This window comes from Pseudomonas chlororaphis (genome assembly GCA_001023535.1).
In the GTDB taxonomy this organism is placed as follows: Bacteria; Pseudomonadota; Gammaproteobacteria; order Pseudomonadales; family Pseudomonadaceae; genus Aquipseudomonas; species Aquipseudomonas chlororaphis_E.
This window is the reverse complement of sequence record CP011020.1, coordinates 458,472-516,142: the sequence shown is the minus strand read 5'-3', so window position 1 is coordinate 516,142 and position 57,671 is coordinate 458,472. Positions and strand designations below refer to the sequence as shown.

General features: G+C 64.4%; 47 protein-coding genes (2 of these 47 cut by a window edge). 24 read left to right on the top strand and 23 right to left on the bottom strand.

The genetic code is table 11. The features are described 5' to 3' along the window. From VM99_02105 to VM99_02090, 4 genes are all read left to right on the top strand, one after another. On the top strand, positions 1-719 hold the 3' portion of the coding sequence (locus VM99_02105; GenBank protein AKJ96900.1) for an energy transducer TonB. It extends 40 nt beyond the left edge of the window; the window shows 719 of its 759 coding nt (coding positions 41-759); its start codon lies off the left edge, out of view; its stop codon occupies positions 717-719. A 267-nt stretch (positions 720-986) separates the two neighbouring features. Next, a complete protein-coding gene (locus VM99_02100) occupies positions 987-1,907 on the top strand; it encodes a LysR family transcriptional regulator (protein ID AKJ96899.1) in 921 nt (306 codons plus the stop codon). An 8-nt stretch (positions 1,908-1,915) separates the two neighbouring features. After that, positions 1,916-3,991, top strand: a complete 2,076-nt coding sequence (locus VM99_02095; GenBank protein AKK01670.1) for an ATP-dependent DNA helicase RecG — start codon at positions 1,916-1,918, stop codon at positions 3,989-3,991. Between the two features lie 78 nt (positions 3,992-4,069). Continuing rightward, positions 4,070-5,467: a histidine kinase gene (locus VM99_02090; GenBank protein AKJ96898.1), complete on the top strand. Its 1,398-nt coding sequence runs from the start codon at positions 4,070-4,072 to the stop codon at positions 5,465-5,467. 184 nt (positions 5,468-5,651) lie between these two features. Here VM99_02090 and VM99_02085 read toward each other — a convergent pair whose 3' ends face one another. After that, positions 5,652-6,029, bottom strand: a complete 378-nt coding sequence (locus VM99_02085) for a helicase (GenBank protein AKJ96897.1) — start codon at positions 6,027-6,029, stop codon at positions 5,652-5,654. A gap of 501 nt (positions 6,030-6,530) precedes the next feature. On the opposite strand from VM99_02085, the gene VM99_02080 reads away from it, so the two are divergent. After that, complete coding sequence (locus VM99_02080) at positions 6,531-6,971, top strand: hypothetical protein (protein AKJ96896.1); 441 nt, start codon at positions 6,531-6,533, stop codon at positions 6,969-6,971. 488 nt (positions 6,972-7,459) lie between these two features. On the opposite strand, the gene VM99_02075 is transcribed toward VM99_02080, so the two are convergent. The 12 genes from VM99_02075 to VM99_02020 all read right to left on the bottom strand — a co-directional run bounded on the left by VM99_02075 (position 7,460) and on the right by VM99_02020 (position 24,837). Then, the gene (locus VM99_02075) at positions 7,460-8,398 is read right to left on the bottom strand and encodes a type VI secretion-associated lipoprotein TagQ (GenBank protein ID AKJ96895.1); all 939 of its coding nucleotides are present in this window, start codon (positions 8,396-8,398) and stop codon (positions 7,460-7,462) included. 85 nt (positions 8,399-8,483) lie between these two features. Further along, entirely contained in the window at positions 8,484-10,229 is a 1,746-nt protein-coding gene (locus VM99_02070; GenBank protein AKJ96894.1) for a type VI secretion protein, read from the bottom strand. Beyond that, positions 10,222-11,418, bottom strand: coding sequence for a membrane protein (locus tag VM99_02065; GenBank protein ID AKJ96893.1), 1,197 nt, complete (start codon positions 11,416-11,418; stop codon positions 10,222-10,224). The genes VM99_02070 and VM99_02065 overlap by 8 nt, the downstream gene beginning before the upstream one ends. Continuing rightward, on the bottom strand, positions 11,418-12,134 hold the full coding sequence (locus VM99_02060) for an ABC transporter ATP-binding protein (protein AKJ96892.1): 717 nt from the start codon (positions 12,132-12,134) through the stop codon (positions 11,418-11,420). Before VM99_02060 ends, VM99_02065 begins: the two co-directional genes overlap by 1 nt. Beyond that, positions 12,134-15,247, bottom strand: a complete 3,114-nt coding sequence (locus VM99_02055) for a serine/threonine protein kinase (protein AKJ96891.1) — start codon at positions 15,245-15,247, stop codon at positions 12,134-12,136. Before VM99_02055 ends, VM99_02060 begins: the two co-directional genes overlap by 1 nt. Then, positions 15,244-15,975 carry a PppA gene (locus tag VM99_02050; protein ID AKJ96890.1) on the bottom strand — a complete coding sequence of 244 codons (732 nt, stop codon included), beginning with the start codon at positions 15,973-15,975 and terminating at the stop codon, positions 15,244-15,246. Before VM99_02050 ends, VM99_02055 begins: the two co-directional genes overlap by 4 nt. Beyond that, positions 15,976-16,629, bottom strand: a complete 654-nt coding sequence (locus tag VM99_02045; protein ID AKJ96889.1) for a type VI secretion system protein ImpM — start codon at positions 16,627-16,629, stop codon at positions 15,976-15,978. Further along, a complete protein-coding gene (locus tag VM99_02040; protein ID AKJ96888.1) occupies positions 16,626-20,126 on the bottom strand; it encodes a type VI secretion protein IcmF in 3,501 nt (1,166 codons plus the stop codon). Before VM99_02040 ends, VM99_02045 begins: the two co-directional genes overlap by 4 nt. Next, on the bottom strand, positions 20,123-21,427 hold the full coding sequence (locus VM99_02035; protein ID AKJ96887.1) for a hypothetical protein: 1,305 nt from the start codon (positions 21,425-21,427) through the stop codon (positions 20,123-20,125). The genes VM99_02040 and VM99_02035 overlap by 4 nt, the downstream gene beginning before the upstream one ends. Before the next feature lie 6 nt (positions 21,428-21,433). After that, the gene (locus VM99_02030; GenBank protein AKJ96886.1) at positions 21,434-22,768 is read right to left on the bottom strand and encodes a type VI secretion protein; all 1,335 of its coding nucleotides are present in this window, start codon (positions 22,766-22,768) and stop codon (positions 21,434-21,436) included. A 15-nt stretch (positions 22,769-22,783) separates the two neighbouring features. Then, the gene (locus VM99_02025) at positions 22,784-23,290 is read right to left on the bottom strand and encodes a type VI secretion protein (protein AKJ96885.1); all 507 of its coding nucleotides are present in this window, start codon (positions 23,288-23,290) and stop codon (positions 22,784-22,786) included. 68 nt (positions 23,291-23,358) lie between these two features. Next, on the bottom strand, positions 23,359-24,837 hold the full coding sequence (locus VM99_02020; GenBank protein AKJ96884.1) for a type VI secretion protein: 1,479 nt from the start codon (positions 24,835-24,837) through the stop codon (positions 23,359-23,361). Between the two features lie 417 nt (positions 24,838-25,254). Here VM99_02020 and VM99_02015 point away from each other — a divergent pair, with 417 nt between their 5' ends. The 14 genes from VM99_02015 (at position 25,255) to VM99_01950 (ending at position 43,386) form a co-directional block, all read left to right on the top strand. Beyond that, positions 25,255-26,292 carry a type VI secretion protein ImpA gene (locus VM99_02015; protein ID AKJ96883.1) on the top strand — a complete coding sequence of 346 codons (1,038 nt, stop codon included), beginning with the start codon at positions 25,255-25,257 and terminating at the stop codon, positions 26,290-26,292. A gap of 80 nt (positions 26,293-26,372) precedes the next feature. After that, positions 26,373-26,879 (top strand): hypothetical protein, encoded by a 507-nt coding sequence (locus tag VM99_02010; GenBank protein AKJ96882.1) that lies wholly within the window; start codon positions 26,373-26,375, stop codon positions 26,877-26,879. Between the two features lie 2 nt (positions 26,880-26,881). Then, positions 26,882-28,378, top strand: coding sequence for an EvpB family type VI secretion protein (locus VM99_02005; GenBank protein AKJ96881.1), 1,497 nt, complete (start codon positions 26,882-26,884; stop codon positions 28,376-28,378). Between the two features lie 208 nt (positions 28,379-28,586). After that, positions 28,587-29,075: an Hcp1 family type VI secretion system effector gene (locus tag VM99_02000; GenBank protein ID AKJ96880.1), complete on the top strand. Its 489-nt coding sequence runs from the start codon at positions 28,587-28,589 to the stop codon at positions 29,073-29,075. A gap of 81 nt (positions 29,076-29,156) precedes the next feature. After that, positions 29,157-29,594: a hypothetical protein gene (locus VM99_01995; GenBank protein AKJ96879.1), complete on the top strand. Its 438-nt coding sequence runs from the start codon at positions 29,157-29,159 to the stop codon at positions 29,592-29,594. Beyond that, complete coding sequence (locus VM99_01990; GenBank protein ID AKJ96878.1) at positions 29,591-30,037, top strand: hypothetical protein; 447 nt, start codon at positions 29,591-29,593, stop codon at positions 30,035-30,037. Before VM99_01995 ends, VM99_01990 begins: the two co-directional genes overlap by 4 nt. Next, the gene (locus VM99_01985) at positions 30,031-30,543 is read left to right on the top strand and encodes a type VI secretion system lysozyme (protein ID AKJ96877.1); all 513 of its coding nucleotides are present in this window, start codon (positions 30,031-30,033) and stop codon (positions 30,541-30,543) included. The genes VM99_01990 and VM99_01985 overlap by 7 nt, the downstream gene beginning before the upstream one ends. Further along, complete coding sequence (locus VM99_01980; protein ID AKJ96876.1) at positions 30,540-32,399, top strand: type VI secretion system protein ImpG; 1,860 nt, start codon at positions 30,540-30,542, stop codon at positions 32,397-32,399. The genes VM99_01985 and VM99_01980 overlap by 4 nt, the downstream gene beginning before the upstream one ends. Beyond that, positions 32,363-33,415 carry a type VI secretion protein gene (locus VM99_01975; GenBank protein ID AKJ96875.1) on the top strand — a complete coding sequence of 351 codons (1,053 nt, stop codon included), beginning with the start codon at positions 32,363-32,365 and terminating at the stop codon, positions 33,413-33,415. Before VM99_01980 ends, VM99_01975 begins: the two co-directional genes overlap by 37 nt. Then, positions 33,408-36,098: an ATPase AAA gene (locus tag VM99_01970; protein ID AKJ96874.1), complete on the top strand. Its 2,691-nt coding sequence runs from the start codon at positions 33,408-33,410 to the stop codon at positions 36,096-36,098. Before VM99_01975 ends, VM99_01970 begins: the two co-directional genes overlap by 8 nt. A gap of 168 nt (positions 36,099-36,266) precedes the next feature. Then, complete coding sequence (locus tag VM99_01965; protein ID AKJ96873.1) at positions 36,267-38,198, top strand: type VI secretion protein ImpA; 1,932 nt, start codon at positions 36,267-36,269, stop codon at positions 38,196-38,198. 18 nt (positions 38,199-38,216) lie between these two features. Next, entirely contained in the window at positions 38,217-38,651 is a 435-nt protein-coding gene (locus tag VM99_01960) for a hypothetical protein (protein ID AKJ96872.1), read from the top strand. A gap of 12 nt (positions 38,652-38,663) precedes the next feature. Further along, a complete protein-coding gene (locus VM99_01955; protein ID AKJ96871.1) occupies positions 38,664-43,106 on the top strand; it encodes a type IV secretion protein Rhs in 4,443 nt (1,480 codons plus the stop codon). Position 43,107: 1 nt separating this feature from the next. Next, on the top strand, positions 43,108-43,386 hold the full coding sequence (locus VM99_01950; GenBank protein AKJ96870.1) for a hypothetical protein: 279 nt from the start codon (positions 43,108-43,110) through the stop codon (positions 43,384-43,386). Positions 43,387-43,486: 100 nt separating this feature from the next. Here VM99_01950 and VM99_01945 read toward each other — a convergent pair whose 3' ends face one another. The 3 genes from VM99_01945 to VM99_01935 all read right to left on the bottom strand — a co-directional run bounded on the left by VM99_01945 (position 43,487) and on the right by VM99_01935 (position 45,306). After that, positions 43,487-43,762, bottom strand: a complete 276-nt coding sequence (locus VM99_01945) for an integration host factor (protein ID AKJ96869.1) — start codon at positions 43,760-43,762, stop codon at positions 43,487-43,489. A gap of 191 nt (positions 43,763-43,953) precedes the next feature. Beyond that, complete coding sequence (locus tag VM99_01940; GenBank protein ID AKJ96868.1) at positions 43,954-45,102, bottom strand: pyridine nucleotide-disulfide oxidoreductase; 1,149 nt, start codon at positions 45,100-45,102, stop codon at positions 43,954-43,956. Positions 45,103-45,138: 36 nt separating this feature from the next. Beyond that, positions 45,139-45,306 carry a rubredoxin gene (locus VM99_01935; protein AKJ96867.1) on the bottom strand — a complete coding sequence of 56 codons (168 nt, stop codon included), beginning with the start codon at positions 45,304-45,306 and terminating at the stop codon, positions 45,139-45,141. A 196-nt stretch (positions 45,307-45,502) separates the two neighbouring features. On the opposite strand from VM99_01935, the gene VM99_01930 reads away from it, so the two are divergent. Then, positions 45,503-46,066, top strand: coding sequence for a chorismate--pyruvate lyase (locus VM99_01930; protein AKK01669.1), 564 nt, complete (start codon positions 45,503-45,505; stop codon positions 46,064-46,066). Further along, positions 46,066-46,956 carry a 4-hydroxybenzoate polyprenyltransferase gene (gene ubiA / locus VM99_01925; protein ID AKJ96866.1) on the top strand — a complete coding sequence of 297 codons (891 nt, stop codon included), beginning with the start codon at positions 46,066-46,068 and terminating at the stop codon, positions 46,954-46,956. The genes VM99_01930 and ubiA overlap by 1 nt, the downstream gene beginning before the upstream one ends. A 165-nt stretch (positions 46,957-47,121) precedes the next feature. Here the strand turns inward: ubiA and VM99_01920 are convergent, their stop codons facing one another. Further along, positions 47,122-47,502 (bottom strand): hypothetical protein, encoded by a 381-nt coding sequence (locus tag VM99_01920; protein ID AKJ96865.1) that lies wholly within the window; start codon positions 47,500-47,502, stop codon positions 47,122-47,124. 151 nt (positions 47,503-47,653) lie between these two features. Between VM99_01920 and VM99_01915 the strand changes: the two genes are divergently transcribed. The 3 genes from VM99_01915 (at position 47,654) to VM99_01905 (ending at position 51,243) form a co-directional block, all read left to right on the top strand. Then, a complete protein-coding gene (locus VM99_01915) occupies positions 47,654-48,343 on the top strand; it encodes a transcriptional regulator PhoB (GenBank protein AKJ96864.1) in 690 nt (229 codons plus the stop codon). Positions 48,344-48,455: 112 nt separating this feature from the next. Continuing rightward, on the top strand, positions 48,456-49,778 hold the full coding sequence (locus VM99_01910; GenBank protein ID AKJ96863.1) for a histidine kinase: 1,323 nt from the start codon (positions 48,456-48,458) through the stop codon (positions 49,776-49,778). 124 nt (positions 49,779-49,902) lie between these two features. Further along, positions 49,903-51,243 carry a CBS domain protein gene (locus VM99_01905; protein ID AKJ96862.1) on the top strand — a complete coding sequence of 447 codons (1,341 nt, stop codon included), beginning with the start codon at positions 49,903-49,905 and terminating at the stop codon, positions 51,241-51,243. Positions 51,244-51,410: 167 nt separating this feature from the next. Here VM99_01905 and VM99_01900 read toward each other — a convergent pair whose 3' ends face one another. The 6 genes from VM99_01900 to VM99_01875 form a co-directional block, all read right to left on the bottom strand. Then, positions 51,411-52,307 (bottom strand): peptidase M23, encoded by an 897-nt coding sequence (locus VM99_01900; GenBank protein ID AKJ96861.1) that lies wholly within the window; start codon positions 52,305-52,307, stop codon positions 51,411-51,413. Positions 52,308-52,526: 219 nt separating this feature from the next. After that, positions 52,527-53,474 carry a chemotaxis protein CheY gene (locus VM99_01895; GenBank protein ID AKJ96860.1) on the bottom strand — a complete coding sequence of 316 codons (948 nt, stop codon included), beginning with the start codon at positions 53,472-53,474 and terminating at the stop codon, positions 52,527-52,529. Positions 53,475-53,641: 167 nt separating this feature from the next. Continuing rightward, entirely contained in the window at positions 53,642-54,403 is a 762-nt protein-coding gene (locus tag VM99_01890) for a transcriptional regulator PhoU (protein AKJ96859.1), read from the bottom strand. A 112-nt stretch (positions 54,404-54,515) separates the two neighbouring features. Beyond that, positions 54,516-55,349 (bottom strand): phosphate ABC transporter ATP-binding protein, encoded by an 834-nt coding sequence (locus VM99_01885; protein AKJ96858.1) that lies wholly within the window; start codon positions 55,347-55,349, stop codon positions 54,516-54,518. Positions 55,350-55,442: 93 nt separating this feature from the next. Continuing rightward, on the bottom strand, positions 55,443-57,113 hold the full coding sequence (locus VM99_01880) for a phosphate ABC transporter permease (GenBank protein ID AKJ96857.1): 1,671 nt from the start codon (positions 57,111-57,113) through the stop codon (positions 55,443-55,445). Between the two features lie 15 nt (positions 57,114-57,128). After that, on the bottom strand, positions 57,129-57,671 hold the 3' portion of the coding sequence (locus VM99_01875; protein ID AKJ96856.1) for a phosphate ABC transporter permease. 1,743 nt of this gene lie beyond the right edge of the window; the window shows 543 of its 2,286 coding nt (coding positions 1,744-2,286); its start codon lies beyond the right edge, outside the window — the gene reads right to left on this strand; its stop codon occupies positions 57,129-57,131.

Below are 57,671 nucleotides of genomic sequence, written 5' to 3'. Positions count from 1 at the left end.
GCCTGGCCGTGGTGCTGGGCGTGCATGCGCTCGCCATTGCGCTGACGCTGAACTGGACGTCCCGCCCGCCCATCGAGCTGCCGCCCCAGGCGATGATGGTCGAGCTGGCGCCGGTGCCCGCGCCACCCCCGCCGGCGCCGCCGAAAGTCGTCACCCCGCCAAAACCGCCAGAGCCGGTAGAGGAACTGCCACTGCCCAAGCTTGCCGAAGCGCCGAAGGCGGAAATCGCCGTGCCCAAGCCGGTCAAGCCCAAGCCCAAGCCGCAACCGCCCAAGCCGAAACCGGTGGAAGAGAAGAAACCCGAACCGCCGAAGGAACAACCGTCGGAGCAGAAGCCGAGCGACACCCAGCCAACCCAGGCGCCGACCGAAAAATCGGCGCAACCGGCCCCTGGTCCTTCGCCGGCGCAAATGGCGGCCAAGGCCAGTTGGCAAGGCACGCTGCTGGCGCACTTGGGCAAGTACAAGAAGTACCCGCCCCGGGCCCAGCAGATGAACAAGGAAGGCACCAACCGCCTGCGCTTCGTGGTGGATGGCAACGGCAACGTGTTGTCCTTCGAACTGGTGGGCAGTGCCGGCACGGAGTCGCTGGACAGGGCCACCCTGGAAATGATCCGCCGCGCCCAGCCACTGCCCAAGCCACCGCCTGAGCTGCTGACCAACGGCACCATCGAACTGACGGCGCCGTTCGTGTACTCCATCGACAAGCGCCGGCGCTGATATTGCAAGCCTCTGTAACAGAGGCTTGTGACTTTGTGGCGAGGGGATTCATCCCCGTTGGGGCGCGAAGCGGCCCCAAATACAGCAGGCACGATCTTTCAGCCTGCCTCAAGCGTCTCATCATGGGGCTGCTTCGCACCCCAACGGGGATGAATCCCCTCGCCACACACCAACATTAGCCAGTGTCCCACCGCGCCCGCAGTCTGATAACGTGCGTCTATCGATTGCAGCCGGTATGCTTGGCTCGCAACTTCACGGACGCTCGCCATGACCCTCACAGAATTACGCTACATCGTCACCCTCGCCCAGGAGCAGCACTTCGGCCATGCGGCCGAGCGTTGCCATGTCAGCCAGCCGACGCTGTCGGTGGGCGTGAAGAAGCTCGAAGACGAGCTCGGCGTGCTGATTTTCGAGCGCAGCAAAAGCGCCGTGCGCCTGACGCCGGTGGGTGAAGGCATCGTTGCCCAGGCGCAGAAAGTGCTGGAGCAGGCCCAAGGCATCCGTGAACTGGCCCAGGCCGGCAAGAACCAGCTGACCGCCCCGCTGAAAGTCGGCGCGATCTACACCGTCGGCCCCTACCTGTTCCCGCACCTGATTCCACAACTGCACCGGGTCGCCCCGCAGATGCCGTTGTACATCGAAGAGAACTTCACCCACGTGCTGCGCGACAAACTGCGCAACGGCGAACTGGACGCGATCATCATCGCCCTGCCGTTCAACGAAGCCGACGTGCTGACCCTGCCGCTCTACGACGAACCGTTCTACGTCCTGATGCCGGCCCAGCACCCCTGGACCCAGAAGAAAACCATCGACGCCGGCCTGCTCAACGACAAGAGCCTGCTGCTGCTCGGCGAAGGCCACTGCTTCCGCGACCAGGTGCTCGAAGCCTGTCCGACGCTGACCAAGGGCGGCGAAGGCGCCAAGCACACCACGGTGGAGTCCAGCTCCCTGGAAACCATCCGGCACATGGTGGCTTCCGGCCTGGGCATCTCGATCCTGCCGCTGTCGGCGGTGGACAGCCATCACTATGCGCCGGGCGTGATCGAAGTCCGGCCGCTGTCGGCGCCTGTGCCGTTCCGCACCGTTGCCATTGCCTGGCGTGCCAGTTTCCCGCGGCCCAAGGCCATCGAGATCCTCGCTGACTCGATCCGCCTGTGTTCCGTGGCCAAGCCGCCTGCGGCCAAGTAAGCCGTGCCATGACTGAGCTGTCGAACGTACCGGTCACGGCACTCAAGGGTGTCGGTGAAGCGATGGCCGAGAAACTGGCCAAGGTCGGCCTGGAAAACCTCCAGGACGTGCTGTTTCACCTGCCGCTGCGCTACCAGGACCGCACCCGCGTAGTGCCCATCGGCCATTTGCGGCCGGGCCAGGACGCTGTGGTCGAAGGCACGGTCAGCGGCGCCGACGTGGTCATGGGCCGCCGTCGCAGCCTGGTGGTGCGCTTGCAGGACGGCACCGGCGGGCTCAGCCTGCGCTTCTACCACTTCAGCAATGCCCAGAAGGAAGGCCTCAAGCGCGGCACGCGGATTCGTTGCTACGGCGAAGCACGCCCCGGTGCTTCGGGGCTGGAGATCTACCACCCGGAATACCGCGCCATCACCGGCGACGAACCACCGCCGGTGGATGAAACCCTGACCCCGGTCTATCCGCTCACCGAAGGCCTGACGCAGCAGCGTCTGCGCCAATTGTGCATGCAGACCCTGACCCTGCTGGGGCCCACCAGCCTGCCCGACTGGCTGCCCACCGAGCTGGCGCGTGACTATCAACTGGCGCCGCTGGCCGACGCGATCCGCTACCTGCACAACCCGCCGGCCGATGCCGATGTCGACGAACTCGCCCTGGGGCACCATTGGGCCCAGCATCGCCTGGCCTTCGAAGAACTGCTGACCCATCAACTGTCCCAGCAGCGCCTGCGCGAAAGCATGCGTGCCTTGCGCGCACCGGCCATGCCCAAGGCCACCGAGCTGCCGCCCAAGTACCTGCGCAACCTGGGTTTCAGCCCTACCGGTGCGCAACAACGGGTCGGCAACGAAATTGCCTACGACCTCAGCCAGCCCGAACCCATGCTGCGGCTGATCCAGGGCGATGTCGGCGCCGGCAAGACCGTGGTGGCCGCCCTCGCCGCGCTCCAGGCGCTGGAGGCGGGCTACCAGGTGGCGTTGATGGCGCCCACGGAGATCCTCGCCGAGCAGCATTTCATCACCTTCCAGCGCTGGCTCGAACCGTTGGGCATCGAGGTCGCCTGGCTGGCCGGCAAGCTCAAGGGCAAGAACCGCGCCGCCGCCCTGGCGCAGATCGCCGAGGGCGCACCCATGGTGGTCGGCACCCACGCGCTGTTCCAGGACGAAGTGCAGTTCAAGAACCTGGCCCTGGTGATCATCGACGAACAGCACCGCTTCGGCGTGCAACAGCGCCTCGCCCTGCGGCAGAAAGGCGTTGGCGGGCGGATGTGCCCGCACCAGCTGATCATGACCGCCACGCCGATCCCGCGGACGCTGGCCATGAGCGCCTACGCCGACCTCGACACCTCGATCCTCGACGAACTACCGCCCGGGCGCACGCCGGTCAACACCGTACTGGTGACCGACACCCGGCGGGTCGAGGTGATCGAACGGGTGCGCAGTGCCTGCGCCGAGGGTCGGCAGGCCTATTGGGTGTGCACGCTGATCGAAGAATCGGAAGAGCTCACCTGCCAGGCGGCCGAAACCACTTACGAAGACCTCACCGCCGCCCTTGGTGAACTGAAGGTCGGGCTGATCCACGGCCGCATGAAACCCGCCGAGAAAGCCGCCGTCATGGCCGAATTCAAGGCCGGCGCCCTGCAACTGCTGGTGGCTACCACGGTGATCGAGGTTGGGGTCGACGTGCCTAATGCCAGCTTGATGATCATCGAGAACCCCGAGCGGCTGGGCCTCGCACAGTTGCACCAGCTGCGCGGTCGGGTTGGCCGGGGCAGCGCCGCCAGCCATTGCGTCCTGCTGTACCACCCACCGCTGTCGCAGATCGGACGCCAGCGGCTGGGCATCATGCGCGAAACCAACGACGGCTTCGTCATCGCCGAAAAAGACCTCGAATTGCGCGGCCCTGGCGAAATGCTCGGCACGCGCCAGACCGGTCTGCTTCAATTCAAGGTAGCCGACCTGATGCGCGACGCCGACCTGCTCCCCGCCGTGCGTGACGCCGCCCAGGCGTTGCTGGAACGCTGGCCCGCTCACGTCAGCCCGCTGCTGGACCGTTGGCTGCGACATGGGCAGCAATACGGCCAAGTGTGAGCACGCTCTCAGTTTCCGGACCCGCGTGCCGGACAAGCTGGTTATACTGACCAACTTGTAGGAAAACGGATACAGACCATGACAGAAGCTGCCCTAGCCCCCGAATCCCCGCACGCTCCGTCTGTTATTCGGCTGCTGCTCGAGAAATTGGGCATCGGCTATGACGAAGTCCTCGAACGGCCCGGCCTCAACCCGGCCCGCAAGGTGCAAGCGGTCCTGTTGCACGATGCCGTTGGCGCGCTCATGGTGCTGTTCCCCCAAAACCAGTTGCTGGACCTCAATCGCCTGGCCGAGCTGACCGGCCGCAAGCTCACCGCAGTGCCCACCGAGCGCCTGGAGAAAATGCTCGGCAAACACAGCCTGAGCCTGCTGCCCGGCCTGCCGGCGCTGACCAGCTCGCCCTGCCTGTACGAAGAAAGCCTGCTGCGCGAGCCCAAGCTGCTGATCAACTCAGGCGAGCCGGGGCTGCTGCTGGAAATCACCAGCGAAGCCTTCAAGACCATGCTCTCCAAGGCCAGCGCCGCGGCATTCGGCGAAGCCACGAGCAACATCACCCCCAACCTGGACCGCCCGCACGACGACCGCGCGGAAATCACCCAGGCGGTGCAAGCGTTCACCGCGCGGCGCATCCAGCAACGGCTGGAAGAGACCATCGAGATCCCGCCGCTGGCCGAAACCGCGCAAAAAATCATCAAGCTGCGGGTCGATCCTGACGCCACCATCGATGACATCACCGGCGTCGTCGAGACCGACCCGGCCCTGGCCGCACAAGTGGTGAGCTGGGCCGCGTCGCCGTACTACGCCTCGCCAGGCAAGATTCGCTCGGTGGAAGACGCCATCGTCCGGGTACTGGGCTTCGACCTGGTGATCAACCTGGCCCTGGGCCTGGCGCTGGGCAAGACCCTGAGCTTGCCCAAGGACCATCCGCAACACACCACGCCGTACTGGCAACAGTCGATCTACACCGCGGCCGTCATCGAAGGCCTGACCCGCGCCATGCCACGCGCCCAGCGCCCTGAAGGTGGGCTGACCTACCTGTCCGGCCTGTTGCACAACTTCGGCTACCTGTTGCTGGCCCACGTGTTCCCGCCGCACTTCTCATTGATTTGCCGGCACCTGGAGGTCAACCCGCACCTGTGCCACAGCTACGTGGAACAGCACCTGCTGGGGATCAGCCGCGAACAGATCGGCGCCTGGCTGATGCGCTACTGGGACATGCCCGACGAACTGGCCACCGCCCTGCGTTTCCAGCACGACCCGCACTACGACGGTGAGTACGCCGCCTACCCGAACCTGGTATGCCTGGCGGTTCGCCTGCTGCGCGCGCGCGGCATCGGCTCCGGCCCGGACGAAGAGATTCCCGATGCGCTGCTCGAGCGCGTTGGGCTGACGCGGGAAAAGGCCAACGATGTCGTCAGCAAGGTGTTGGAGGCTGAGGTGTTACTGCGGGAGTTGGCTTCGCAGTTTCATGGCTGAACACTGCGCTTGAGCCAACCTGACGAGCGCAGGGGATGAGCTTCTGTGGCGAGGGAGCTTGCTCCCGCTCGGCTGCGCAGCAGTCGTCAATCAACGTGGTGGGCACCCTTTGGCACATCACGCGCCCCATTTGGGGCGGCTGCGCCACCCAGCGGGAGCAAGCTCCCTCGCCACGGGGCTGTGGCTAGGCTTTCGGTTTCTTCGGCTTCAGATACCGGGTCAACCCCTGGAACCAGATCACCAGCGCCGGATTGCCCTTGATCTGGATCGACTTGTCCTGAATCCCCGTCATGAACGCCAATTGCTTGTTCTTGGCCTGCATCGTCGCGAAACCATAAGCCGCGTCCTTGAACGCGATGGCGAACGCCGGCGTCGGGTAAGTACCGGACTGGCTGGTGATGCGCTGGTTCTTCACGGTGAAATGCCGGGCCACCTTGCCGTCCAGAGTTTGCAACTGGAACACCAGCTCCTTATCGCCCAACTGCTGTTGAAACGCCGGGTTGGTCCGGCTGGCCTTGCCCATCAGCAAGCCCAGCATCCACAGCAGGAAACGAAATTTCATCGGCAGCGCCTCGTAAAAAAAGATGAATGCAGGCGCAGTTTAGCGATTCTTTGGCGGAACGCCATCATCGGATCGCTTTAGCAGGAGATCAGCCTTTTTTTCCGCATGATGACTACCAAGTCACGAAAATACTCGCATGTAAGAAGCCTCTGTAGGTGCTGGCGAACAATCCGAATTTTCGGTCCTTTCCCCGTCCTAGTTCTCGGACATTTCCTGCAAGACGCCGGGCTATCGATGAACTAGGCAGCCTTTCGGAGGCCCGCTAACCTTTGGCCGTCATCGCAAAAAACGGTGACACGGACGTGCAAGTCCGGTTTGGTACGCAATTGGTTATGGCTATTGACCGAGCATTTTTCTATGCTCGCGTCCCGTTATGGCGATTGTGCGTGGGAGACCTTCGGGTCTGCCGGCGGTACCGGACCGGTCTTGCACACCTACGCACAGTTGCCACCTCTTCGAATGCAAGCGAATGGTCGGCAGCCCCAACTCTGGTACATAGATATGGTCAAGCATTCTCCCAATCCGCCGAACTCGGCAAAGTCCCGCGCCGAAGCCCTCGAAACCAAAAAGGACGAAGACGCCGCCACCCGCGCCCTCGACTACTACCTCAATCCCAAACCCTCCCCGCCTGAAGCCGACAAGAACCAGCTTTTCATCGTCGCCCCTCACATCGACACCGAAACCCTGCTGGCCAACGCCTCCGAAGACCTGCTCTCTATCAGCACCCTCGCCGCCGACCTGGCCGATGACGTAGAAGACTCACGCCGCAGCGTCGCCCTGGCGATCAGCCGCATGGTGGATGGGGTTCAGTTGCTGGTTGAGCGGGCGCTGGATCGTCTGGAAGCGCAGGAGGCATCGGCGCTGGCAGGCAAGGGGCAATTGCAAGCCGGGCCGCTCCCACAAGTGGATGAAGTACAACCGGGAGAGGTAGGTCGGCTATAAGGCCGCCTTCGCGGGCAAGCCCGCTCCCACAATGGATCGGCGTACACCCGAGAGAGACAAGTCGGCCGTAAACCGCCTCGCCTCGCTTTGGCTTTGGCTTTGGCTTTTGATCTTGAGGCCCCGTTAACCACGATGGCCGAACGCAGGTGTTGCGCAGTGGGCACCTCGGCATGGATGCCGAGGTAGCCGCGCTGGGCCATGGATGGCCCTTCGCGGCGGGCCCCACGGAGCAATGCCGGAGTGAGGGAACACCTCGCCTTAGGCGAGGTGCCAAGTGGTGGGGCGAGACCTTTTGGTTACTTTTGGGGCGTTTGCCAAAAGTGACCCGCTGTAAGAGCGGAACCCTAAGTGGCCGTTACCGCAGCAATGGATATGTACCCAAAAACAAAATCCAGACCATAAAGCAGCCTTCGCGGGCAAGCCCGCTCCCACAGACTTTTCATGCGGTGATCACGCCGCAAAAGCCGTGATCACCAGCAACCACTCAATCAAACATTCGGGCAAGGCACCGGTGCCCAGTCGCCCAGGTCCGGGTTCTTGCACATGCTGTTGACCTGGCTGGTACCCGCGCTGGCAACCTGCTTGCTTTCAGCCTGCTTGGCCTTGGCATCCTGCAGGGTCTTCTCGGTGGCAACGGCTTCCTTCGGCACCGCTGGCAGCTCTTTCTTCTTCGCCGGCTGAACCTTGGCCTTGGTCTTGGTTTTGGTCGGTGCCACGACTGGCGTGGTGTCGGCGGTGGCCACGGTGACAACGTCGGTACGCTGCACGCCTACCTGCTGCAGGTCTTTCTCGTAAGCCTGGGTGTAGTTGTTCAGGTCTTCAGCCGCCTTGCCGTTGACCGCGACGATCAGGTCGTTGGACTCTTTCAGGCCGGCGACGATTTCCGCCAGGCGCTTGCGGCCTTCGGTGTCGTTGACGGTCTTGGCCTTACGGTCGGCCACCAGCTTGGTGAACGCGCTCTGGTAGCACTGTTGCGAAGCCTTGGCGTACGCGGTGCTGCGGTCGATGTCCGAAGCGCTCTTGTTGACGTCAGCGGCGTAGGAAGCGATGCGCTGGTTGTCATCGGCGATCTGCTTCTGGCGCTCGGTGTAGTAACCGGCGGCGCCACCGGCCAGGGCACCGCCCGCGGCACCGATGGCAGCATTGCGGCCACGGTCTTCCTTGTCGGCGGTCAGGGCGCCCAGCAGCGCACCGCCCACGGCACCGACGGCCGCACCGGTGACCACGGACTTGGTCATGTCACCCTCGGTGGAGCGCAGGTGCTGCACCGGCTCGTAGCAGTTCGGGTAGTACTCGACCTTGGTGCTCGACGCGACCTTGGACGTCGGCGAAGTCGCGCAACCGGTCAATACAGTGCTGAAGCCTACAGCGACCAGCAGCAAGTGACGCTTGGAAACCGAAGCAAAAGGTTTACGGGAGAAAAGCATAGTTGTGTTCTCGTTTAAGTTTTGACCAGCTCAGCGCGGCCCCATCGCCGCCTGAGTCCCTTCCAAGCTCGCTAACAACGAACGCTCAAGACCGCTGAGCGCTTGATGCGAGCAATTCCTTCAATATCGCCGCCGGGTCGGCTCGTTTTTGCTGACGATAATCCCCGACATGGCGAACGAATAACGTGGCACGCGCCACCAGGCTCTTGCCCAGTACCGGTTTGCGCTCCAGCTCTTCCTTGACGCGCTGGAATTGCGCCTGGATCACCGCGTCGGTGTAGCGCGTGCCGGTGGCCAGGTTGTCGATGTAGATCGCCACGGCGCCCTCCAGCGCACTGCGACCGTTGTCGATGGCCGTGGCGAACAATTGCGCACTGGCGTCGTCCTTGGCATCCAGGGCCGCCTGGCGACTGTTCTGCAGATTGGTCAGGCGGATGTTGTAGTTGTTGACGGTCTCGGCCACCAGGGCCGATGACTGGATCAGGTTGCCGGCCGCTTCCTCGCGTTGCTGGGCGATGAGCGAAACGTTGCGCTTGAGCTCTTCGTTGACCAGCCCCAGCTCGGCTTGCAGGCGCGGGTCGACGCTGGCGGCGATGATGCTGTCCAGGCGTTTGGTCGGGTCCTCGGCATCGTCGATGGCGTCCGTCAGGGACGCGAGGCGCCCTTCTTTCTGCCATTGGGCAAACAGTTCCTTGTAGCGCGAACGCGGCGCCGACAACGCCCCGACCGCCACCCGGAAGCCGGTGGTTTCGTTGCTCTGCTCGGTGCCGTCGGCGGCGAACAGCGGGTACTCGCGACGCATCCCGGTGAACAGCGTGCCCTCGCCTTCCAGGTAGTTGCCACCCTTGACCACGAAGCCGCCATAGGCGCCCTGACGGCGCCCGGCGTGCACCAGTTGGAAAGACTCCTGGACCATTTCGGCGGCGTTGCCCACCACGTCGAACAGGCCGATGGGGTTGGGCAGCTTGGTGCCGATCGGCATCAGCCGTGCGGCCTGGCCGGTGCCACCGGCGACCTGGTTGAACACCGCCCAGTCGGCCAGCGGCCCGTCGCTTTCGCTGCCTTCCAGGCGCCGGGGGAACAGTCGCCCTTCCAGGTCCTGGCGGCTGACCGCCTGCCCGCCACGGGCGGCGAACTCCCACTCGACTTCGGTGGGCAGGCGCACGAAGCCCAGCCCGCCGTCCTCAGCGGAAGTGCCGCGGCCGCTCACCGGCAGCAGGTCCTTGTGGTACTTCATCAGCCAGGCGCTGTACACCGCCGAGAAACGCTCAGCCTCGAACTTCGACAGTTTCACCTTGGGCAGCCGACCGGCCACGCCTTGGGGCAGGTCGGCCTGCAAGGCCTCGCAGGCCGGTGCCGGTTCGCCGCTGGCCAGCGACTGGGCCTGGGCCATGACCTGGGCGTACTGGCGCGCGGTGACTTCGTACTTGCCGATGAAGTACAGCATCGGCTTGAGCGGCGTCTTGGCGTCGGTCTTGGGCATCAATGGCGTGATGGTCTTGTTCCAGTCCTTGGGCAGGTCCTTGAGGGTGAACTGGCCGTTGATGAAATCACGCCGGTAACCGGAAATGAACGACTGCTGGTAACCGGCCTCGCCCTCGCTGAACGGGTAGCCGAGGCTGATCTCGCGGTCGTCGAGGGTGCCCTGGGCCAGGATATAGACGTAACGGAAGACCATCTGCCCTTCGCAAGGCAGCGGCAGGCTGACGTCATCCGGCAACGGCTTGGGGTTGTCCAGCTTGTCGCTGGCCTCGTCGGCACTCGCCGAATGAGGCAGGGCAACCAGGCCCGCCAGGCTCAACGCCACGGCGGCGGCTAATAACTTATACATCTCGGATTCCTTCACTGGCCTGGATGCGCGCCACACGCCAGCCACCGCATGCCGCCGCCACGGCACTGACGCCGAGCACGGCCACCAGGGCCAACAGGTAGTGGCGCAGCAGCAGATGGCTGGCGTATTCGCCCGGCAGCTGCGCAAATAGATAATTCAGCCCCGACTGCGCCAGGCCATACAGCCCGGCGCTGAGCAGGGCCGCAAGCCCGGCACTGTAAAGCGCCTGCAATACCACGAACAACAATAGCGCAGCGGTGGACACCCCCAGCAGGCGCAACACCGACAATTCCCGGCGCTTACGCTCGACCGCCGCCAGGGCCCCGGCGAAGATGGCCGCGAAGGCGCCGGCCAGGGCCAACCCGGCGATGATCCAGAAAACGATCGACAGATTGCGGCTCAGCGACTGCACCTGGGCAATGGTCTGGGCCTGGGTCGACACCAGCAAGTGCTGCGCGGCGAAATACTGGCGCAGCGGCTCGACGTCAGCGAGGCCGCGGGCGTACAGCCGGAACGCCGGGTACACCCGTTGCCCCGCCACACCCGGCACTTCGCCGGGCCAGTTGAACGCCGGCACCGCGCGACCGTCGCGATAGTCCTCGGCCGCCTCCAACAAGGCCAGCGGGGCGAACAGGCCGTCCCGGGCGAAGGCTTCCAGCGGCAGCACGTGCAGCACCTGGACCTGCGTGCGCTGCGCCTCGCTGCGACCGGCCACCTGGCGGCCGAAACTGGCCTGCAACCAATCGCCCGCCTTGGCCCCGAGTTTTTCCGCGGCAGTCTGGCTGAGCACCACCTGGTCCAGCCCCTGCGGCACCGGCAGACGCTGGAGCAAGGGGTCATCGGCTGCCGTGGGGATCATTTCCACGGTGACCGGCGAAGCGTCGCGGCTCAACTCAGCGGTTGCGGCGATCTGCCGGGTGCGCGGCAAGGCGAAGGCAACGTCGCCACGCTGGCCCAACTGCTCGATGAACTGGGCGCTGAAGCGGCCACCGCCCAGGGGGATGATCTCGCGGGTGGCCGGGTCGTTCTGCAACCGCTCGGTGAGGCTGCTGACCAGGCCGAACTTCAGCCCGAACAACACCAGCAAGGGCGCCACCACCGCCACCAGCGCCAGCACCGAGCACGCCGACAGCCACGCATCGTTGCGGTAATCCTGCCAGGCCAGGGAAGCCACCAGCGTGCTGCGCATCAGCAAGCCTCCCCAAGCGTGGCGGTGACGCCGCCGTCGGCATCGCGACGACAACTGATGCGGCGCACCTGCAAGCCGCTGGCACGGGCCAGCGCCTCGTCATGGGTGGCGACGACGCAGCAGACACCGTACTCGCGGGCCTGGGCCACCAGCAGTTGCATCACGCGCTCGGCGTTCAAAGGGTCGAGGGCGGCGGTCGGTTCATCGGCCAGCAACAGCCGAGGACCGTGGGCCAGGGCCCGAGCACAACTGACGCGCTGGCGCTGGCCGACGGACAAGTCCGCCGGTTTCTTGTCCAGTTGGTCGGCGATGTCCAACTGCCCGGCCAGGCGCGTCACGCTGCCGTCGTCCTTCAAGCCGAGCAGCTTGCGCGACAGCTCGATGTTGCCGCGCACGTCCAGAAAACCCAGCAGGCCACCGGTTTGCAGCACGTAACCGAGGTGCTGGCTGCGCAACTGCGCCAAGGCGCCCTGCCCGGAGCCGCGCCACAACCGGGCGATGTCCAGTGGCGTGTTGGCGGGCGTGAAGTCGAACCGCCCGGCCTGGTCAGGCGCCGACACCAGGGCCAGCAGGTCGAGCAGCGTGCTCTTGCCGCACCCACTGGGGCCAACCACCGCCAGTTGCTCACCGGCACGCAATTGCAGCCGTGGGATCACCAGGCTGTAGCGCTGGCTGCCAGCGCCTCGGCTCTTGTGCACCGCGGTCATGTCGAGCATCACGGCAGCGTCGACAACGGAACGCGGTACAAGGCATCACCCGGCTCGGCATCGCCGAAGCGCACCCAGTTCGCCAGGTCGTTGTGGAAGGTTTCGTAGAGACGGATTTTCGAATCCAGCTCGTCGATGAAGTCTTCCTGCTCGGCCACGCTCAAGGACAACCACAAGTCCTGGGTCATGTTCAGCGACTTGCTGCGGTACGGCAGTCCTTCCAGGTATTCGCCGAGGATCCCGCCGTCGGCGAGGTTGCCGCCCTTGCGCAAGGCCGACGGGTCGCGACTCATGTAGGCACTGGCGCTGGCGATTTCCTGGAAGAAGTCCTTCGGCGAGCTCTGGGTCTTGCGGGCCGCGTCAACGATCAGCTTCAGCGATTGCTGCAGGTCGTTGAGTTGCAGCTTGGTCAGCATCACGCACACCTGGAACGCCGGCAGCGCCGGGTTGGTCAGGTCGCGATCGGCGGTCCAGGCGCTGACCAGTTGCGGCGCCTGGCTGGCGCTCTTGCGCCCCAGGAAATCCATGTGCATCGCGTAACCGACCGCCGCCGACTTGTCGGCCAGGCTCGGCGCGGCGCTCAACTGCGGCACGCTCTGTTCCTTGTTGCTGCGCACTTGATGCACCAGGTCGGCGAACACCGTGCCGATCTCGTCGACGCGCTCGCCGAACTTGCGCACATCGGCGCCCGGCACCGGAATGTACAAGTCGCCGATCTGCGGGTTGGCGTCGGCGGTCAGGGTACGGTACTGACTCTGGGCACCGGCGTGGGTCTTCTTGCCGGCGTCGCTGAGCAGGTGCAAGGCGTAGATCTTGATCTGCTTGCCCAGCGCCGCCTGGCGCACCTCGGCTTCGTTCATCTGCGTCGCGGCGAAGGGATCGTTCTTGCGCAGGGCGCCGGCGTCGGTGACGAGCAGGATCAGGCGCCCGCCATAGCCGGACCAGTCCATGCCCTCCACCGCTTCCATGACCCCGGCAAACGCGTCTTCGTTGAACGAATGGCTCGACACCGTGGACGCCTTGACCTGGCGCGCCAGGTCCATGAAGCGCTGCGGGTCGCGGCCCTGGTCCAGGGTGATCAGGGTCTTGGCCACGTACTCCAGGCCTGGGGTTTTCTTGACGCTGCTGCGAAAACCCACCATGCCGAAACTGACACTGTCCAGCTCGCCACGCTCGGCGATCCGGGCCTGTAACTGATGCACCACGTCGCGCACCTGGTCGATGTACGGCTGCATGGACACCGTGGTGTCCACCACCAGCACCACGGCGGTGCGGAACGCGTCGGCGTTGGCATTGAGGATCGGCGTGTTGCCGGACGCCGCCTTGGCCGTATTGCCCGGGTCGATGGACGCCACGTTCAGCAACTGCACCGGCTGGCCGTTCTCGTCGAGGCTCTCGCGGGAGTCGAAGATCGGCAGCAGGTAGAACTGTTTCTCCGGCACGGCGCTGGCGGCCGGCTCCAGGGCCAGCACCTGCTGGTTGTCGGACGGGCTCTGCTGGGCCTTGAGCAGCACATTCCTGGCGGCAGAGGGGTTTGCCAGCAGTTTCTCCACTTCGCCAGGCTGGCGCAGGAACATCACCGGCGCGCGGCCGGAACGTTCGGTGAACTTGAGCACCAGGCTCTGCTTCCAGTCGCTGACCTGGGCGGCCGGCAACCAACCGTCGCTGCGACCATCGGTGGCGGCGCCCACACGCACCCACGGGCTACCGTCGACATCCTTGCGCTGATAGACGTACAGCACCGAGAACGCCGGCAGGTCCTTGCCGGGCGCGGCACCCGGCGCATCGGCCAGCTTTGCCCCCGGCTTGGTCAGCACCCGCTGGAACAGGGTTTTCTTGCCGGCCATCAACAGCGGACGCTGGCCACCGTCGGCCTCGGTGGCCACGGGTGGGCTTACCGGCGGCTTGGCCGCTGGGGTTTCGGGCGTCTTCACCGGGGGTGTTTGCGGCACCTTCACCGGGGGCTTGCTCGACGAAGGCGTGGAGGCCACCGGGGGCTTCGCCGCTTTGCCGTCATCACCGGACAACCACCAATAACCCGCGCCGCCCAGCGCCAGCGCCACGGCCACCGCGACGGCGGCCAGGGCGAACACCGGGGTCTTGCGGGCCGGTGCCACGGGCGGGCGCGGCGGCGGGCTCACCGGCGGTGGCGGCGGTGTTGGCTGGGGACGGGACGGCGGCTGCGCGGGGCCGCTCGGGATGTCGATGGACACCGGCGTCAATCCCGCCAGGTCCTCGCCCACGGGCTTGGTCGTCACCGGCAGCGGCAACGGCAACGGCAACGGCAACGGCCGGATCAGCGTCGCCTCATTCGAATCCGCGGGCAGGTTGTCCAGCGCCCGTAGCAGGGCCGCTGCATCCGGGAAACGCTCCGCCGGATCCTTCGCCAACAGCTTGCGCAGCACGTCCTGGTAACGGCCGTGGTGCACCGGCAACTCCGGCAACGGCTCGGTCAGGTGGGCCAGGGCCGTGGACAGCGCGTCATTGCCGGTATACGGCAGCTTGCCGACGAGGATTTCATAGAGCACCACGCCCAGGGCATACAGGTCGGCGCGGCCGTCGATGTCCTGCCCGCGGGCCTGTTCCGGGCTCATGTAGCTCGGCGTGCCGACGGCGAAACCGGCCTGGGTGAACTGGGTGCGGTCGTCCAGGGACTTGGCGATGCCGAAGTCCGAAAGCACCGCCGTGCCGTCGGCGCGGAACAGGATGTTCGCCGGCTTGACGTCGCGGTGCACCAGGCCCAGGCCATGGGCGTAGCCCAGGGCCGAGGCGATCTGGCGGATGTAGATCAGGCCCTGCTCCGGCGTCAGGCCCGCGGCGATGCGTTCCTTGAGCGTGCCGTTGGGCAGGTATTCCATCGCCATGTAGTACAGCTCACCGACATTGCCGATGTCATGGATGGTGACGGTGTGCGGGTGCGACAGCCGTGCCAGGGTCTTGCCTTCGCGCAGGAAACGCTCGCAGAACGTCGGGTCGGCGGCCAGCGCGGCGGCCATGACCTTCAGCGCGACCTTGCGCTCCAGCGAGCGCTGGGTCGCCAGGTAGACACTGGCCATCGCGCCTTCGCCGATCTCGCCTTCGATGTCGTAGCCGGGGATCTGGATGTTCAGGGCAGGGTTCATGACGGCACCTTCACGACCACCACGGTGATGTTGTCCGGCGCACCGCGCCTAAGGCCCAGGGACACCAGGCTGCTGGCGATTTCGCCGGGGTCGTCATGGCTCAGCACTTCGCGGATCTCTTCGTCTTCGACGGTCTTGGTCAGCCCGTCGCTGCACAGCAGGTAGCTGTCGCCCGGCACCAGCAGCAGTTCGACCATCGCCAGGTTCAACTGCGCCTCGACGCCGATGGCCCGGGTGACAATGTTGGCCCGTGGATGCACCCGGGCCTCGGCTTCGCTGAGCAGGCCGCTGTCCTGCAGGTCCTGGACGTAGCTGTGGTCCCGCGAGACGCCCTCCAGCACGCCGTCGCGCAGGCGGTACAGGCGACTGTCGCCGGCCCACAGGCACATGCCGCGCAGGTCGCGCGTCGCCAGCACCACCACGGTGCTGCCCATCATGGTCACGCCACGGTTGGCGGTTTCTTCACGCACGGCCGCGTTGACCCGCAACAGGTCGCTCTGCAATGCCGCGACGTACTCTTCCAGCGAACGGCCCACGGCAATGCCACGCAGGCTGTCGACGATCAGGCTGCTGACGTAGTCGCCCGCCGCGTGCCCGCCCATGCCATCGGCGACCACCCACAAGCCGTGCTCCGGCAGATCCAGGCAGGCGTCTTCGTTGACCTGGCGGACCATGCCGACATGGCTCTTGCTTGCAGACTTGAAAGCTTTTCCGGCACTTGGACGCATCTACACAACACCTTCTTGGCCAAGCAAAAATTGCGCAAAATCAGCGGCGGCCGGCAGCCCCTGGCAACGCATCAGGCCAGGCGCGATGCGCTCGGAACCCTGACCCCACCACAGGCTCGCGCCTTCGCAGGCCGACTCGGCCAGGGCGCTCATGCGCCGCTGCGGGTCGGTGGCATCGAAGCGATGCAGGCTGGCGAACCGGCCGCCCGGGGTGCGCGGCAGGTACATCGGGCTGCCGAGGCTGTCCAGCTCGGCGCCGAACGCTTCGAAACTGGCCTCCACGTTCAACGTGCTCAGCAACAGGTTTTCCACCCGTTCAAACCAGTCGTCCGCACCGCCGACCACGGACGCAGGGTCGGCGTCGGGCTCCAGCAACACCGCCACCGTCAGCGGAAAATACCGTCCGACCCGGTCGATGCTCGGCATCACCACCCCGGCTGCGGCGTCCGGCCCACACACCCCGGGCGCCACCAGGAACCGCCACAGCGGGCTGACCAGATAAGCATCCAGCCAGCGCTCGCCGAGGCTGCTCTGGCTGGCGAGCAGGCCCGCCGCCAGCCACGAATCCCACGGGCCGATGAAGCTCTGGGGCAAACCACGGCTGACGAAATCTCCACGGCTGGCCAACTTTCCATAGAAGCCCGGCGTACTCATAGCCGCTCCGGCAGGCTGAAGCCACTGAGCACCCGGCTCTTGAACGGGTTGAAGGCGCTGTTGGCCCGCAGCTCGTAGGAAGCACTGGCGTTATCGACCCGCAGCCGCAGGTTGAAGCGATCCGGCGAGTTGCCGGCGGTCAGGTCCGATTGCTCCAGAAGCCGGAACCAGGCCCACGGCCCGTCCAGGGTGATGCCGGAGCGGCCGCTGGAGGACGGCGGCATGATCGAGATCCGCACCACGCCGATGCTGCCCGGGTTCGGCCATTGCATGGCGGTCGGGCGGCTCGGGCCGTGGTCGTAGCTCAACTGCTGGCCATCGAGGTCGAGCAAGAATTGGGTGATGGTCGAATCCATCGCCACCGGCTTGAGCTCGAAGCGCACCATCGGCTGGGTCCCGCCGGAACGGAAGAACGCATCGCGAATGGCCGCCGCGCGCTGGAAGGTCTGCAGCACGCCCGGGGCGATGCCGAGTTTCTGCGCCGCGCCCGGCTGCCAGCGCCAGGTCGGGGTGGAAGTGTCCACGTAGGGTTGCAGGTACTTGCGGAAATAGTTGTCCATCACCCCGCCGACGCCGAAGAACTGGCCGAAGTCGTCGAGGGTCGCGTCCCGCGCACTGCCCGGCGACATCGGGTACCGCCCGGCCAGGGACTGGCGATAGATGTTGACCACTTCGCTGGTCCAGGCAGCGTTCAGTTGGTTGCGCACCCCGCCCATCATGCTGTTGGTGGTGGAATTGACCACCGACTTGACCAACCCCTGCACCAGTGGTGGCTGGCGTTCGGCATTGAGACTGACCCGAGTAGCGGCCGCCTGGGCCTGGTTCTTGGCTTCGCCGAGCAAGGCGTCGCCGCTGGCGCCCACCATGGCGCTGACCTGCACGTACAGGGCGTTCATGTCGGCCAGCAGGCCATCGATGGCCGCCGGTTCGCCTTCTTTCTTGCTGACGATGCTGTTGAGCTCGGCAAAGTGCGCCGTGATCGGATCGTCATTGGCCTGGGGCGCGTCCTGCGGTGCCTGCTCCTGGCCGAGCAAACTGCCCAGGCGCTCCTTGAGCTTGTCCACCCCACCCTCCGCCGGCGCGCCCTGGGCGGCCAGCAGGCGCTCATCCTGTTGCAGGTCGGTTTCCTTCGCCACCGCCACCAACAGCTTTTTCAACGGCGAGGTCGGCCCGGAAATCACCCGCAGCACATCGGCGGCCTGGGCCACGCTGGTGATCGGCACGAAGTCGATATCGGCCAACAGGGCGTCCCATTGGCGCTGGTAGTCTTGGAAGTACAGGCGCCGCACGTCCGCCGCCAGGCTGGCGACGTTCTGCTGGTCGGCCTGCTCAAAGCCCAGGACCCACTGTTCCTCAGCCAGAGTCCCGGCCTGGCTGAGGCCGGTGAGCAGAAAGCCCTGGCGGTAGCCCTTGACGGTGAAGAACCCGCTCAGCGGCTCGCCCAACGGCTTGCCGCTCTTGCGGCTGAACACCAGCGCAGCATCACGTCCGGCGGCTTCATTGATGCGGAAATCCGGGATGCCGTCGGGCAGTTTCTGCCGCTTGATCCGGTCATACACCCGTTGCGCCACGGGCAGTTGCTGCAACTGGCGACGCAGGTCTTCGATCAGGCGCGGGTCCAGGCGCGCCGTCGGCGGACGTCGCTCGAACAGCGCCTGCAAGTGCTCGTTCAAGGCCGCACGCTGTTCGGCCGGCAGGTCGCGCGGCAGGGTGCGGTCCCAATCCAGGGCGATCCAGGCCTTGATGAAGTCGGCATCGTAATGTTCGGTGTCGGCGAGCATCAGGTAGGCCTTCAGGCCTTCGTAGAGGAAATCCGAATTGCCGCCGCTGTGCAGTTGCTCTTCGATCCGGGTCAGCAGGCGCGGCCCGAACACCGCGATCAGCAGCTTGCGGTACACGCTGCCGGACTCGGCTTCGAGCATGTCGCCCTGGTACAGCCCCAGGCCCTCGGCCCCGTCGGGAGCATCGTCGGCCAGGTGCTTGACCGCGTTGAGCAGCGGCAACACCGCCAGCACATCACGCTGGGCCGGGCTGAGGTTCTGCACGGTCTGGCCCAGCGGCGCGACCTTCTGGTCGACCTGGGCAATGTACGCCTGGTTGGCGCGGTAGCTGACCCACCACAAAGTCCCGACCACCAGCACCAGGACCACGGTGGAGGCCAGCACGCCTCGGGCGATCCACTTGCGCCGCCGTTCGACCTTGGGATCGACGCCCACCAGCCCACGCTCGGCGAAGGCCACGGCAGTGAACAGTTTTTCGATGAAATAGCTGCGCCCGGTACCGGTCTGGCGCGCCAGGTGCTGGCGGTCCAGGTTCATGCTCTGGGCCATGGAGCCGATCAGTCGGTCGATCGGGCTGCCTTCCTGGGTGCCGCTGGTGAAATACACGCCACGCAGCAACACCCGCTCTTCGAAAGCGTTGGGCTTGAACACGCCCTCCAGGAAGCTTTGCAGGCAATCCTTCAAGGCGCCGAACTGCTGCGGGAAACCGTAGATCAAGTCGCGCCGCGCCGGGTCGCGTTCTTGCTGCAGGCGTTCTACCAGGCGGTCGTTGAGACGCTGCTCGAGGCCGGCGAATTCGCTTTGCAGGTGCGCCAGCGGGCTGTCGTTGCCCTTGCCATCGTCCAGGGCGAAGGTCATGCCCCAGACCTGGGCGCGCTCTTCCTTGCTCAGGGTATCGAAATACTCCATGAACCCCGGCACCAGGTCGAGCTTGGTCAGCATCAGGTAGATCGGGAACCGCACGCCCAGTTGGGTGTACAGCTCCTGGATACGCAGGCGGATCGCCGCGGCATGGGCGGCGCGCTCGGCCTCGCTGCCCAGCAGCAGGTCGGAGAGGCTGATGGCGATGAACGCGCCGTCGATCGGGCGACGGGCGCGCTGCTTCTTCAACAGGCCGAGGAAGCCCAGCCACGCGGCCTTGTCCACGGTCGCGTCGCTGTCCTGGGTGGTGTAGCGGCCGGCGGTATCGAGCAGCACGGCCTGGTCGGTGAACCACCAGTCGCAGTTGCGCGTGCCGCCCACGCCACGTACCGCACCGGCGCCCAGTTGCGCGGCCAGCGGGAAATGCAGTCCGGAGTTGACCAGCGCCGTGGTCTTGCCCGAACCCGGTGGGCCGATGATCACGTACCACGGCAGCTCGTAGAGGTTGCGGCGTTCGTCACCGCCCAACTTGGCTTTCTTGAGCAGCGCCAGGGCTTCGTCCATGCGTTGGCGCAGGGTCTCGAGTTCTTCGGCGGTGGCGATGCTGGTGGGGTCGGGCGGGGTTTGCTCGGCCAAGCTGCGCATGACTTCGGCGGCCTGCCGGCGGGCCTGAATAATGCGAAAAACCCGGTAGGCGATCCACACCGCGAACACCAGGATGATCAGCGCCCAGCGCCGGCCTTCGGGCACCAGCCAATCCAGCAGTGGGCCAACGAACCAGATGATCAGGCTCAGGGCGATCAGCCCCAGCAACGGGATGACCCAGCGGATCATAAAACTGAAAAACGCCTTCACTCGACCCCCTCCGCCAATACGGTGATTTCAACCCGACGATTGCGCGCACGGCCCTCTGCCGTGGCGTTGGAAGCCAGCGGCTCGGTGTCGCTGCGGCCTTCGGCGCTGAAGCGCTCGGGCTGGCCAGTCTTGGCCGAAAGAATGTCCAGCACCGAGCGCGCCCGTGCTTCGGACAGCGCCCAGTTGGACGGGAACCGCAATGTGGCAATCGGACGGTTGTCGCTGTGGCCGGTCACCAGGACCTGGCCCTTGACCTTGCGCACGGCATCGGCGATGCGCAGCATCAACGGTTGGAAATCGTCCTTGATGCTGGCGCTGCCCGAGGCGAACAGCTCATCGCCCCGGATGGTCACCACCGAACGGTCGACGGCGTCTTCCACGGCAATCCGTCCGGCCTTGATCTCATCGGCCAGGAAACCGGCCAGGCGTGGTCGCTCGATCAGTTTCGGCTGCACCACGGGACGGTCGATGGTTTGCACCGGGATTTCGCCCAGAAAGTGAATGTTCTTGAACACCGGCTCGGCGTCGGAGGCCAGCTTCATGCGCAGGCCGAACAACAGCGCCAGCAGCAGCGCCGCGCCAATGGCCACGGCGATCCACGGCGGCATGAACTGCGCCAGTCGATCACGGGCCACGGTGACACCGCGCCAATGAGGCGACAGCTCACGCTCGTATTCGCCACGGGCGCTGCGGATCACCGCGCTGGTGCGCTCGCGCAACGCTTCCAGTTGGCTGCGACCGTCGTTCATCACCCGGTAGCGACCCTCGAACCCGAGGCACATGCACAGGTACAAAAGCTCCAGCAGGTACAGGCGTTCCCGCGGGCTTTGCAGGCAATGCTCCAGCAGCTGGAACACCTTCTCGCCGCCCCAGGCTTCGTTGTGCACAGTGATCAACAGGCTTTGCTTGCCCCAGTCACTGGTACCACCCCACGGCGTGCTCAATACCGCCTCATCCAGCGCGGTGCACAAGGCGTAGCGCGCCAGCAGCACGTCGTTGCGCACCACGCCGGCGGCCTCGGCACGCTCTTCGAACTGACGCAGGTAGGCCAGCAGTTGCGCGCGCAAGCTGGCCGGGGCCGGGTGGGCGATGGTGTTGCGCAGGCGCGTCAACAAGGCCAGCAGCGGGCCAGCGGCGCTTTCCAGCGGGTTGAGTCCCTGGGCCTTGCCGGTCAGCACCGGCGCGGCCGGCATCGACAGGGGCGCGGGGGCCGGTTGCGGGCGTCCCGGGTCCTGGCGGAAGGGGTCCGCGCCACGGCCACCGGGCGTCGGCATGAACTGGGTACGATCGTCGTTGCTCATCGCGGTTTATCCTCGGATCGCCCAGAAAGCCAGGTTCAAGCCCGGGAACTGACCGGCGATGTGGAACGCAAAGCCGCCGGAGTTGCTCAGTTGCTGCCAGTGGTCGCTGCCGCGGTCGAGCTCGTAGTAGGTGGAACCGGCGTGATACGGCAATTGCCGTGGCGCCACCGGCAACGGCAGCAGGCCGATGCCCGGCAGTTGCAGGTTGACCAGGTCGCGGATGTGTTCCACCGAACCGACCTTGCTCTGCTGGCCGAAACGGCCGCGCAGGGTTTCGGCGGGGACATCGGCGCGCACCACCAGGATGAAGCTGGCGCTGTCGAGCAGGGTCTTGTCGGCCAGCATCGCCACGTGGATGCCGTAGGCTTTCTCGACAATCGGAATCGGCGTCGCCTTGCTGTCGATCAGCATCGACAAGGCTTCGCGCAGCGCTTGCATCACCGGGGCGAAACTCAACGCCAGGTCATCGTGCTGGTACTGCGGGTATTCCTGCGGTCGGCGCCCGGAAGCGGTGAAGGTCGAGAACTCCCCGGCCAGGGCCACCAGTTCGCTGTAGAACCGCTCGGGGTGCAACGGGCTCAACTGGCTCAGGTGCTGGATCAGCGGCTGGGCACGGTTGACCAGTTGCAACAGCATGAAGTCGGCGATCTCCGAGGCGCCACCGGCGCCGGACGCCACCACTCGCCCGGCCAGGGCTTCGCCACGCTGGTGCAGCAAGCCCAGCAACTCACTGCGAAACGCCGCCAGGGGCTTGGAAGCGATGACATCCAACAGCGGCGGGATGTACGTGTCGTCGAGCACCAGCGCCCGGTCGGCGCGTTTTTCCTTGATGCGCACCACGCCGATGGCCGCGTAGTCGCCGATGCCATCCTCGGCGGTCAGCAAGCGCAGCGCGCGGGCACCCAAGGCCACCGGGGCACGGTTTTCGAAGGGTGCGTTGTCGTCGCGCACTTCACTGACCTGGCTGATGTAGCGCGCGGCGCCCAGGGCCTCGCCTTCATCGACGGTGTCGCGGGCACCGGCACGCTTGAGCGGCAAGGCCAGGTACACCAGGCCATCGCGCAGGTTGTCGTCGATGTTCAGCGGGGTCGGCGCCAGGTCATCGTGGGGGATGTTGAAAGGCGTGCCGTCCGGCAACAGGCCCCGTGCCGAGATGATCGCCAGCTTGCCCTGGGCCAGCAGGCCCTGGTCGATCAGCAATTCGGAAAACCCCCAGGCGCCGGCCGACAACGGTCGGCTGCGCGCGTCGATAAGGTTTTCCAGGTAACGGTCGTGCTGTTGGAAGTGCTGCGTTCCAATGAACATGCCTTCCGACCAGACCACGCGATTGTTCCAGGACATGGGGGCTCCGATTGCTTATTGGGCAGGGCTGGATGGGGGGACGACGACGCTGCTGCGCACGGCGCGCACGTCGAGGCTGATCTGGTATTCGGTGTATTGGCGCGGCGGGACATTCAAGACCGTGCGCCAGAGCGACTGATCCAGTTCGCGATAGCCCACCAGGATGCCGATGTGGCGCGTGGCCGGGTCGAGGTCACGTTGCAGGCTCAGTTGCTGATCGGGCTGGATCAGCACCTCGTCCTGGTCGATCAGGTCGGCGCCCAGCGTCGCCTGGGCCCGTTCGGCCAGGGCGAAATAATCGGCGCGGCCGAAGGTGGCGGCATTTTTCAGTTCGAAAATGCGCACCCGCACCGGGGCCGGCTGGCCGGTGGCGCCGGGGTTGAGGCCGGCAATGGCATGCAAGTGCAGCTCGACGGCGGCGGTGTCGGCTTCAGCCTCTTCGGGCTGGGACTTGGCCCCATCCTTGGCGCACGCCGTCAACAGAAGCGCGGTGGCGACTGCGAGTAAAAACCTGGGAATCATCCTGCGTCCTCAATGACGTTTGAGCTATCCGTTGTGTGCTTGTGGTTATTGTTATGGGACGACGACGCTCAATGGCGTCGCTGTCGTGTGCTGTGTTCTTCGTAGGCGCGGCTGAATTCACGGCCGAACAAGTCCTGGAAATCCTCCTGGGCCTCCCGGGAAATATTGCTGTAGAGCTCGGTGAACTGCTGCCAGTACTGGGCTTGCCGCGAGCCGCTGAAAATACCCGAAAGCCCGCCGGGCTTGCCCATGCGTTCTTCCAGTTGCGCCGGCTCGAAACGCGCCAGCAGATGCTTGATGGCGGCTTCTACCCCGGCCATCACCGCCAGTTGATGTGCACGCAGGTCATCGAAACTGTCCCGCACCGCTGCGTCCGGCGCCATGAACGCCTGGTTGCCATGGCGCAACAGCAGCAGCATCGCTTCATCGACGTTGGGGGCGAACTTCAGCGGGTTGTTTTCCACCGGCTGGATCATCGTCTGCTGGATACGGAATTCACCCTTGAGGCTGCTGCGAGCGCGCAAGACATCGATCAACCCTTCGACCATCAACCGGTAGCTGCGACCGATGCTTTCCATCTGTGCCTCGGCCTGGGCCTTGTCCAGGCGCAACTGGTCCAGCCCGGCGCCACGCAGGAACGCTTGCAGCAGGTCGGGCTGGAGGCTATCGACCGGGGCCGCCGGCGCTTCAGCGCGGGGCACCGGTGCGTCAACGCGAGTGACCGGCGCCTCAGGCAGCGGCACGGGCTCGACGGGTACGGCCACCGGCGGAACCGGCACGGGGGTCACGGGGGTCACGGGGATCGGTATCGGCTCGATGATCGGCGGCGCCACAGGCGGCGCAACGGCGACAGGGGGCACCGCTACGGGTGCCGGCTTGTCGCTGAACAGGTCCCAGTCTTCCGGGATCACCGAGCCAGGATTGACCGCTACCGGCTCGACCACGGGCGGCGGCGCAGGCCGTGGGATCGGCGTCGGGGGACGGAAATCGTGCTGTTGGGCGGGCACATGATCGGGCTGGGTGGCCGGCGCAATACTGGAGGGCGCCAGGAAATCGAACAGGTCCGGCAAGGTGTCCATGGCCGACCCGCCCTGGAAATGCGCAGGCGACGTCATCGGCATCGACACCGGCATGGGGGCAGGCGCCGCGGCGCCCTGGCGCCCCATCAAGGCTTCGAAGCTGCTGGGTGATTCGGCAAACGGGTTGCTGTCGGTGACCGGCAGGTTGAAGTCGACGCGCGCCTGGATTTCATAATCGCCGATGCGGATCACTTCGCCATCCTGCAATGGCTCGCTGTTGCCTTTGCGCAAGCGAACGCCGGCCTTGACCAATTCCACACCATTAGTGCTGTTATCAGTCAAATAATAGCGCCCGTCCTTGTATTGAATAACGCAATGTTTGCCGGATACCAGGCGCTCCGGGTCCGGCAATACCCAATCATTATCGGAATTACGGCCAATTGCCATCACCCCCTGGTCCATGGACTTTTCAGAACACTGACCCGGGGTAATCTTGTGATAACTAGTGATAGTCAAACACAGCGGCATCTCGCCTCCTTGCTGAATACTTCTGCGCACGTCTTCGCGCGTGGGCGTAGCCGGGGGAGAACTGCCCCGGCGACACGCCAAAAACCTTGCAAAGCACCGCGAAACGGCTTTTTGCCAGCATGATGGCTGATCTTAACCGGCCTGCATGACAAAAAACCGCTCTCGGTACCTACCTCGACCTGCCAGTCGCGTGGGTTGTTAAGCGCCTCACAACTGTAACAGAGTCGAAATAGCTTACCTTGACAAGCGATAAGTACTACACCAAAAATGCACAACTTCTTGAATATCAATGATGGCACTTTAAGATCATAGCGCATCTATCGGGCCATTACCGTCAAGAGACATGTGAAGTTCCATCCGGAACTTGCGTGAACTGCCCGACTTCATTGTGCACGGGCGATAGGGAGATCGATCCAAGTGGATGTGCCTTTGCTGCTCGCCGCCGTTTCCGCGAACTCGCCTTGCGGTGAAGACCTGGAATATGACGCGGATTTCTTGCGCCTGGAACGCGATTCCCGAGGCCAGCCCGAGCGCAGCATGGGCGACTCGATCCTGCCTGCCGAACCCCCTGAATGGCGCAGCATCCAGCAACAAAGCCTGGACCTGCTGCAACGCAGCAAAGACCTGCGCATTACCCATTTCCTGCTGCAAAGCTCCCTGGCCCTCGAAGGCCTTCCGGGGCTGGCCAGCTCGCTGACCCTGATCAGCGAATTGCTCAAGCAATACTGGGCCGACCTGCATCCGCGCCTGGATGCCGATGACGACAACGACCCCACCGTGCGCATCAATGCCCTCGCCGGCCTGACATCCGACATGACCATTCGCCTGGTGCGCGAAAGCATCCTGGCACGCTCGCGCACCTTCGGTGCCGTCAGCCTGCGCGCCGCCGCCAACGCCAGCGGCCTGCAAAGTTTCGCCGACGAAACCCTCGGCGCCGAACAACTGGCCGGCGCCCTGCGCGACAGCGATGCCGAGCAACTGGAGATCACCCGTGCGGCCTTGTCGCAAGCCCGCAGCGCCGCCGAAGCCATCGAACAGCAGGTCAGCGACCAGGTGGGTTCGGCCCAGGGCGTGGACCTCGGCCCACTGAAGCAGCCGCTCAAGATGGCCTTGCAGATCCTCGGTCAGTTCGCCCCGCAAAGCGACGACGCCGCACCAGTCGACGAGGACAGCGCGCCCGACGAGCTAGATGGCGCCCCTTCCAGCGGCGCGGCCACCAGCGTGCCAGGCGCACCGCGTGCCGCCAGCGGCGAAATCGCCAACCGCGACGACGTGCTGCGCAGCCTTGATCGGATTCTCGCTTACTACACCCGTCACGAGCCCTCCAGCCCCCTGCCGGTGCTGTTGAACCGGGCCAAGAATCTGGTGCACGCCGATTTTGCGGCAATCGTGCGCAACCTGATTCCCGACGGCATGAGTCAATTTGAAAACCTGCGCGGCCCAGATAGCGAATAAAAGCGAACGGATCACGCAGTCACGTCACCGGTACCACCGATGACGCCAACACCGTCGCTCAAGCGACCAGGAGCAGCAACGTGGCGAAGCAAAGTTCTCAGAAATTCATCGCGCGCAACCGCGCGCCTCGAGTGCAGATCGAGTACGACGTCGAGCTCTACGGCGCCGAGAAAAAGGTCCAGTTGCCCTTCGTCATGGGGGTAATGGCTGACCTCGCCGGCAAGCCCGCCGAGCCTCTGGCACCGGTGGCCGATCGCAAGTTCCTCGAAATCGACGTCGACAATTTCGACTCGCGCCTCAAGGCCATGCAACCGCGCGTGGCGTTCCATGTGCCCAACGAGCTGACCGGCGAAGGCAACCTGAGCCTGGACCTGACCTTCGAAAGCATGGACGACTTCAGCCCCGCCGCCGTGGCGCGCAAGGTCGACTCGCTGAACAAGCTGCTCGAAGCGCGCACCCAACTGGCCAACCTGCTGACCTACATGGACGGCAAGACCGGCGCTGAAGAAATCATCATGAAGGCGATCAAGGACCCAGCGCTGTTGCAGGCCCTGGCGAGCGCGCCGAAGCCAGCACAGGACCAATGATCATGACTGACAATACCGCCCGCGAAGGCGTCCAGAACCTCGGCGCGACCGAAGAGACCAGCGAATTCGCCTCCCTGCTGCTGCAAGAGTTCAAGCCCAAGACCGAACGTGCTCGCGAGGCCGTCGAGACGGCCGTGCGCACCCTGGCCGAGCAGGCCCTGGCGCAGACTGACCTGGTGTCCAACGACGCCATCAAGTCGATCGAATCGATCATCGCCGCCATCGACGCCAAGCTCACCGCCCAGGTCAACCAGGTGATCCACCACCCCGACTTCCAGCAGCTGGAAAGCGCCTGGCGTGGCCTGCACTACCTGGTCAACAACACCGAGACCGATGAGCAGCTCAAGATCCGCGTGCTCAACATCTCCAAGACCGACCTGCACAAGACCCTGAAGAAGTTCAAGGGCACCGCGTGGGACCAGAGCCCGATCTTCAAGAAGATGTACGAGGAAGAATACGGCCAGTTCGGCGGCGAGCCATACGGCTGCCTGGTGGGCGACTACTACTTCGACCAGTCGCCACCGGACGTGGAACTGCTGGGCGAACTGTCGAAAGTCTGCGCGGCCATGCACGCCCCGTTCATTTCCGCCGCCTCGCCAACCGTGATGGGCATGGGCTCGTGGCAGGAACTGTCGAACCCGCGCGACCTGACCAAGATCTTCACCACGCCCGAGTACGCCGGCTGGCGTTCGCTGCGTGAATCGGAAGACTCGCGCTACATCGGCCTGACCATGCCACGCTTCCTGGCGCGCCTGCCATACGGCGCCAAGACCGACCCGGTGGAAGCCTTCGCCTTCGAAGAAAACACCGACGGCGCCGACAGCTCCAAGTACACCTGGGCCAACGCCGCCTACGCGATGGCCGTGAACATCAACCGCTCGTTCAAGCACTTCGGCTGGTGCTCGCGCATCCGTGGCGTGGAGTCTGGCGGTGAAGTGGAAAACCTGCCGGCCCACACGTTCCCGACCGACGACGGTGGCGTGGACATGAAGTGCCCGACCGAAATCGCCATTTCGGACCGCCGTGAAGCGGAGCTGGCGAAGAACGGTTTCATGCCGCTGCTGCACAAGAAGAACACCGACTTCGCGGCCTTCATCGGCGCCCAGTCGCTGCAGAAGCCAGCCGAGTACGACGACCCGGACGCCACCGCCAACGCCAACCTGGCCGCGCGCCTGCCGTACCTGTTCGCCACTTGCCGTTTCGCCCATTACCTGAAGTGCATCGTGCGCGACAAGATCGGTTCCTTCAAAGAGAAGGACGAGATGCAGCGCTGGTTGCAGGACTGGATCCTCAACTACGTCGACGGTGACCCGGCGCACTCCACCGAGACCACCAAGGCCCAGCACCCTCTGGCGGCGGCCGAAGTGATCGTCGAGGAAGTCGAAGGCAACCCGGGTTACTACAACTCCAAGTTCTACCTGCGTCCGCACTACCAGCTCGAAGGGCTGACCGTGTCGCTGCGCCTGGTATCGAAACTGCCGTCGGCCAAGGGCGCGTAAGCAACAGTATTTGTCGGCAGGCCTGTTCCTTGTGGGAGCGGGCTTGCTCGCGAAGGCGTCGGATCAGTCGACATCGGCGTTGGCTGCCCCACCGCATTCGCGAGCAAGCCCGCTCCCACAGGTACGGTGTTTCGGCTGACATCCAAAGAAGTTTCGCAAGGTCAGCGTCAACCAAACAATGTGGTTAGAAACCACACAGGGAGAAAACATGGCTGTTGATATTTTCATCAAGATCGGCGACATCAAGGGCGAGTCCATGGACAAGGCCCACAAGGACGAAATCGACGTCCTGAACTGGAGCTGGGGCATGTCCCAGTCCGGCAACATGCACACCGGCAGCGGCGGTGGTGCGGGCAAGGTGAACATCCAGGACCTGTCGTTGACCAAGTTCGTCGACAAGGCCTCGCCGAACCTGATGATGCACTGCGCCAGCGGCAAGCACATCGACAAGGTCAAGCTGACCGTGCGCAAGGCCGGCGGTGAAAGCCAGGTCGAGTACATGATCATCAACCTGGAAGAAGTGTTGATCACCTCCCTGAGCACCGGCGGCTCGGGCAGCGATGATCGCCTGACCGAAAACGTCACCCTGAACTTCGCCAAGGTGCTGGTGGACTACCAGCCACAGAAAGCCGACGGCACCAAGGAAGGCGGTCCGGTCAAGTTCGGCTGGAACGTGCGTCAGAACGTCAAGGTGTAATCGAACACGCCCCCGGTGCCCTGCGCCGGGGGTGTTTGGTGCTTGCTCGAATCCAATCCTTTTGCGCGCGGTATCTGAGTCATGGCCAAGCCTTCGTTTATCAATTTGTGGAACAGCTATCCAACGGTCAAGAACCCATGCGATCAGCCCTGGGGCAACCAGTGCGCTATCCGCATGAGCGTCGCGTTGAATGGCGAGTTGACTATCAAGGTCAACAAGTCGACCTACACCGAACCCAAATGCAACCATGAGCATGCCCGTGGCGCCGAGTCGCTGGCGAACTGGCTCTGGCGGCATCATTTAGGACGTCCGACCATTCTGAGTGGGAGTGCAGCTGATCGGCTGACGCTCAGCCAGAAGACCGGAATCGTTTTTTTCAAAGACTGCTTTGCCCGTGCGGGCGAGGCCGAAAGCGGGCGCACAGGCGATCATATTGATCTGTGGAATCGTGGCCGGACCAAAGGCTTCTTTGATGGCGACTTTATGTCCAAACAGGTCTGGTTCTGGGAGTTGACATGATAGGGCCGACGCTGCGAGCGACACTGTTGTGCGGTTTGCTAATCAGCTTGAACGCTTGCGCCGAAGCCGACCCTGACCGTCTCGATGCACCCGCTCGCACCCAAGGTACATTCGCTGGCCAGGCGCTCAAGCTGGTAGACCTGAACGGCCAATGCGCAGTGTTGAAACCGGACCAGACGCACTTGGTGTTGGGCATGGAGTGGCCGTGCTACTTCAACCTGAACCAGAGCGGCGAATTGCGCGTCGAGACGTTCAACGGTGTCCCGATTTTTCTGGTAGAGCGCAGCGTTCCCGAGCCGCCACCGAGCCGCGACTGTGATGCCAAATCCCAGGCTGTGCGCAAAATCAACGGTGCGCTGGAAGCTTCGTCGGTCAATCCCAGCGCCATGTGCGGACTCGGTCAGCAAGACCAGAAAATGTTCACGGCGTTATTCAGGTGGTAACCGAAATCGCCGCCCGCGATCGCCTGCAACCGTCCCTGCTGGACCGGTTGACTGACGACGATCCGACCAATCCCAAGGAAAGCGCCGACAAACGCGTGCTCTCGCTCACCCAGCTCAAGGCCTCGGTGCTGCGTGACCTGGCGTGGCTGCTCAACACCACCTCCCTGCTCGACGCCGATGCCACGCTGCACACGGCGGCCGGCACCTCGGTGGTGAACTTCGGGCTGCCGGCACTGGCCGGCAACAGCGCCTCGAACGTCGATGTCTCGGCCCTGGAAACCCTGATCCACCAGGCCATCGCCACGTTCGAGCCGCGGATCCTGCGCCACACCCTGCGCGTGCGTGCTCGGGCCACCGCCGAGATGAACCACAACGCCCTGAGCTTCGAGATCGAAGGCGACCTCTGGGCTCAGCCGGTGCCCCTGCGCCTGATGTTGCAAACCGACCTGGACCTGGAGACCGGCCACGTGCGGGTGGTCAATGCCGACCAGCGGAGACGTTCATGAACCCGCGTTTGCTGGAACTGTACAACCAGGAACTTCACCACGTGCGCGAAAGCGCGGCGGAGTTCGCCAAGGAATACCCCAAGATCGCCAGCCGGCTGACGTTGTCCGGCATGGACTGCGCCGACCCATACGTGGAGCGCCTGCTCGAAGGCTTCGCCTACCTGACGGCGCGGGTGCAGCTCAAGCTCGACGCCGAGTACCCGACCTTCACCCACAACCTGCTGGAAATCGCCTACCCCCATTACCTGGCGCCCACGCCGTCGATGACCGTGGTGCAGTTGCAAGCTGACCCGGACGAAGGCTCGCTGAGCAGCGGTTTCCCGCTGCCCCGCGACAGCGTCCTGCGCGCCGCCCTGGGCCGTGAAACCCAGACCTGCTGCGAGTACCGCACCGCCCACGCGGTGACGTTGTGGCCGTTGCAGGTCAGCCACGCCGAATACTTCGGCAACCCGTCCACGGTGCTCGGGCGCCTGGCCGCCAGCGAGCCGAAGGCCAAGGCCGGCCTGCGCCTGACCCTGCGCACCGGGGCCGAACTGCCGTTCAACAGCCTGGCCCTGGACAACCTGCCGCTGTACCTGAGCGGTGCCGACGAGCAGCCGTTCCGCCTCTATGAACAACTACTGGGCAACGCCTGCGCGGTGTTCGCGCGCAAGCCCGGCGGCGACTGGGTCGAGCGCCTGCCTCAGGACGCGCTGCGTTCGCGCGGCTTCGACGATGCCGACGCGGCGCTGCCCGTGGTGTCGCGGGCCTTCCAGGGCTATCGCCTGTTGCAGGAATATTTCGCGCTGCCCCAGCGTTTTCTGTTCGTCGACTTCACCCAGCTGGGCCGGGCGGTCAAGCGTTGCGACGGCCAGGAGCTGGAGCTGATCGTGCTGTTCGACCGCCACGACCCGAGCCTGGAAGGCAGCGTCGGGGCCGCGCAGTTCCTGCCGTTCTGCACCCCGGCCATCAACCTGTTTCCCAAGCGCCTGGATCGCATTCACTTGTCGGAGCGGGTCAACGAACACCACGTGATCGCCGACCGTACCCGGCCGATGGATTTCGAAGTGCATTCGCTGACCGGCCTCACCGGCCACGGCACCGGGCCGGAACAGCCATTCCTGCCGTTCTACGCCGTGCGCGATCCGTCGCGCTATGGGCGCGACAAGGCGTACTACACGGTGCGTCGTGAACCGCGGGTGCTCTCCAGCGACCAGCGCCGCAACGGCCCGCGCTCGACCTACATCGGCAGCGAAACGTTCGTCAGCCTGGTGGACAGCCAGCAGGCGCCTTATCGCCATGACCTGCGTCAACTGGGCGTGACGGCGCTGTGCACCAACCGCGACCTGCCGCTGTTCATGAGCGTGGGCAGCGGCAAGACCGACTTCACCCTGGCCGACAGTGCCCCGGTCGGCGCCGTGCGCTGCGTGGCCGGGCCCAGTCGTCCACGGGCCAGCCATGCCCACGACGCCAAGGCCTGGCGGCTGATCAGCCAGTTGTCGCTGAACTACCTGTCCCTCAGTGAACAAGGCCAGGGCGCCGCCGCACTGCGCGAGCTGCTGCGCCTGTACGGCGACAGCAACGATGCGGCGCTGCAATTGCAGATCGAAGGCCTGCGGGAAGTCAGCAGCAAAGCCTGCACCCGACGCCTGCCGATGCCCGGCCCGATCGTCTTCGGTCGCGGCCTGGAGATCACCCTGGAGTTCGATGAAAACGCGTTTCGCGGCACCGGCGTATTCCTGCTCGGCGCGGTGTTCGAGCGCTTCCTGGCACGCTACGTGTCGATCAACAGTTTTACCGAAACGGTGATTCGTACCACCGAACGCGGCGAGATCATGCGATGGAAAGCCAAGCCCGGACGTCGTCCGACCCTGTGAGTACCCTGGAAGCGATGCACCAGGAGCCCTGGGAATACGACTTCTTCCAGGCCTTGCGGCGCATCGAGTGTGAATCCCCCGAGCTGCCGCGCCTGGGCCATTCGCTACGCCTGGCCGATGACCCGCTGCGCCTGGGCCAACAAGCCGACTGCACCTTCGCGCCGGCGACATTGGCCTCGGTGCAACCGGGCAGCGACGGCGCGCCCGCGCGGCTGGAGCAATTCTTCTTCGGCCTCGGCGGCCCCAACGGGCCGATGCCGCTGCACATCACCGAATACGTGCGCGAACGCCAGCGCAACAACGCCGACAGCACCAGCAAGCGCTTTCTCGACGTGTTCCACCATCGCTTGCTCAGCCTGTTCTACCGGGCCTGGGCCGAAGCGCGGCCGACGGTCAGCCACGACCGCCCGGACGACGACTACTGGTCGGCGCGCCTGGCGTCCTTGAGCGGACGCGGCATGCCCAGCCTGCTCAAGCAGGGGCTGATTCCCGACACGGCGAAGCTGCACTACAGCGGCCACCTGGCGGCGCAAACCCGCTACCCCGACGGTTTGAAGGCGATCCTTGGCGAGTATTTCGGCCTGCCGGTGGAAATCGAAGAGTACGTCGGCCAATGGCTGGAGCTGCCGGAACGCAGCCGCGTCGGCGTCAGCGCCCATCAACTGGGCGTGGACTTCTGCCTGGGTCGCTACGTCTGGGATCGCCAGCACAAGTTCCGCATTCGCCTGGGGCCGCTCAAGCTGGTGGACTACATGGGCATGCTGCCCGGCAGCCAGCCGTTCAATGAACTGGTGGCCTGGGTCGCCGAATACCTGGGCCATGAACTGGATTGGGACCTGAACCTGGTCTTGGAGCAGCCCGAGGTCCCGGCGCTACAACTCAACGGCCGTTTCCGCCTGGGGTTCAACACCTGGCTGGGCCAGCCCGAAAAAGATGCCAACGATCTAATACTGGCCCGGCATTACGCCGAACAGGCCAACACCTCACAGACCTCAAGGAGCCATGAGCATGGGTGAAATCAGTCGCGCCGCGTTGTTCGGCAAACTCAACAGCGTGGCCTACAAAGCCATCGAAGCCGCCACCGTGTTCTGCAAGTTGCGCGGTAACCCTTATGTGGAACTGGCCCACTGGTTTCACCAGTTGCTGCAATTGCAGGACTCGGACCTGCACCGCATCATCCGCCAGTTCAACGTCGAGCCGGCGCGCCTGGCCCGCGACCTGACCGACGCCCTGGACCGCCTGCCACGCGGCTCGACCTCGATCACCGACCTGTCGTCCCACGTCGAGGAAGCCGTGGAACGCGGCTGGGTGTATGGCAGCCTGATGTTCGGTGAAAGCCAGGTGCGCACCGGCTACCTGGTGCTCGGCATCCTCAAGACGCCAAGCCTGCGCCACGCGCTGCTGGGGTTGTCGTCGGAGTTCGACAAGGTCAAGGCCGAAGCCCTGAGCGAACGCTTTGACGAATACGTCGGCGACTCCCCGGAAAATGCCCTGACCGCCAGCGACGGCTTCAACGCCGGCAGCGTGCCCGGCGAAGCCAGCGGCGCCATGGCCCCCAGTGCGATGGGCAAGCAGGAAGCGCTCAAGCGCTTTACCGTCGACCTCACCGAGCAGGCCCGCAGCGGCAAGCTCGACCCGATCGTCGGCCGCGATGAAGAGATCCGCCAACTGGTGGACATCCTCATGCGCCGCCGCCAGAACAACCCGATCCTCACCGGTGAAGCCGGCGTGGGCAAGACCGCCGTGGTCGAAGGCTTTGCCCTGCGCATCGTCGCCGGCGACGTGCCGCCGTCGCTCAAGGACGTGGAACTGCGCAGCCTCGACGTCGGCCTGTTGCAGGCCGGCGCGAGCATGAAAGGCGAGTTCGAACAGCGCCTGCGCCAGGTCATCGAAGACGTCCAGGCCTCGCCCAAGCCGATCATCCTGTTCATCGACGAAGCCCACACCCTGGTAGGCGCCGGTGGCGCCGCCGGCACCGGTGACGCGGCCAACCTGCTCAAGCCGGCCCTGGCCCGCGGTACCCTGCGCACCGTGGCGGCTACGACCTGGGCCGAGTACAAGAAGCACATCGAGAAAGACCCGGCCCTGACCCGTCGTTTCCAAGTGGTGCAAGTGGCCGAGCCGTCGGAAGACAAGGCCCTGCTGATGATGCGCGGCGTGGCCTCGACCATGGAACAGCACCACCAGGTGCAGATCCTCGACGAAGCCCTGGAAGCCTCGGTCAAGCTGTCCCACCGCTACATCCCCGCTCGCCAGTTGCCGGACAAGTCCGTGAGCCTGCTGGACACCGCCTGCGCCCGCGTCGCCATCAGCCTGCACGCGGTGCCGGCCGAAGTGGATGACAGCCGTCGGCGCATCGAGGCACTGGAAACCGAGCTGCAGATCATCGCCCGCGAGCACGCGATCGGCGTCGTCATCGGCAACCGCCAGACCCACAGTGAAAGCCTGCTGAGCGCCGAGCGCGAACGCCTGGCCGAACTGGAAAGCCGCTGGGCCGAAGAGAAGAACCTGGTGGACGAACTGCTCGCCACCCGCGCCACCCTGCGCGAGCGCGTCGGCGTGGTGGACAGCGACGACGCCAGCGAAGCTAGCGACAACGAAAGCCACGACCTGCGGGCAAAACTGGTGGACCTGCAACAACGCCTCAGCGCCCTGCAAGGCGAGAACCCGCTGATCCTGCCGACCGTGGACTACCAGGCCGTGGCCTCGGTGGTCGCCGACTGGACCGGTATCCCGGTGGGCCGCATGGCCCGCAACGAACTGGAAACCGTGCTCAACCTCGACCAGCACCTGAAAAAACGCATCATCGGCCAGGACCACGCCTTGCAGATGATCGCCAAGCGCATCCAGACTTCCCGCGCCGGCCTGGACAACCCGAGCAAGCCCATTGGCGTGTTCATGCTCGCCGGCACCTCTGGCGTGGGCAAGACCGAAACCGCCCTGGCCCTGGCCGAAGCCATGTACGGCGGCGAACAGAACGTCATCACCATCAACATGAGCGAGTTCCAGGAAGCCCACACCGTGTCCACCCTCAAGGGCGCGCCACCGGGCTACATCGGCTACGGCGAAGGCGGTGTACTGACCGAAGCCGTGCGGCGCAAACCGTACAGCGTGGTGCTGCTGGACGAGGTGGAAAAAGCCCACCCGGACGTGCACGAGATCTTCTTCCAGGTGTTCGACAAAGGCGTCATGGAGGACGGCGAAGGCCGGGTGATCGACTTCAAGAACACCCTGATCCTGCTGACCACCAACGCCGGCACCGAGCTGATTGCCGACGTCTGCAAAGACCCGCAAAACGTGCCCGAGCCAGAAGAAATCGCCAAGGCCCTGCGCCAGCCGCTGCTGGAGATTTTCCCGCCGGCCCTGCTCGGCCGCCTGGTGACGATCCCGTACTATCCGCTCAGCGACGAAATGCTCAAGGCCATCACCCGCCTGCAACTCAACCGCATCAAGAAGCGCGTGGAAAGTACCCACAAAGTCGCGTTCGACTACGACGACGCGGTGATCGACCTGATCGTCTCGCGCTGCACCGAAACCGAAAGCGGCGGCCGTATGATCGACACCATCCTGACCAACAGCCTGCTGCCGGACATGAGCCGCGAGTTCCTGACCCGCATGCTCGAAGGCAAGGCCATGGCCGGCGTGCGGATCAGCGCGGTGGACAACGAATTGCAGTACGATTTCAGCGACGCGGCCTGATTGAAAGGTACACCGGCCCCTGTGGGAGCGAGCTTGCTCGCGATAGCGTAGTTACAGCCAGCATTACGGTTGACTGACACACCGCCATCGCGAGCAAGCTCGCTCCCACAGTTGATCCGGTCTATTCAGGGAAACAGCGGCGCAGCCCATACAACGACGAGATAACCGATGTTATTCAACCAAGCCTCACGCCTGGCCAAAATCACCAGCCCCCTGGGGCCCGAGGTGCTGCTGCTCAAGGACATGGGTGGCGGCGAAGAGCTGGGGCGGCTGTTCAACTATGAGTTGCAGCTGCACTCGCTGGACAACGCCATCGACCTCAACCAGTTGCTCGGCAAGCCCATGTGCGTGAGCCTGCAACTGGACGGCGGCGGCGAACGGTATTTCCACGGCATCGTTGCCCGCTGCAGCCAGAACGTCGACCAGGGCCAGTTCTCCAGCTACCAGGCCACGCTCAGGCCTTGGCTGTGGCTGCTGACGCGCACCTCCGACTGCCGGATTTTCCAGAACCTGACCATCCCGCAGATCATCAAGCAGGTGTTCCGCGACCTCGGGTTTTCCGATTTCGAAGACAGCCTGAGCGCCACCTACCGCGAGTGGGAATACTGCGTGCAGTATCGCGAGACCAGCTTCGACTTCGTCAGCCGGCTGATGGAGCAGGAAGGGATCTATTACTTCTTCCGCCACGAACAAGGCCGCCACGTGCTGGTGCTGGCCGATGCCTACGGCGCGCACACCAGCGCGCCCGGCTACGCGTCGGTGCCCTACTACCCGAAGAACGAGCAGCAACGCGAACGCGACCACATCCACGACTGGCACCTGGCCCAGGAAGTCCAGCCGGGTTCGCTGGAGCTCAACGACTACGACTTCCAGCGTCCCAGCGCACGGATCGACGTGCGTTCGGCCATGCCACGCCCGCATGCCGCCGGTGACTATCCGCTGTACGACTACCCCGGCACCTACGTGCAGAGCGCCGATGGCGAACACTACGCCCGCACCCGCATCGAAGCCTTGCAGACCCAGCACGAGCAGGTCGAGCTGGCCGGCAACGCCCGCGGCTTGGGCTCGGGCAACCTGTTCAGCCTCACCGGCTTCACCCGCCAGGACCAGAACCGCGAGTACCTGATCGTCGGTGCCCGCTACTACATTTCCCAGGAAAGCGGCGAAACCAACGGTGGCGCGCCTTCGGCCCAGTTCGAAAGCAGCCTGACCTGCATCGACGCCCAGCAAAGCTATCGACCGCTGCCCATCACCCATCGCCCCATCGTCAAAGGCCCGCAGACCGCGTTGGTGGTGGGCCCCAAGGACGAGGAAATCTGGACCGACCAGTTCGGCCGGGTGAAGGTGCATTTCTATTGGGACCGTCACGACCAGTCCAACGAAAACAGCTCCTGCTGGATTCGCGTGTCACAGGCCTGGGCCGGGAAAAACTGGGGCTCGATGCAGATCCCGCGCATCGGCCAGGAAGTGATCGTCAGCTTCCTCGAAGGCGATCCGGACCGGCCGATCATCACCGGTCGTGTCTACAACGCTGAACAGACCGTGCCCTACGACTTGCCCGCCAATGCGACCCAGAGCGGCATGAAGAGCCGTTCGAGCAAGGGCGGCACGCCGGCGAACTTCAACGAAATCCGCATGGAAGACAAGAAAGGCGCCGAGCAGTTGTACATCCATGCCGAGCGCAACCAGGACATCGTGGTGGAAGTGGACGAAAGCCATTCGGTGGGCCACGACCGCAACAAGAGCATCGGCCATGACGAGACGGTGACCATCGGCAACAACCGCCTGCGCATCGTCAAGCAGGAAGACATCCTCTCGGTGGGCCTGCGCAAGACCGACAGCATCAGCCAGAGCTACGTCATCGAGGTGGGCGAGAACCTGCGCCTGGTGTGCGGCGAAAGCATCCTGGAGCTCAATGCCAGCGGCCAGATCAACCTGACCGGCGTGCAGATCAGCTTCTACGCCAGCGGCGATGCCGAGTTCAACACCGGCGGCGTGCTGCACCTGAACAACGGCGGCGGCCCCGGTGCCACGCCGGACGGCCAGGGCGTCAAGGGCAGCATCGACGCGAACATCAAAGCCGCGTTCCCCCAGGGTTAATCCAGAGATTCAGGCGCCATGACTTACCGCATCAACGAATTCCAGTTCCAACTGCCGCCCAGCGAATTGCTCGACGCGACGATCAACATCCTCAAGTTCCCCGAGCTGGGCACGTCCTTGATCGTCAGTCGCAGCCTGCTCGCCGAGGGCGAGACCCTGCAAAGCAACCTCGACGACCAACTGGCGCGCCTGGAAAAACAGGTCCAGGACCTGCGCTGCCAACCGGGCGTCCCGGTGCGCCTGGGCGCCAGCCAGGAAGTCGAAGGCATCGAGCTGCGCAGCCAGTTCAACAAGGGCACCGAAAAGGTGTTCCAGTACCAACTGGCCCTGGTGCTGCCCGGCACCCGCAAGATGTTCGCCCTGAGCTATGTCAAAGCCGAGAAGCTCGGCGATGCCGAAGCCGCCCATTGGGCGAGTATCAAGGGCTCGCTGTTGTTTGACGTGCCGGCCTGATGAGCGACAGGCATGTCTGACGCGCTCTGGGCCGCACGCCTGGGCGATGCGCTGAACCACACCTCGATGATGGCCGACATTCTCGGCGGCGTCCTGGAAGTGGCGGCCAACATCGCCATCACCGCTGTCGCCACCGCCGCCGTGGTAGCAGCCACCGGCATCACCGTGGCCACCGGTGGGCTCGGTTGCTTCCTGCTTGGCGCGGTGGTTGGTGCAGTGGTGGGCATCGCCATGAGCAAGACCGGGGCCGACAAAGGCTTGAGCAATTTATGCGAGGGCATCGGCAACGCTCTCTTTCCGCCCACGGTGCAGGCCAACATCCTCACCGGCTCCACCGACACCCTGACCAACAACATTCCAGCGGCCCGCGCCGCCGGGGCCATCGAGTCCCATGTCGCGCCCGCCGGCACCGAACTCGAGGAGCCGCAGCCCGAGCCCAGCTATCTGGACATGGCCGAGAGCTTCTTCTCGCAGATGTGGCGCCCCACCGTCGCCACGCCCGCGCCCGGCGCCGTGCCCAAGCCGCTGGACATGATCACCTGCCTGAAACATCCGCCGATGCCGCCGCAGTTTTTGGCCGAAGGCTCGGACAAGGTCACCATCAACGGCCAACCCGCCGTGCGCAGCGGCGACCGCAGCACTTGCGAGGCGACCGTGGTGTCGTCCGGTTTGATTTCCCCTGACGTGACCATCGGCGGCGGTACCGTGGTGGTGCGCGAGATCCGCAGCGGCAAGACACCCGGCGTGGGACTGGCCGTCACGGCATTGCTGATGCTCAAGGGCGGCAAGGGCAAGTTCCTGAGCAACCTGCCCTGCATGCTGATTGGCGGCGCAGCATCGATGGCGGTCAGCAGCGCGATGGGCGCGGCGGCGAATGCGGCCATGGGTTCGTCGAACCCGGTGCATGCCGCCACCGGGGCCAAGGTGCTGGGGGATGTCGAGGAACTGGACTTCGTCCTGCCAGGCATCCTGCCGATCGACTGGCAGCGTTTCTACAACAGCCGCGACGAGCGCCGTGAAGGGTTGTTCGGCGCCGGTTGGAGCGTGGCCTACGAGGTGCGCGTCGAGATCCTGCCCCATCCCGAGGGTGGCGAGACCCTGGTCTACACCGACGAACAGGGCCGGCGCATCGACATGGGTTCGATTCCCCTGGGCGGCGCGGTGTTCAGCCCAGGCGAAGGGCTCAACGTGCGCCGGCACCTCAACGGCGAACTGCTGATCGAAAGCGCGGACGGCCTGTACCGCCTGTTCGCACCGGCGCCGGGGAACGCGGCCTTGCTGCGCCTCAACCAGCTGGGCGATCGCAACGACAACCGCATCCACCTCGATTACGACGAGAGCGGGCGGTTGGTGCGCCTGCGCGACACCTTCGACCTGGTGCAGGCCGAACTGGCCTACGACGCGCGCTGGCCACACCGGGTCAGCCGGATCGAGCGCCTCTACCCCGACCAGCGTCGCGACGTGCTGATGCACTACGACTACGACAGCCAGGGGGACCTGGCCCAAGTTCGCCAGTCCAACAGCCAGGTCAAGCGGCGCTACGCCTACGACCTCGGGCGGAGGATGGTGGAGCACCAGTTGCCCACCGGCCTGCGCTGCTTCTACGAATGGGCGCTGATCGAAGACCGGGAATGGCGCGTGGTCCGCCACTGGACCGACGCCGGCGACACCTACACCTTCACCTATGACCTGGCCGCCGGTGTCACGCGCATCACCGACGGCTTGAACCGCCGCAGTACCCGGCGCTGGGATGCCCGCTACCAGATCCTCGAAACCACCGATGCCCTGGACCGCACCTGGACGTTCCAGTGGAACGATGAAAGCCAACTGCTGGGCGCGACCGACCCCAACGGGGGGCAGCATCAGTTCAGCTATGACGAAGCAGGTAATCTGTGCCAGACCCTCGACCCGCTCGGACGCAGCGAGTCGACCCTGTGGCTCGAACACTGGGCCCTGCCCCTGGCGGAAACCGACGCGGCCGGCAATACCTGGCAGTACCGCTATGACGCGCGGGGTAACCGCATCCGTGAAACCGACCCGCTGGGCCACGTCACCCGCTATCGCCACGATGCCCACGGCCAGGTGGTGGATGTCATCGATGCCAGCGGCAAGCGCAAGACGATGCGCTGGACGGCCCTCGGACAACTCAGCGAACACACCGACTGCTCTGGCTACACCACCCGGCTGAGCTACGACGAACGCGGGCTGCTGGTCAGCAGCAGCGATGCGTTGGGCGAGCGCACGCGCTTCAGCTATGACGACCAAGGCAGGTTGCTGAGCAAGCAACTGCCGGACGGTCGCACCGAGCACTATCAGCGCGATGCCAGCGGCCAGTTGATCGGCTACAGCGATCCCGCCGGGCACACCACCCGTTTCCAGCACACCCCGAGCGGGCAACTGCGCCTGCGCACCGACGCCCATGGCCGGCGGATCGAACTGAGCTACGACAACTACGGGCGGTTGCTGGCGCTGACCAACGAGAATGGCGAAAGCTATCGGTTCGCCTGGGACGCCGGCGACCGCCTGAGTGCCCAGCACAGCCTGGACGGCAGTCTCAAGCGCTACGCCTATGACCCGCTGGACAACGTCACCCGTGTGGAAGCCATCGCCGTTCCCGGCAGCACCGACCTGGACCTCGCGCCACAAGCCCCCATCGTCCATGAGCTGGAACGCGACGCCGTGGGCCGGTTGGTTGCCAAGGTCACCGCCGACGGGCGCACCGAGTACCGCTATGACGACCTCGACCAGGTCAACGCCATCACCTTCACCGGCCTGACCGGTGAACAGCAGAGCATCGGCTTTGGCTATGACGCGCTTGGGCAACTGATCGCCGAACAGGGCTGGGCCGGCAGCCTGGAGCATCGTTACGACGAACTGGGCAACCTCACCCAGACGCAGCTCCCCGATGGCCGCTGGCTGAATCGCCTGCACTACGGCAGCGGGCATCTGCACCAGATCAACCTCGACGGCAGGGTCATCAGCGATTTCGAGCGCGACCGCCTGCACCGCGAAGTGCTGCGCACCCAGGGCCGCCTTAGTACCCGCAGCGAGTACGACCGCAGCGGGCGCCTACGGGCCCGGCAGCGCCGCCAGCAAGGCCAGTCGACGTTGCTGCCGCCGGCGGCGCAGTCGCTGTTTGCCTATGACGGCAGCGATCAACTGGTGGAGCGCTTCGACAACCAACCCGAAACGCCTCATCGCCAACTGCTGCATTACGACGCCACCGGCCGGATCCTCGCCAGCCAGGACAACCTCCAGGGCCAGCGCGAAGGCTTTGCCTACGATCCGGCCGCCAACCTGCTCGACGGGCTGATGGGCACGGGGCACGTCGCCCATAACCGCTTGCTGACCTATCAGGACAAGCGCTACCGCTACGACGGCTTCGGCCGCATGGTGGAAAAGCGCAGCAGCCAGCGCGGTGTGCAGCGGTTCGTGTACGACGCCGAGCAGCGCCTGGTTCAGGTGCATAACGACAACGGCTCGGTCGTGAAAATGACCTACGACCCGCTGGGCAGGCGCATCGAAAAGGCCGAGTACGACCGCCACGCGACGCTGCTGGGCCGCACCCGCTTCACCTGGGATGCGCTGCAACTGTTACAGGAGCACCGCAACAGCCAGACCAGCCTCTACATCTACGCCGACGACGGCCACGAGCCTTTGGCCAGGGTCGATGGCCTGGGCGAGCAGCAGAAAGTCCGTTACTACCACAACGACTTCAACGGCCAGCCCGAGCAACTGTCGGAAAGCGACGGCCATACGCTGTGGCGGGCCCGTTATCAGGTGTGGGGCAACACCGCCGAAGAGTTGCGCGAGCCGTATTACATCGAAGAGCAGAACCTGCGGTTCCAGGGCCAGTACCTGGACCGGGAAACCGGCCTGCACTACAACACCCTGCGCTTCTACGACCCGGACATCGGCCGCTTCACCACGCCGGACCCCATTGGCCTGGCCGGTGGCCTGAACCTCTACCAGTACGCGCCGAACCCGGTGAGCTGGGTCGACCCCTTGGGGTTGATGAAGTGCAGCACCCCGCCGAAGGGCCGCAAGGTCAACCGGACGGTGTATCGATTCGAAGAGCCGGGGCGGATCAGCACGACCTGGACGGCGCACAAGTGGAACGTGGCCGCCCGCCACCGGTACACCGCGCCGGGGCTGGGTGGGGTATACGGCGCCAACTCGCGCAAGACCGCCATGGGCGAGGTCAACCACTGGGGCGTGGACCTGTCCACGCGGGTGCTGGTGAGCAAGAAGGTCCAGCTCAACAACGTCCTCGACCTGACCCGGGCCGATGTCCGCAAGCAACTGGGCGTGTCCCTCAAGAGCATCACCGGCAACAAATACACCCAGACCCACCAGATTGGTGCGTGGGCCAAGGCCAATGGTTACGATGGGATCCTGGCGCCGTCGGCGCGAAACCCGACCGGCAGCAACTTGATCTCCTTTGACGGATTCTGACATGGGACTGGAAGACGAATACGTCGGCGATGCCGACTGGCAAACGTTCGTGCGCCTGTATGAAGAGGACTACCTCGACGACAACGCCCGCGCACTGGCCAAGGCCATGGACGGCCACCTCGACATGGCCGTCGTGCTCTACGGCAAACGCGGCCTCAAGGAAGGCCTGTGGTGGCTGGAACAGGTCGTCCCGGCCCTGGACAACAAGCGCCCGGCCGATTGCCTCAAGACCCCGAAACTGATCAGACGCCTGCGCATGGCACTGATGAGCATGCCGTAACCGGCGGGACAAATCGCGCGCTCAAAAAAAAGGCACCCGACTCCCTCGGTGTGCCTTTTTCGTGGTTGCTTTATCCCCCAGTCCGGAGAGCCCGTAGCAATTACGGATTAACGCTGTCCTTCAAGAACTTGCCCGGTTTGAAGGCAACGGTGTTGCTGGCCTTGATTTTCACTGGCTCACCCGTTTGTGGGTTTTTGCCGGTGCGGGCGCCGCGATGGCGTTGCAGGAAGGTGCCGAAGCCCACCAGGGTGACGCTGTCCTTGCGGTGCAGGGCGCCGGTGATTTCTTCGAGTACCGCGTTGAGGACGCGGTTGGCTTGTTCTTTGGTGAGGTCTGCTTTTTCCGCGATGGCGGCGGCGAGTTCTGGTTTACGCATGAATGAAGCCCCTTTGACGGTTTTTTTGTTGTTATGTCCGTGCTGCTCTCTGTGGAACAGCCCCTAAGGCGCCGCAGGCTCTACACTGCGGCAGACGGGAGTGAGAATGGCACGGGGCCGAGGACGACGCCAGTGTCCGAACGACCTTTGTGGGGTCAAAAGTAGGGTTTTTGCGACAGAACGACCAGTATTTACGCCAGCAAGCCCGGAAGTTCCTTGTTCAGCGCCAGTTTCTCCATCACCGCGGCGCCGGTCAGGGCATAGCCCAGCAGGTTGCCCTGGGCGTCGCGACACAGTGCCTTGATGTCGGCGCCCTGCCCTTCGACGCTCCACACGCCTTCTCGGCCGCGAGGCGGTGGCGACACCACCAGGGGGCACACCGGGGTTTTCACGGTGATCGGCATGGGGCCGTAGCTCACGGCGGTCGGGTTGCCCGCCAGAGTCTGGGCCAGGGCCCGGGCACAGCTCATCAGGGGCATGACGTACAGCAGGTTCAGGCCATCCACCTCGGCACAGTCGCCCAGGGCGTAGATATTGGCGTGGGAGGTCTTCAAATGACGGTCGACCACCACGCCGCGATTGACCACCAGGCCGGCAGCCGCCGCCAGGTCGATGCGCGGGCGCAGGCCGATGGCCGACACCACCAGGTCGCAGGCAATCACCTGGCCGTCGGACAGGTGCGCCTCAAGCCCGTCGGCGCCGCGTTGCAGGCGATTGAGCACGGGGCCCAGGTGGAACCGCGCCCCCAGGCTCTCCAGCCCGGCCTGAACCGCCGCAGCGGCCGCCGGATGCAACAGCGTCGGCATCACCTGTTCGCACGGGGCCACCAGTTGCACCTCGTAGCCCCCCAGGATCAGGTCGTTGGCGAACTCGCAGCCAATCAGCCCGGCGCCGAGCAGCAGCACCCGGCGCTTGCCGGCAGCGGCGGACCGGAAGCGCGCGTAGTCCTCCAGGTCGTTGATGGGGAAGATCAGGTCCGAGGCGTCGCCCTGTACCGGCACACGCACGGTTTCGGCGCCCCAGGCCAGGATGAGGTCGCGGTAGTTCACCGCTTCCTCGCCGATCCACAGCCGCTGGTGCCCCGGGTCGATGCCGCTGATGCGCGTATGGGTGCGGACCTCGGCCTTGAGCTGCTCGGCCATGGCCCCCGGCTCGGCCATGCTCAGGCCGTCGGCATCCTTGTTTTTGCCAAAGCCGGTGGAGAGCATCGGCTTGGAGTAGGAGCGACCGTCGTCGGCGGTAATCAACAGCAAGGGGGTTTCGCTATCGAGCTTGCGAAACTCCCGGGCCAGGTTGTAACCGGCCAGGCCAGTACCGACGATGACGACAGGTGCGCTCATGTTGCTCTCCATCCAGGGAAACGGTCAGGGGTTCGCTTAGTTGATTTCGATCATTTCGAAATCCATCTTGCCGACGCCGCAGTCCGGGCACAGCCAGTCTGCCGGTACGTCTTCCCAACGGGTCCCGGCGGCGATGCCGTCATCGGGCCAACCCTCGGCTTCGTTGTAGATCAGGCCGCAGACGATACATTGCCACTTCTTCATTCAGGTACTTCCTCAGGTGTCAGGCGTTTGCCGGTATTGGTCGGGTCGATGAGAACGCCCTTCCGGCTCAGGGCGTTTTGTACTGATCGGTCGCGCCAGATGCAAGCGTGATCGGAACGACGGCAGGTCCAACCCGTCAACATCGCCGACCGACATGGTAAGCTCGCGGCCTCATTTGCTGCCATTCATGACCTCTGTGCCGCCGACAAATTCGATATTTCCTACACTCCAATGGCTGCCCGGGCCGCTGCTGTCGCCCCGTCCCGATGCCTGTGTACTCGACTGGTTGTTCGACGAAGGTTCCCTGACCCGCCGCCTGACGAGCCTGTCGGACGATCACTTCAGCGTGACGCCGCTGTTCGAAGGCTGGCAACCGCTGCGCGACGATGAATGCGCGGCTCTGGACCTGGCGCACGGCAGCGAGGGCTGGGTGCGCGAGGTGTACCTGCGCGGTCACGGCGAGCCGTGGGTATTTGCCCGCAGCGTGGCGGCGCGCAGTGCGTTGCAGGGCGACGGGTTGCACCTGGATGAACTGGGCAGCCGCTCCCTGGGCGAACTGCTGTTTTGCGACCAGGCGTTCCAGCGCCGGGCCATCGAGGTTTGCCATTACCCCGAACAATGGTTGCCGGCCGATGTGCGCCGCCGTGAACTGTGGGGCCGCCGTTCGCGCTTCGACCGCGGCGCGCTGAGCGTGCTGGTGGCGGAAGTCTTCTTGCCACGCGTGTGGACGGTCGCCCGTGCCTATTCGGAGAATTGCTGATGTACCTGCAACTGCTCAAATCCCTGAACCGCCTGAACCCTCGGGCCTGGGACTTCGTGCAACTGACCCGCATGGACAAGCCCATCGGCATCTACCTGCTGTTATGGCCAACACTGTGGGCGCTGTGGGTCGCCGGTGAAGGCTCGCCCTCCCTGGCCAATATCGTGATTTTCGTCCTCGGCGTGGTGCTGACCCGCGCCGGCGGTTGCGTGATCAACGACTGGGCCGACCGCAAGGTGGACGGCCACGTCAAGCGCACCGCGCAGCGCCCTTTGGCGAGTGGCAAGATCAGTTCGAAAGAGGCATTGGTGTTCTTCGCCGTGCTGATGGCCGTGAGTTTCCTGCTGGTGCTGTGCACCAACGCGCCGACCATCCTGCTGTCCCTGGGCGGGCTGGCCCTGGCGTGCACCTACCCGTTCATGAAGCGCTACACCTATTACCCGCAAGTGGTGCTGGGCGCGGCGTTCTCCTGGGGCATGCCGATGGCCTTCACCGCCGAAACCGGCCATCTGCCGGCAGCCGCGTGGCTGTTGTACATCGCCAACCTGCTGTGGACGGTGGGCTACGACACCTATTACGCGATGACCGACCGGGACGATGACTTGCGAATCGGCGTGAAATCCACGGCGATTCTGTTTGGCGATGCCGACCGGGCGATCATCCTGACCCTGCAAGGCCTGGCCCTGGGCTGCCTGCTGCTGGCCGGCTCGCAGTTCAAGCTCGGCGGCTGGTTCCACTTGGGCCTGGTCGCCGCTGCCGCGTGCTTTGCCTGGGAGTTCTGGTACACCCGCGGCAAGGACCGGATGCGCTGCTTCCAGGCATTCCTGCACAACCATTGGGCCGGGATGGCGATTTTCGTGGGGATCGTGCTGGATTACGCGCTGCGCTGAGCGGCGCTTTTTGTGACAAGGGGATTTATCCCCGCTGGGTTGCGAAGCAGCCCTGAAACCTGACATCTCGTAGTGTCAGGCAGACTGGGATCGCGGCCTTAGGGCTGCTTTCGCAGCCCAACGGGGATAAATCCCCTCGCCACATCGTCTCTTGGCAGACCCGAGTCAGTCAGGCTTGGCTATGTGCCAGACGCCGCCTTTCCCCTCACCGGCCTTGTCACCGGCCTTCTCGTCGCCTTTGTAGGTGTACAACGGATCGTCGTCGTATGCCCATTGCATCGAACCATCATCACGTTTCACTACGGTCCACTTGCCCATCGTCTTCGCATCGCTCCCAGCCATCAGCGGTGGCCAGTTTTCCGCACATTGACCGTTGCAGTTGGACTTGCCGTCTGCGTCCTTGTCGTAGGTGTAGAGAGTCATGCCCTTATGGTCGGTAAACATGCCGTCCTTCTCCATTGCGGGATCGGCAGCCATGGCCAATCCAGGCAGGGCCACGGCAGCCGCCAGCAGCAGGGCTTTGAAAGAAACAGTCATCGGAGTCATGGAAACCTTCTTTTGTGGTTGTCAGGATTCGGACTGAAAGCTTAGCCCAGGATCCCCCACATCGCCGGTCAATGAAATTGTTGTCACACGACTGCAATAATTCCGTTATCTAATGCGGCGCAAGACAGTTAAATGACAAGAGGATTACCCCATGGTTGGCAGGAGCATTCTGATCGTCGACGACGAGGCGCCCATCCGCGAGATGATTGCCGTTGCGTTGGAGATGGCCGGCTATGACTGCATGGAAGCAGAGAACTCTCAACAGGCCCACGCCATCATCGTCGACCGCAAGCCCGACCTGATCCTGCTGGACTGGATGCTGCCCGGCACGTCCGGCATCGAACTGGCGCGCCGGCTCAAGCGCGACGAGCTGACCGGGGACATCCCTATCATCATGCTCACCGCCAAGGGCGAAGAGGACAACAAGATCCAGGGCCTGGAAGTCGGTGCCGACGACTACATCACCAAGCCGTTTTCCCCGCGCGAGCTGGTGGCGCGCCTCAAGGCCGTGCTGCGCCGTGCCGGGCCGACCGATGGCGAAGCGCCGATCGAAGTCGGCGGCCTGCTGCTGGACCCGATCAGCCACCGCGTAACCATCGACGGCAAACCCGCCGAGATGGGCCCGACCGAATACCGCCTGTTGCAATTCTTCATGACCCACCAGGAACGCGCCTACACCCGCGGGCAACTGCTGGACCAGGTCTGGGGCGGCAATGTCTACGTCGAGGAACGCACCGTGGACGTGCACATCCGACGCCTGCGCAAGGCCCTCGGCGATGCCTACGAGAATCTGGTACAAACCGTGCGCGGCACCGGGTATCGTTTTTCGACGAAGGCATGAGAAAAGCAGCTGCGAGCTTTGAGCTACAAGCTGCAAGTAAAAGCCATTATCGACCCGCTTCAAACTTGCAGCTTGAAGCTTGCAGCTTTCAGCTGCTTCGAAAGGAAGCCCCGTGAATCAAAACTGGCATGGCACCCTGATTCGCCACATGTTGTTGCTGGTGACCGGCAGCCTGGTCGTCGGCCTGATCACCGGCTACTACGGCTGGAGCCTGGCTGCGGGCCTGGGGCTGTACCTGGCCTGGACCCTCAAGCAACTGCTGCGCCTGCACGAATGGCTGCGCCTGCACCAACCCGACGAAGCCCCGCCCGACGGCTATGGCCTGTGGGGCGAAGTGTTCGACAGCATCTACCACCTGCAACGGCGGGACCAGCGCGTGCGCGGGCGCCTGCAAGCGGTGATCGACCGGGTCCAGGAGTCCACCGCGGCCCTCAAGGACGCCGTGATCATGCTCGACAGCGAAGGCAACCTGGAATGGTGGAACCGCGCCGCCGAGACCCTGCTGGGCCTCAAGACGCCCCAGGACAGCGGCCAGCCGGTGACCAACCTGGTGCGCCATCCGCGCTTCAAGGAATACTTCGAGCAGGACAACTACGCCGAACCGCTGGAAATCCCCTCGCCCACCAACGACCGGCTGCGGATCCAGCTGTACATCACGCGCTACGGCAACAACGAGCACCTGATGCTGGTGCGGGACGTGACCCGCATCCACCAGTTGGAGCAGATGCGCAAAGACTTCATCGCCAACGTGTCCCACGAACTGCGCACGCCGTTGACGGTGATCTGCGGCTACCTGGAAACCCTGCTCGACAACGTCGAGGAGGTGAACCCGCGCTGGACCCGAGCCTTGCAGCAGATGCACCAGCAAAGCGGGCGCATGCAGACCCTGCTCAACGACTTGCTGTTGCTGGCGAAGCTGGAGGCCACCGACTATCCGTCGGACAACCAGCCGGTGCCCATCGACGACCTGCTGCAGACCATTGCCGAGGACGCACAGGAACTGTCCGGCCCCAAGCAACAGACCATCACCCTGGAAGCCGACCCGGGCGTGCAGCTCAAGGGCAGCGAGGCGGAACTGCGCAGCGCGTTTTCCAACCTGGTGTTCAACGCGGTCAAGTACACGCCCGAGCAAGGCCGGATCCACGTGCGCTGGTGGGGCGACGAGCAAGGCGCGCACCTGAGCGTGCGGGACTCGGGGATCGGCATCGACAGCAAGCACCTGCCGCGCCTGACCGAACGCTTCTACCGCGTCGACTCCAGCCGCAACTCCAACACCGGGGGCACCGGCCTGGGCCTGGCGATCGTCAAGCACGTGCTGCTGCGTCATCGCGGGCGCATGGAAATCAGCAGCGTGCCCGGCCATGGCAGCACGTTCACCTGCCATTTCACCCCGGCACAAGTGGTTCGCGCGCGCCTCGCCAGCCCGGCCGATTGATACCGGCCGGCATTGCCCCCTAGGCAACAGCCGAGTCAGCCGCTACATTGGCTGACTTGTGCCTGCCTTTTCAGGCACTGATTTCCTACTTTTACGGCTAATACGGAACCTGCAAAACTCCATCATGGACCCTTCCCCTGGCTTGTCCCTCGTTACACTCTTCGCCGAATTCGGCATGATTCTTTTCGCTCTGATCCTGGTTTTGCTCAACGGCTTTTTCGTTGCAGCCGAATTTGCCATGGTCAAGCTACGCTCGACCCGGGTCGAGGCAATCGCCGAGCAGAACGGCTGGCGCGGGCACATCCTGCGAACCGTCCACAGCCAGCTCGACGCCTACCTGTCGGCCTGCCAACTGGGCATCACCCTCGCCTCGCTGGGCCTGGGCTGGGTCGGTGAGCCGGCGTTCGCCCACATCCTCGAGCCGCTGCTGGGCGCGGTGGGCGTGCAGTCACCGGAAGTGATCAAGGCGGTTTCGTTCTTCACTGCCTTCTTCATCATTTCCTACCTGCACATCGTCGTCGGCGAGCTGGCGCCCAAGTCCTGGGCGATCCGCAAGCCCGAACTGCTGTCGCTGTGGACCGCCGTGCCGCTGTACCTGTTCTACTGGGCCATGTACCCGGCGATCTACCTGCTCAACGCCAGCGCCAACGCCATCCTGCGCATCGCCGGACAGGGCGAGCCCGGCCCGCATCACGAACATCACTACAGCCGTGAAGAACTGAAACTGATCCTGCACTCCAGCCGCGGCCAGGACCCCAGCGACCAGGGCATGCGCGTCCTGGCGTCGGCCGTGGAAATGGGCGAACTGGAAGTGGTGGACTGGGCCAACTCCCGGGAAGACCTGGTCACGCTGGAGTTCAACGCGCCGCTCAAGGAAATCCTGGCGATGTTCCGTCGCCACAAGTTCAGCCGCTACCCGGTGTACGACAGCGAGCGCCAGGAGTTCGTCGGCCTGCTGCACATCAAGGACCTGCTGCTGGAGCTGGCGGCCCTGGATCACATTCCCGAGTCGTTCAACCTGGCCGAGCTGACCCGGCCCCTGGAGCGCGTGTCGCGGCACATGCCGCTGTCGCAGTTGCTGGAGCAGTTCCGCAAGGGCGGCTCGCACTTCGCCGTGGTGGAGGAAGCCGACGGCAACATCATCGGCTACCTGACCATGGAAGACGTGCTGGAAGTGCTAGTCGGCGATATCCAGGACGAACACCGCAAGGCCGAGCGCGGCATCCTGGCGTATCAGCCGGGCAAGCTATTGGTACGCGGCGACACGCCGTTGTTCAAGGTCGAGCGCCTGCTGGGGATCGACCTGGACCACATCGAGGCCGAAACCCTCGCCGGGCTGGTCTATGAAACCCTCAAGCGCGTGCCGGAAGAGGAAGAAGTGCTGGAAGTCGAAGGCCTGAGGATCATCATCAAGAAGATGAAAGGGCCGAAGATCATCCTGGCGAAGGTGTTGATGCTCGATTGAGCACAAGGCTCTGTGGCGAGGGGATTTATCCCCGTTGGGCTGCGCAGCAGCCCTGAAACCAGGCGACTCGGTGTGACAGGTAGATTGGAGCTGCATTTTGGGGCTGCCGCGCAGCCCAACGGGGATAAATCCCCTCGCCACAAAAGCGCCCTTAGCACACCACCATGCTACTGCTTGCCCAACGCAAAGTTGGGCAGCTCTCCCACCGGTCGATCGAACTGGTACGGAATCGACACCAGCCCCAGCCCGGTATTGCGCTGCACCACGAAATGCAGGTGCGGGCCGGAGCTGTTGCCGGTATTGCCGGACAACGCCAAAGGCGAGCCCACCGTCACCCGCTGCCCTTCGCGCACGCTCACCGAACCCTTCTGCAGGTGCAGGTAGACCCCCATGGTCCCGTCGTCGTGCAGCACCCGCACGAAGTTGCCCGAGGGATCGTCGCCACGGCCAGTCTGCTCATTCTCGGTCTTGATCACCACCCCGCCCCGCGCCGCGATGATCGGTGTGCCTTCGGGCATGGCGATGTCCATGGCGTAGCGGTTCTTCGGCCCGTAGTGGCTGTACTGGCCGTTGGCGCCCTGGCTCAGCCGGAAAGGCCCACCCCGCCACGGCAACGGGTAACGATAGGCCTGTGCCGCGCCTGCCGGGTCGCCCAGGGAGTATTCGAACCTTGGGGTATACACCAGCGGCCTGCCGGGTTGGGTGGCCGTGAGCAGCGCCAGGCGCAGGTTGCTGCGCGCCGGCAGTACCCTGCGGATCGGCCGGCTCGGCGCCCCGCTCACGTTGCCCAGCCCGGCAAAACTCAACTCGATCTCCACCGGGGCGTACAGGTCATTGCGCACGAACACCGCGTCCGCGCCCTTCTGCTTCTTGATATCGAGAAACACCTGCCGTTCCAGGTGTTCGACCATGCGGTCGCGAAACACGAACACCTGGGCACCCTTGCTCGGGCGGTCGCTGTAGGACACCACGCCGTTGGCGTCGGTGGATTTGTAGATGGTCATGGCCATGGCCGAGGTGGAGGCCAGGACCAGACCGCAGGCGAACAACAGGGGCGCGAGCATGGGCAAAGGTTCTGTCGAAAGATGAAGGCCTGCACAGCAGCCTAGCAGCTGGGATGGACCAGCGTAGTCGACGGATGTTTCAAAATTGGATCAGAGCACGCGGTGAATTCGATGGCCCCTTTCGCGGGCAAGCCCGCTCCCACAGGGATCTTCAGTGTTCACTGGATCGAGTGTGGGAGCGGGCTTGCTCGCGAAGGCTGCCTGAAGGGCGCCGCCGGATCAGGCGCCCGGTACGAAGTGCTTCTGGGCGGTGCCGCGGGCGATCAGGCGAGAGATGTAGTCGAGTTTCTGCGGGTCTTTGTCGACGAAGCGGAACGTCAGTTGCAGCCATTCGCTGTCAGGCGTTTGCTCGTGAGCGACGATGGCGTGCAGGTAGCCGTTCAGGCGTGCGGTCTCGGCGTTGTCGCCCTGCTCCATGTCCAGCACGGCGCTTTCCAGCACTTGGGGCAGGTTGTCGCTGCGCTTGACCACCAGCAAGGCTTCCTTGAGGCTCAGGGCCTTGATCACGCATTGCTGGGTGCCACTGGACAGACGCAGTTGGCCCTGGCCACGATTGCCAGCCGGCGCGGCGGCAGCAGGGGCCTTGACCGGTGGGCTGTTGAGCAGGCCACGCGCCGCAGCGGCGGCAGCAGGTGCAGGCGCCGCGGCGGCCGGCCTGGCGGCGGCAACGGCAGGCGTAGCCGCCACGACCGGAGCGGCCTTGCCCCCGGTGAGGGCACTCAGGGAGTCATTGCCGAACGCCGAGTTCATCTTGGTCGGGGCGCTGTTCATCAGGGTGTCGAGCTTGCCGACCTTGTGCAGGGCCTGCTTGACCTTGGTCAGCAACTGTTCGTTGGTAAACGGCTTGCTGACGTAGCCGGACACGCCGGCCTGAATCGCCTGGACGACGTTTTCCTTGTCGCCACGGCTGGTCACCATGACAAACGGCATGCCCTTGAGATTGTCCTGCTGACGGCACCAGGTCAGCAGCTCCAGGCCGGACATCTCGGGCATTTCCCAATCGCACAGCACCAGGTCGAACGCCTCGCGGGCCAGCAGGGCCTGGGCTTTCTTGCCGTTTACCGCGTCTTCGATGCGCACGCCCGGAAAGTAATTGCGCAGGCACTTCTTCACCAGGTCGCGAATGAACGACGCATCATCCACGACCAACACACTGACCTTACTCATCCAGATACACCTCTAAAAAATCCCGGCAAGCATACCGCTTTTACTGATGGCACATTGCCAAAAACCGTCAGTCACGCCGGGACTTTTCGTTCACGGGGTGCTGCTTTCGATTAAAAAAAACCCAAAAAAAAGCCCGACCAGAAGGCCGGGCGCTTTTCTTGGCAATCTTACTTATCGTCCGTCTCGCCTGGAACATTAGCGGTTTCGGACGGGGTGCCTTCAACTTCTTCCTTCATGCGCTTGAGCCCCATGTGCCGTACATCGGTACCGCGCACCAGGTAGATCACAAGTTCGGAGATGTTGCGCGCATGATCGCCGATACGCTCCAGGGAACGCAGGACCCAGATGATGCTCAGCACCCGGGAGATGGAGCGCGGGTCTTCCATCATGTAGGTCGCCAGCTCACGCAGGGCGGTCTTGTACTCGCGGTCGATGATCTTGTCGTACTGGGCCACCGACAACGCCAGGTCGGCGTCGAAGCGGGCGAACGCATCCAGCGCGTCGCGAACCATGTTGCGCACCTGGTCGCCAATGTGGCGCACTTCGACGTAACCACGGGGCGCTTCGCCTTCTTCGCACAACTGGATGGCACGACGGGCGATCTTGGTGGCTTCGTCGCCGATCCGTTCAAGGTCAATCACCGACTTGGAGATGCTGATGATCAGGCGCAGGTCGGACGCCGCCGGCTGACGACGGGCCAGAATGCGCAGGCACTCTTCGTCGATGTTGCGTTCCATCTGGTTGATCTGGTCGTCGATCTCGCGCACCTGCTGGGCCAGGCCGGAGTCGGCCTCGATCAGCGCGGTCACCGCGTCGTTCACCTGCTTTTCCACCAGGCCGCCCATGGCCAGCAGGTGGCTGCGCACTTCCTCGAGCTCGGCATTGAACTGTGCGGAAATGTGATGAGTAAGGCCTTCCTTCGAAATCATGGTTTTGCTCCGCAAAAGCTGTGAGCTGCAAGCTTCAAGCTGCAAGCTGATATGTGTCGTTACGCTAAACTGCTTTTACTTGCCGCTTGAAGCTTGCGGCTCGCAGCTACCGCTAGCCATAGCGGCCCGTAATGTAGTCTTCGGTCTGTTTCTTGGCCGGGTTGGTGAACAAGGTATCGGTGTCGCCGAATTCCACCAGTTTGCCCATGTACATGAACGCGGTGTAGTCGGACACTCGCGCCGCCTGTTGCATGTTGTGGGTCACGATGACGATGGTGAACTTGGACTTGAGCTCGTAGATCAGCTCCTCGACCTTCAGCGTCGAGATCGGGTCCAGGGCCGAGCATGGCTCATCGAGCAGCAGCACTTCGGGTTCCACGGCGATGGTGCGGGCAATCACCAGGCGCTGCTGCTGGCCGCCGGACAGGCCCAGGGCCGAGTCATGCAGGCGGTCCTTGACCTCGTCCCACAGCGCCGCGCCCTTGAGCGCCCATTCCACGGCTTCGTCGAGAATACGCTTCTTGTTGATGCCCTGGATGCGCAGGCCGTAGACCACGTTCTCGTAGATGGTTTTCGGGAACGGGTTCGGTTTCTGGAACACCATGCCCACGCGACGACGCAGCTCGGCCACGTCCTCGCCCTTGCGGTAGATGTTGTTGCCGTAGAGGTTGATCTCGCCTTCGACGCGGCAACCGTCCACCAGGTCGTTCATGCGGTTGAACGTGCGTAGCAAGGTCGACTTGCCGCAACCCGACGGGCCGATGAACGCGGTGACGCGCTGCTTCGGGATGTTCATGCTGACGTCATACAGCGCTTGTTTCTCGCCGTAGAACAGGCTCAGGCCGGGCACTTCGATGGCGACGGTTTCCTGGGCCAGGTCCAGGCTCTGCTTGTCGCGGCCCAGGGCCGACATGTTGATGCCGTGTGTATGTGCTTCGTGTTGCATGGTCTCACTCCGTTCGTAGCTGCAAGCTTCGAGCTGCAAGCTGCAAGTTTGGGCAGAGGCGGCTTCTAGCTTGCCGCTCGTGGCTAAGCGCTGTCAGCTATCCAATGCTTTGTACTTTTCGCGCAGGTGGTTACGGATCCATACCGCCGACAGGTTCAAGACGGCGATCACCAGCACCAGCAACAGCGCCGTGGCGTATACCAGCGGCCGTGCGGCCTCGACGTTCGGGCTCTGGAAGCCCACGTCATAGATATGGAAGCCCAGGTGCATGATCTTCTGGTCCAGGTGCAGGTACGGGTAGTTGCCGTCCAGCGGCAGCGACGGCGCCAGCTTCACCACACCCACCAGCATCAGCGGCGCCACCTCACCGGCGGCACGGGCCACGGCGAGGATCATGCCGGTCATCATCGCCGGGCTCGCCATCGGCAGGACGATTTTCCACAAGGTCTCGGCCTTGGTCGCGCCGAGGGCCAGGGAGCCTTCGCGCACGGTACGCGGGATCCGCGCCAGGCCTTCTTCCGTCGCCACGATCACCACCGGGACCGCCAGCAGCGCCAGGGTCAGCGACGCCCAGAGCAGACCGGGGGTGCCGAAGGTCGGCGCCGGCAGGGCTTCGGGGAAGAACAGACGGTCCACCGAGCCACCCAGCACATAGACGAAGAAGCCCAGGCCGAACACGCCGTAGACGATCGCCGGAACCCCCGCCAGGTTGTTCACCGCGATGCGGATCAAGCGGGTCATCGGCCCCTGGCGAGCGTACTCACGCAGGTAGACCGCGGCCAGCACGCCGAACGGGGTCACGATCATCGCCATGATCAGGGTCATCATCACCGTGCCGAAGATCGCCGGGAAGATGCCGCCCTCGGTGTTGGCTTCACGCGGGTCGTCGCTGAGGAACTCCCAGACCTTGCTGAAATAGAAGCCCAGCTTGGTCAGCGTGCCCATGCCGTTCGGCTGATAGGCGTGCACCACCTTGCCAATGCCGATCTCCACTTCCTTGCCGTTGGCGTCGCGGGCAGTCAGGCTGTCGCGGTTGAACTGCGCGTGCAGGTCGGCCAGGCGCGCCTCGATGTCCTTGTAGCGGGCGTCGAGCTCGGCCCGCTCACTGGCCATGTCAGCTTGGGCGGCGGCGTCGAGCTTGCCCTCCAGCTCCAGCTTGCGCCCGTGCAGGCGGATACGTTCCAGGCCGGCGTTGATCGCGCCGATGTCGGATTTTTCCAGGGTCTTGAGTTCCGCGGCGAGCTTGTTGACCCGCGCAATGCGGGTCTGCAACTGCGGCCAGGCAGCCTCGCCCTCGGCGATGACCTTGCCATCTTCCTTGACGTTGACCAGGTAGCCGTAGAAGTTGCCCCACTCACGACGCTCGATGGCCATCAGTTCCGGTGGCGTGGTCTGGTTCGTCAGCCAGTCGCCGACGATCCAGGTGAAGTCGGTGCCGTTCAGGTCACGGTTGCCCACCTTGACCAGCTCGCGGATCATGAATTCCGGGCCTTCGTCGGGCACCGGCAGGCCGGCGCTCTTGAGCCGCTCGCGAGGCACTTCTTCTTTCTGCACCACCTCGCCCACCACCAGGTGCGCAGGCATGCCCGGCACGTTGTAGTTGGCGTGGATCAGGTCCGCCGGCCAGAAGTGGCCCAGGCCGCGCACGGCAATCACCGCCAGCAGGCCAATGGTCATGATGACCGCGATGGACACCGCGCCACCGCTGATCCAGACGCCGGGGGCGCCGCTCTTGAACCATCCTTTCAGGGAGTTCTGTTTCACAGACTTCTACCTTTCTTAAAGCGACGAATATTTCTTGCGCAGACGCTGACGGATCAGCTCGGCGAGGGTGTTCATGACGAAGGTGAACAACAGCAGCACCAGCGCCGACAGGAACAGCACGCGGTAATGGCTGCCGCCGACTTCCGACTCGGGCATTTCCACCGCCACGTTGGCCGCCAGGGTGCGCAGGCCTTCGAACAGGTTCATTTCCATGACCGGGGTGTTACCGGTGGCCATCAGCACGATCATGGTTTCACCCACCGCGCGGCCCATGCCGATCATCAAGGCCGAGAAAATGCCCGGGCTGGCGGTGAGGATCACCACGCGGGTCATGGTCTGCCACGGCGTGGCGCCCAGGGCCAGGGAGCCCAGGGTCAGGCCCCGTGGCACGCTGAACACGGCGTCTTCAGCGATGGAGTAGATGTTCGGGATCACTGCGAAGCCCATCGCCAGGCCGACCACCAGGGCGTTACGCTGGTCGTAGGTGATGCCCAGGTCATGGGAGATCCACATGCGCATGTCACCGCCGAAGAACCAGGCTTCCATGTACGGACTCAT

Bases quoted from the DNA above. Each gene is read 5' to 3' on its own strand.
- VM99_01965 (AKJ96873.1), top strand. From the start codon at position 36,267: ATGTTATTCAACCAAGCCTCACGCCTGGCCAAAATCACCAGCCCCCTG.
- VM99_01895 (AKJ96860.1), bottom strand. From the start codon at position 53,474: ATGAGTAAGGTCAGTGTGTTGGTCGTGGATGATGCGTCGTTCATTCGC.
- VM99_01970 (AKJ96874.1), top strand. From the start codon at position 33,408: ATGGGTGAAATCAGTCGCGCCGCGTTGTTCGGCAAACTCAACAGCGTG.
- VM99_02055 (AKJ96891.1), bottom strand. From the start codon at position 15,247: ATGAACCCTGCCCTGAACATCCAGATCCCCGGCTACGACATCGAAGGC.
- VM99_01955 (AKJ96871.1), top strand. From the start codon at position 38,664: ATGTCTGACGCGCTCTGGGCCGCACGCCTGGGCGATGCGCTGAACCAC.
- VM99_01940 (AKJ96868.1), bottom strand. From the start codon at position 45,102: ATGAGCGCACCTGTCGTCATCGTCGGTACTGGCCTGGCCGGTTACAAC.
- VM99_02035 (AKJ96887.1), bottom strand. From the start codon at position 21,427: ATGAGCAACGACGATCGTACCCAGTTCATGCCGACGCCCGGTGGCCGT.
- VM99_02100 (AKJ96899.1), top strand. From the start codon at position 987: ATGACCCTCACAGAATTACGCTACATCGTCACCCTCGCCCAGGAGCAG.
- VM99_02070 (AKJ96894.1), bottom strand. From the start codon at position 10,229: ATGTATAAGTTATTAGCCGCCGCCGTGGCGTTGAGCCTGGCGGGCCTG.
- ubiA (AKJ96866.1), top strand. From the start codon at position 46,066: ATGTACCTGCAACTGCTCAAATCCCTGAACCGCCTGAACCCTCGGGCC.
- VM99_01915 (AKJ96864.1), top strand. From the start codon at position 47,654: ATGGTTGGCAGGAGCATTCTGATCGTCGACGACGAGGCGCCCATCCGC.
- VM99_02045 (AKJ96889.1), bottom strand. From the start codon at position 16,629: ATGAGTACGCCGGGCTTCTATGGAAAGTTGGCCAGCCGTGGAGATTTC.
- VM99_02080 (AKJ96896.1), top strand. From the start codon at position 6,531: ATGGTCAAGCATTCTCCCAATCCGCCGAACTCGGCAAAGTCCCGCGCC.
- VM99_01950 (AKJ96870.1), top strand. From the start codon at position 43,108: ATGGGACTGGAAGACGAATACGTCGGCGATGCCGACTGGCAAACGTTC.
- VM99_02030 (AKJ96886.1), bottom strand. From the start codon at position 22,768: ATGTCCTGGAACAATCGCGTGGTCTGGTCGGAAGGCATGTTCATTGGA.
- VM99_01960 (AKJ96872.1), top strand. From the start codon at position 38,217: ATGACTTACCGCATCAACGAATTCCAGTTCCAACTGCCGCCCAGCGAA.
- VM99_02085 (AKJ96897.1), bottom strand. From the start codon at position 6,029: ATGAAATTTCGTTTCCTGCTGTGGATGCTGGGCTTGCTGATGGGCAAG.
- VM99_01905 (AKJ96862.1), top strand. From the start codon at position 49,903: ATGGACCCTTCCCCTGGCTTGTCCCTCGTTACACTCTTCGCCGAATTC.
- VM99_01935 (AKJ96867.1), bottom strand. From the start codon at position 45,306: ATGAAGAAGTGGCAATGTATCGTCTGCGGCCTGATCTACAACGAAGCC.
- VM99_01890 (AKJ96859.1), bottom strand. From the start codon at position 54,403: ATGATTTCGAAGGAAGGCCTTACTCATCACATTTCCGCACAGTTCAAT.
- VM99_02095 (AKK01670.1), top strand. From the start codon at position 1,916: ATGACTGAGCTGTCGAACGTACCGGTCACGGCACTCAAGGGTGTCGGT.
- VM99_02060 (AKJ96892.1), bottom strand. From the start codon at position 12,134: ATGCTCGACATGACCGCGGTGCACAAGAGCCGAGGCGCTGGCAGCCAG.
- VM99_02075 (AKJ96895.1), bottom strand. From the start codon at position 8,398: ATGCTTTTCTCCCGTAAACCTTTTGCTTCGGTTTCCAAGCGTCACTTG.
- VM99_01975 (AKJ96875.1), top strand. From the start codon at position 32,363: ATGGAAAGCCAAGCCCGGACGTCGTCCGACCCTGTGAGTACCCTGGAA.
- VM99_01885 (AKJ96858.1), bottom strand. From the start codon at position 55,349: ATGCAACACGAAGCACATACACACGGCATCAACATGTCGGCCCTGGGC.
- VM99_01980 (AKJ96876.1), top strand. From the start codon at position 30,540: ATGAACCCGCGTTTGCTGGAACTGTACAACCAGGAACTTCACCACGTG.
- VM99_02005 (AKJ96881.1), top strand. From the start codon at position 26,882: ATGACTGACAATACCGCCCGCGAAGGCGTCCAGAACCTCGGCGCGACC.
- VM99_01990 (AKJ96878.1), top strand. From the start codon at position 29,591: ATGATAGGGCCGACGCTGCGAGCGACACTGTTGTGCGGTTTGCTAATC.
- VM99_01995 (AKJ96879.1), top strand. From the start codon at position 29,157: ATGGCCAAGCCTTCGTTTATCAATTTGTGGAACAGCTATCCAACGGTC.
- VM99_01945 (AKJ96869.1), bottom strand. From the start codon at position 43,762: ATGCGTAAACCAGAACTCGCCGCCGCCATCGCGGAAAAAGCAGACCTC.
- VM99_01920 (AKJ96865.1), bottom strand. From the start codon at position 47,502: ATGACTCCGATGACTGTTTCTTTCAAAGCCCTGCTGCTGGCGGCTGCC.
- VM99_02020 (AKJ96884.1), bottom strand. From the start codon at position 24,837: ATGCCGCTGTGTTTGACTATCACTAGTTATCACAAGATTACCCCGGGT.
- VM99_02050 (AKJ96890.1), bottom strand. From the start codon at position 15,975: ATGCGTCCAAGTGCCGGAAAAGCTTTCAAGTCTGCAAGCAAGAGCCAT.
- VM99_02025 (AKJ96885.1), bottom strand. From the start codon at position 23,290: ATGATTCCCAGGTTTTTACTCGCAGTCGCCACCGCGCTTCTGTTGACG.
- VM99_02090 (AKJ96898.1), top strand. From the start codon at position 4,070: ATGACAGAAGCTGCCCTAGCCCCCGAATCCCCGCACGCTCCGTCTGTT.
- VM99_02065 (AKJ96893.1), bottom strand. From the start codon at position 11,418: ATGCGCAGCACGCTGGTGGCTTCCCTGGCCTGGCAGGATTACCGCAAC.
- VM99_02000 (AKJ96880.1), top strand. From the start codon at position 28,587: ATGGCTGTTGATATTTTCATCAAGATCGGCGACATCAAGGGCGAGTCC.
- VM99_01900 (AKJ96861.1), bottom strand. From the start codon at position 52,307: ATGCTCGCGCCCCTGTTGTTCGCCTGCGGTCTGGTCCTGGCCTCCACC.